The organism is Streptomyces sp. NPDC005648 (genome assembly GCF_040605395.1).
Lineage (GTDB): Bacteria > Actinomycetota > Actinomycetes > Streptomycetales > Streptomycetaceae > Streptomyces.
The window spans coordinates 1-55,877 of record NZ_JBEXCS010000027.1 but is presented as its reverse complement, the minus strand read 5'-3'; the positions used below and the strand labels follow the sequence as shown (position 1 = coordinate 55,877).

The window sequence follows — 55,877 nt, the reverse complement described above, 5'->3', positions numbered from 1 at the left end:
CCGGTCACGAACAGCACGTGCAGAACGTCGGTGAAGGTTCCGCCGAGCCGGGACTCGGTGAGGGTGAACAGCAGTCCGGCGCTCTCCTTCTGCGCCGTGCCGACGATCTTGGACGGGCCGGCGGCGACGGTGTACGCCCAGGAGCTGATCGCGAAGAAGACGGTGACGAAGGCGACGGCGAGGAGCATCACGCGCGGGACCAGGACATGCGGCCGGCTGGTCTCCTCCGCGTACACCGGCGCCTGCTCGAAGCCGGTGAAGGCGGCGATGCAGAAGCACAGGGCGGTGCCGACGCCCGCCCCGGTGAGGGTGTCCGGGTTGAAGGCGTGCAGGGACAGGCCCTGCGCGGCCGGGTCGGCGATCGAGGCGACGTCGAAGACGACGACCAGGATCACCTCGACGACCAGCAGCACGCCGAGCACACGCGCGTTGACGTCGATCTTCAGCAGGCCCAGCGCCCCGACGAGCGCCACGGCCACCAGCGCCGGTATCCACCAGGAGACGTCGACGTGCGCGTAGGTGGACAGCAGCCCGGAGACCTCGAAGCCGAAGATGCCGTAGATGCCGACCTGGAGCGCGCTGTAGGCGGCCAGCGCGACGAGGGCCGCGCTCGCGCCGGCGGTGCCGCCGAGGCCGCGGGAGATGTACGCGTAGAAGGCGCCCGCGTTGTGGACGTGCCGGCTCATCTCGGCGTAGCCGACGCTGAAGAGGATCAGCACCACGCCGAGGACGACGAAGAGGAGCGGCTGGCCGACGATCCCCATCACCGCGAATGTGGTGGGCATGACACCCGCGACCACCATGAGGGGGGCGGTGGCGGCGAGCACGGAGAGCAGCAGGCCGCCCGTGCCGAGGCGGTCGGCGCGCAGGGCGCGCTCCTCGCCGAGATAGGTACTGATGGCGGCGGGTCTGCTCGCACTCGAATTGCCCGTGGTCATCGGTGGACCATCTTTCTGTCGTCGTCGGTCTGTCATGCCATGCCGAGCGCGGCGGCGCGCGCGGCACGGAAGGCGGAGTGCGGCTCGTGGTGCGGATAGGACCAGGGCGCCGGGGTGATGTGCTCGCCGATCCGGTGGAAGAGGGCGGCGGCCTCGGCGCCGCGCCCCTCGCAGACCTTGGCGTGGGCGAGGAAGTTGAGGTCCACCAGCCGGCGCGGATGCCCCTCCTGCTCCCACTCCAGCCACCAGTCGAAGGCCGCCTTCATCACCTGACGGGCCCGGCGTCCGCTCCAGTGGCGCGAGGCCGCGGGCTCGGCGGGCTCGAACCCGGCGGCGGCCAGCACCCGGTAGCGCTCGGCGTGCGCGATCACCGGGAGGATGGCGAGCGGTGAGTCGGCGGGGGCCTGCTGGGCGGCCCAGTCGGCGAAGTCGTAGACCTCGTGCAGCGGGTCGGGACCGGCGCCCGAGTGGCGCTCGGCGAGACGGGCGACGATCAGGTGGTGGGCGTGGTGGTGGTCGGCGTGCCGGTTCCTGACCTCGCCGAAGAGCCGCAGGCACTCCTGCTCGGTGCCCTGCTCGCGCTCCAGGGTCAGCAGTCCGAGCCACGGGGTGGGGTCCGCGGGTATCAGCCCGGCGGCCTCCCGGCAGGCCTGGCGGGCGAGGTCCGCGGGCTCCTTGCCGCGCAGGGCCCGCTCGACGAGGGCGAGCGCGAGCAGCAGGGCCGCGTCCGCCGAGTCGGGCTCGGCGACCAGCCAGTCCCGCGCCCAGGCGGCGCTGTAGGGCTCGCGTGCGAGGACGACGGCCCGGTGTCCGCGGCGGTCCCAGTCGTCACCCGTGTGCACGAGCAGGGAGCGCGCGGCCTGCCAGCGCCCCTGCCGCAACGAGGCCCGGGCGGCGACCAGTTCGGCGTCGTCGAGGGCCGTGTCGAGCGTCTGGGCGGCTCGCTTGCGGATCCGGCCGAGGGGTGGCGGAGGAGGGGACACCGCGGGACTTCCTCACACGACGCGGCGTGCGTCAGGGGTTCGGGCTTTCGGGCTGGGGTCAACCGATCACGCACAGCAAACCCGCAGCCAAGGGTTTACGTCAAGGGCAGAACCGCCGTTACACGCGTCAACTTCCGTTACGGACGGGGTAATTGAGATTCGGACAATGACCGATGCGATTCAGCCGCCGACGACCCGTGTGGCGTACGCCATGGCGCGGCCGGTCCAGGCCCCTCACCATGGCGGGACGCCCGTGTCACCGCCGCGGGTCCGAGGAGCGGCGGACGAGAGCGACCGGGCCGCCCACCCGGATCCGGGTACTCCCAGGGGCAAGCCGGGCCCTGGGACGCTACAGTCACCCACTACGCACCCCGTGACCCGGCCTATCTGACTCGAGGTACGCAGCGTGTCGGTTCTGGTTCTGATTCTCGCCGTGAGTGCTGCCTGCTGCCTCGGCTTCGGGTTCGTACTCCAGCAGAACGCGGCCCAGCACGCGCCCCTGGGCGACTTCCTCTCGCCCCGGCTGCTCCTCGACCTGATGCGGGTGCCGCGCTGGCTCGGCGGCATCGGTCTGATGGTGGTCGGCATGGTCCTGGGCGCGACAGCCCTGAGCCAGGGCGAGATCTCCCTGGTGGAACCGCTGCTCGCCACGAACCTCCTGTTCGCCCTCGCCCTCTCCCGCCGGCAGACCCGACAGCCCCTCGGCCGCCAGGGCTGGACGGGCCTGCTGCTGCTCGCGGGCGGTGTGACGACGTTCATCGTCGCGGGCGAGCCGCGCGGCGGCAGCGCGGTCACCGACCCGTTCCGCCACTGGCTGATCATCGGCGCGATGGTCGGCCTGGCCCTGGTGCTCACCACCTACGCCAAGCGCTCCCGCCTCAGCTCCGGCCCGGTCCTCCTCGCCCTCGCGGCGGGTCTTCTCTACGGCGTCCAGGACGCCCTCACCCGGGTCAGCGGCCAGCGCTTCTCCGAGGCCGGCCTCACCGGGCTGATGACGGGCTGGCAGCCGTACGGCGTCGTCGCGCTCGGCGTCACGGGCCTGATCCTCGTCCAGAGCGCCTTCGAGACCGCGCCGCTGCGGATGTCCCTGCCCGCCCTGACCGCCGCCCAGCCGCTGGCCGGCATCCTCTGCGGGGTGGGGTTCCTGGGCGACCGGCTGCGCACCGACACCGGGGCGCTGGCCTGGGAGGCGGCGGGCCTGGCCGGGATCGTCGCGGGGATCGTCCTGCTCGGCATGCACCCCTGTATGCCGACCGGAGCCGGCAAGCCGGAGCGGGTCCGCGACCTCCAGCCCAACTGACGTGCCGCCGCCCGCCTGCTTGGATGGCGGCATGACGACCCCCGCAGACGAGATCCTCGACATCGTCGACGAGAACGACCAGGTCATCGGCCGGTCCCCGCGCGGCGAGGCCTACGCGAAGGGCCTGCGCCACCGCTGCGTCTTCATCCAGGCACGCGACACCGCCGGCCGTCTCTTCGTCCACCGCCGCACCCCGACCAAGCTGGTCTTCCCGTCGCTCTACGACATGTTCGTCGGCGGAGTGGTCGGCGCGGGCGAGTCCTACGACGACGCGGCCCTGCGCGAGGCCGAGGAGGAGCTCGGCGTCTCGGACCTGCCGGCCCCGCGCTTCCTCTTCAAGTTCCTCTACGACGACGGCGCCGGCCGGACCTGGTGGTCGGCGGTGTACGAGGTCCGGTGCGCTTCGGAGGTCCACCCCCAGGTCGAGGAGGTGGCATGGCACGATTTCCTGCCGGAGGCGGAGGTGGAGCGCCGGCTCACGCGGTGGCAGTGGGTCCCCGACGGGCTGGCGGCCTATGAACGCCTGAAGGCCCACCGCGCGGCCGGCTGACCCGCCCTCAGCCGGCGGTGAACGCTCGGGCGACGCTCAGCGTGTCCTCGTAGAGGTGCAGACGGACGATCTCGCCGTCCTCGACCACCAGGTGCATGGCCGACGGGGTGGTGAACTCCTTGCCGGTGGCCGCGACCGTGTGCGTGAAGACCCCGAGCAGCATCACGTCACCGCCGTCGACGACGATCCGCTCCAGTACGACCTTGCTCCGGCCGGGCACGAAGTGCGGCCACATCGTGGTGAAGTACGGCGCGACCTCCTCCCGGCGGGTGCGGCGGCCGGTCCAGGGGAGTGCGTCGTCACCGGGGACGTACCAGTCGATGTCCGCCGCGAACAGTTCCTGGATGGCGTCCTGGTCCAGCCTGCCGAGGCGCTCCACGAACTGCTCGGCGACGGTCCGTGAGGTCTGGGTGTCCGTTGTCATCTTGCTTGTCCTTGTCTCTGGTCTCCCGTGGGCGTGCATGGGCTAGGCGGTCTCGAGCACGTCCCGCAGGACGTCCTCCAGTGTGGTTCTCGCCAGCTCCCTGCGAAGGACGGCCTCGATCTCGTCGTAGACGGAGGTCAGCGCCGGCCCGATGCCGTGGCCCACGACACACTCGGGGTCGGGCGTGGAGCGGTGCAGAGCGAAGACCGGCCCGGCGGCGATCGCCTCATGGACGTCGAGCAGGGTGATCGCGGCCAGCTCCCGGGAGAGCGTCCAGCCCGCTCCCGTACCTCGCCGCGAGTCGACGAGGCCGGCCTTGCGCAGCTCGGCCAGGAGACGGCGGATCACCACGGGGTTGGTGTTGACGCTGGTCGCGATCTGCTCGGAGGTGGCCACCTCGTGACCACGGCGCTGGTACAGCCCTATCCATGTGAGCGCATGCGCCGCGATGGTCAGCCTGCTGTTGGCGCTCACCCCGGACCTCATCCCTCTCGGCACTTCCAGCGTTTCGATTCGTCGTAACAATAACAGTTACGACGACTGCCGGCGACCCCCTTCGGCCGGCGCCCCGATAGGCTCCTGAGCGTGATCGAATTCGCACGGAACGTCCGCCTCTGGTTCGAACCCCAGGAGATCCGCGAAGAGGGCCGTACCCCCGACTACCGCTTCTCCCTCGCCAACGAACGCACCTTCCTCGCCTGGCTGCGCACCGCGCTCGCCCTGATCGGCGGCGGGTTCGCGGTGGACCAGTTCCTGCCGGACCTGCGGTGGGCCTGGCGGGTGGGACTCGCGCTCGCGCTGCTCGGGGCCGGGGTGCTGTGCTCGCTGCGGGCGGTCAACCACTGGATGCGGTGCGAGCGGGCGATGCGGCGCGGCGAGGACCTGCCGGTCTCCCGCTTTCCCGCGCTGCTGAGCGTGGTCGTCGCCGTGGTGGCCGTGGCGATGGTGTTCGTGGTGCTGGTGGGGTGGGAGGGGTGAACGCCGCCCGGGGAGCGGACGGCGAGGTGCCGGACGGCGAGAAAGCGGACCGGGAGCGCGATCCCGGGCTGCAGCCCGAGCGGACCCGCCTCGCCTGGCGCCGCACGACTCTCGCGAGCACCGTGGCCGCCGTACTGGCCGTGAAGACGGCGCTGCACGGAGGTGTCTCCGCGACCGGTGTCGTCGTCTGCGCCCTGTGCTGCGCCCTGTGGCTGGGCTTCCTCTTCGCGGCCCACCGCCGCATCCGTACCCTCGCGGCCAGCACCGACCCCCGACCGCTCGCCCCACGGCACGCGACAGCGGCGGTCCTGTGCACGGTGGCGGTGGCGGTCTGCGGGGCGGCGCTGGTCCTGTGACCACCCGCCACGGCGGGCCACCCACCGCCTAGCCGGCCGCCGTCTCCCCTTCCCCCTCCCCCTCCCAGTCCACGGTCACCACGATCTTCCCCCGGGTCCGCCCCTCCTCGTTCAGCCGGTAGGCCTCCGCCGCGCGCTCCAGCGGGAACGTCTGCGACACATGCACGGACACCACGCCCTGCTCCGCCAGCTCGGTCAGCTTCAGCAGGTCCCGCGCGTCCGGGCGCACCCAGCAGTAGCGGCCGCCGTAACCGAGGACCTCGCCGTCGGCGATCGACGCGAGGCGGCCCTCCGGGGCCAGCAGGTTCGCGGAGACCTTGAGGGCCTCACCGCCGACCGTGTCGAACACGGCGTCCACCCCCTCGGGCGCCAGCCCCCGCACCCGTTCGGCCAGCCCCTCGCCGTACCGCACGGGCTCGCCGCCCAGTCCCCGTACGAAATCGTGGTTGCCCTCGCTCGCCGTGCCGATCACCCGTGCGCCCAGATGCCTGGCCAGCTGGACGGCGATGGAGCCGACCCCGCCCGCCGCCGCGTGCACCAGCACCGTCTGACCACGCCTGACCCTCAGCGCCTGGTACAGCACCTGATAGGCGGTGAGCCCGACGAGCGGCAGGCCGGCCGCCTCCTCCCAGGTGAGGTTGCGGGGCTTGCGGGCCAGGGTGCGGACCGGAGCCGCGACGTACTCGGCGAAGGTGCCCCGGGAGAGGAAGTCCTCGCGGACATACCCGATGACCTCGTCCCCGACCGCGAACTCCGGGACGGAGACGCCCGGCCGGACCACGACTCCGGAGACGTCCCACCCCGGGACCACCGGGAAGACGGGTTCCAGCATGCCGTCGAGGTACCCCTCGCGGGCCTTCCAGTCGACCGGGTTGACGGCCGCCGCGCGCACCTTGACCAGCACCGCGTCCGGTCCGATCCGCGGATCGCGCACCTCGCCGTACTCGAGCACGTCGGGTCCGCCGTAACGGCTGTAGCTGATGCCCTTCATGCCACCGACCCTCCGGGGTACTGGAGCGCCACGCAACCGGATGCGCGCCGGATGCCCCGATATGCGCCGTTCGCATGGCAGCCTGTCCGTCGTCATCACCCGTACCCCGAAGGTGAGCACCATGACCACCCTTCACCTGGAACACTCCTCCCACGCGCACGAGCACGGCCCCGACTGCGGACACGCCGAGGTGCGGCACGACGACCACGTCGAGTACGCGCACGACGGCCATCTGCACCGCGAGCACGGCGGCCACTGGGACGAGTGCGAGCCCGACGCGCATGTCGCGCACGAGGGCCACGAGCACCGGCACGGCGACGGCTGCGGGCACGAGAGCGTGCTGCACGGCGACCACGTCGACTACCTCCACGAAGGTCACCGGCACGCGGCGCACTACGGCCACTGGGACGACCACTGACTGGCCAGAACCCCACCCCGACAGCTCCCCGCCGTACCTCGGCGGGGAGCTGTCGGCCTATCGTGGCCCCGATCACTTTGGCCTTCCGCACTGGACGACATACCGACCAGTCGGCATGATGGGTCGGGTCCCGTTCACCCGCAGGAGGAGCACCGATGAGCCCCGACCATCCGCCAGGTCTCGATCTCGACCGGCTGCGCGGCCTGCTCGACCGCGAGCACCCCGGCCTGGTGCACGGCACCCTGACCGGCCGGCTGATCGAGGGCGGACGGTCGAACCTCACCTACGCGGTCTCGGACGGCACGTCGAAGTGGGTCGTACGGCGTCCCCCGCTGGGCCATGTCCTGGCCACCGCGCACGACATGAGGCGCGAGCACCGGGTGATCAGCGCACTGCATCCGACGGATGTACCGGTGCCGCGACCGGTGCTGCTCTGCGAGGACGAGGAGGTGCTCGGCGCCCCCTTCTACGTCATGGAGTTCGTGGACGGCACCCCGTACCGCACGGCCGACCAGCTCGCCCCGCTCGGTCCGGAGCGCACCCGGGGCGCGGTGCTGTCCCTGGTGGACACCCTCGTCGAACTGCACGCCGTCGACCCCGCCGAGGTGGGCCTGGCCGGCTTCGGCCGCCCCGAGGGCTTCCTGGACCGCCAACTGCGCCGCTGGGGGAAGCAGTTGGACGCCTCCCGCAACCGCGACCTGGCCGGCATCGACGAGCTGCACGCCGAGCTCGGCCGCCGCCTGCCGGCCTCCCCCGCACCGACCGTCGTCCACGGCGACTACCGCCTGGACAACGTCCTGATCGGCACCGCGAGCGGGCCGAACGGCGAAGTCGACGAAATCAGGGCCATCCTCGACTGGGAGATGTCCACGCTCGGCGACCCGCTCACCGATCTGGGCCTGCTGGTGATGTACAGCCTGCCGCTCGGGACGCCGGACTCCCCGGTCTCCACGACCGCCGAGGCCCCCGGCCACCCGGCCCCCGCCGAGCTGATCGAGCGCTACGCGGCCCGTTCCGGACGCGATGTCTCGGCCGTCTCCTGGTACACGGCGTTCGCGTGGTTCAAGCTCGCCGTGATCCTCGAGGGCATCCACTACCGCTACACGCTGGGCCAGACGGTCGGCCGGGGCTTCGACCGCATCGGCGACCTGGTCCCGGTCTTCATCGACCACGGCCTGACAACCCTTCAGGAAGGCTGATCCGCCATGGACTTCGCGTTCGACGCGCGCACCGAGGAACTGCGCGCCAAGCTGCTCGCCTTCATGGACGAGTACGTGTACCCGGCCGAGGCGGTGGCGGAGGAGCAGCGCGCGGCACTGGCGTCCCCGTGGGAGACCCCGGCGGTGGTCGAGGAGTTGAAGGCCGAGGCCCGCAGGCAGGGCCTGTGGAACCTCTTCCTGCCCGACAGCGAGCACGGCGCCGGGCTGACCAACCTCCAGTACGCGCCGCTGGCCGAAATCACCGGCCGCTCCCCGCAGTTGGCGCCCACGGCCCTCAACTGCGCGGCTCCCGACACCGGGAACATGGAGGTGCTGACGCAGTTCGGCGACGAGCGGCAGAAGAAGCAGTGGCTGGAGCCGCTGCTGGCGGGCGAGATCCGCTCGGCGTTCGCGATGACCGAGCCGGAGGTGGCCTCCTCCGACGCCACCAACATCACCACGCACATCCGCCGGGAGGGCGACGAGTACGTCGTCACCGGCCGCAAGTGGTACATCTCCGGGGCGATGAACCCCGACTGCAAGATCTTCATCGTGATGGGCAAGACGGACCCGGACGGCGCGGACATCCGCCGCCAGCAGTCCATGGTCCTGGTCCCGCGCGACACCCCCGGTGTCACCGTCAGGCGCGCGATGCAGGTCTTCGGCTACGAGGACCACTACCACGGCGGCCACGCCGAGGTGGTCTTCGACCAGGCGCGCGTGCCGGTCACCAACCTGGTCGGCGAGGAGGGCGGCGGCTTCGCCATCGCCCAGGCCCGCCTGGGCCCCGGCCGGATCCACCACTGCATGCGGCTGATCGGCATGGCGGAGCGGTCGATCGAGCTGATGTGCCGCCGGGCCGTCTCCCGCACGGCCTTCGGCAAGGCGCTGGCCCAGCAGGGCGTGGTCCAGAACTGGATCGCGGACGCCCGCGTGGCCGTGGAGCAGCTGCGTCTGCTGGTGCTCAAGACGGCCTGGATGATGGACACCGTCGGCAACAAGGGCGCCCACACCGAGATCCAGGCCATCAAGATCGCCACGCCCCGCACGGTCGTCGACATCATCGACCGCGCGATCCAGCTGTACGGCGCGGGCGGCCTCAGCCAGGACTTCCCCCTGGCCGAGCTGTACGCCGGCGCCCGCACCCTGATGCTGGCCGACGGGCCGGACGAAGTGCACCAACGGTCGCTGGCCCGACGGGAGTTGAAGAAGTACCTGTAACCCGGGACATGCCGGGGCCGGCCCGGGCGTCCCCCTCGCCCGGGCCGGCCCCGTCTCCCCCGAGGTGCTGGTCTCAGTTCGGCGTGGACGCGCTGAGCGTCCAGCCCTGGCGGCAGGTGTGGCCGAACACGCCCACGTCGCAGCCCTCGACCCGGAAGGTGTAGGCGCCGTTGGTGCGCTCACGCACCCGCACCCGGCCGGAGGTCCCGCCGCCCACCTCGCGCTGCGTGCCCTGCGGGTCGGCGGCGCTGGTGTAGCGGATCAGGAAGCTGTCGTAGTGGTACGGCGAGGTCGTGCCCCAGTTGAAGTAGGCGTAGCCGGCGTCCTCCCAGGCCGCGACGACCATGTTCGGGCCCTGCCGCGGCGACCAGGTGACGTTGCCGTAGTCGAAGTACTGGCGCTTTCCGGCGTAGACGCCGCCCAGGTACACGTCCCTGGTGCCGCTGGTGGGGCAGCCCAGCCAGCCGCCGGCCCCGCCGAGCGCGTTCCAGCGCCCGTTGATGTGGGGCTCGTCGACCGGGATGCCGCAGGCGGCCCGGCCCTGCGCCGGCGCGGCCGCGGTGTGGGCCGCGGCCGGCACGGCCGCCGTGCCGCCGAGCGCCAGCAGCGAGCCCAGTGCGACGCCCGCCAGTCGGCGGTTCAGTGCAAACATGATGGTTCTCCCCCGTTTGTCCGCTCGTCCCGGCGGTCGGTCCGCCGTTCCGGTGACTCGAGCATCGCGCTCGCCCCCGCCGGGAGGTGAGGGGAAGCGGCCGGGTGCGGGCCGGAACTTCTCCCGGGTGGACCGGGAACGGTTCCCGGGACACCCGGGTGGGCGGGCCGGGACGATGGCTCCATGGAGGACGCGCACGGGCGGACCCGGCGTCGCGGGGTGACGGCGTACGCCCTGTTGGGACTGGCGACGGCCCAAGTCGCCGTGGGCTGCGCGGCGTTGGTGGTGGCTGGGGTCCCACCGGCGAAGCTGGTCCGCTACGACATGGTCGTCGATCTGGCCGTCGGCTTCGCCTACCCCGTGTGCGGCACGGTCATCGCACTGCACCGGCCGCGCAATCCCATCGGGTGGCTGCTCGTCGCCTACGGACTGGGGCACGCGTTCACCGGGCTGTCGATCGGGCTGGCCGTCGAGGGACTCGGAGCGGGCTGGTCCGCGGCGGTCCTCGGCACGCTCACCACCGTCGGGCGGCACACCTGGATCGTCGGCACGACGGCGTTCGTGCTGGTCTTCCTGCTGTTCCCGGACGGACGGCTGCCCGACCGCCGCTGGCTCTGGGTCCTGGGCGTCCACGTCCTCACCCTGCCCGTCGGCCTGGCGGTCTGGGGGCGCGCCGACTGGGGCCTGTTCCGCGGCACCGCCGCCCAGGCCTCCTATCTGCCGGTGCCGGCCGGCCTGCTGCCCGTGCTGCGGGACGTCCAGACCGCCGAGTCCTGCCTGCTGCTCGTGGCCGTGTGCACCGTGATGGTGCTGCGCTACCGGCGGGGCGGGGAACAGGACCGACGCCGGATGCTCTGGCTGATCGCCGGCATGATGCCGCTGGCGCTGAGTCTCGTTCTGCAGATCTTCGGCTTCCCGCCGGTCTACACGTCGTACTGCACCCTCGCCATGCCCGTCGCCATCATGATCGCCGTGCTCCGCCACGAGCTGCTCGACATCCGGGTCGTCGTCTCGCGGAGCCTGCTGTATGGCGCGCTCACCGTCGGGGTGGTCGCCGCCTACGTCGGCCTCGTCACCTTCCTCCAGTCGCTGCTCGACCCGCGCCCCGGGCTCCTCGGCCCCGCGCTCATCACTGTCGCCCTCGCCCTGGCCTTCGAGCCCGCCCGGCGGCTGCTCCAGCGCACGGTGGACCGGGCCCTGTACGGCGACCGGCACGACCCCGTGCGCGCGGTGTCGCGGATCGGCGAGCGGCTGGCCTGGACCGGCATCGGCGCGGTGCCGGAGGCGGTGGGCGAGGCGCTGCGGCTGCCGTACGTCCAGGTGAAGGCGGTGTCGGGGGCGGCGCACGGGAGTTGGGGCACACCGGGCGGACGGCTGCACACCCTGCCGCTGGACTACGACGGCCGCGCCGTCGGGGCCCTGGTCGTCGGGCTGCGCCCCGGCGAGCAGCAGCCGGCGCCGGCCGATCTGGCCGTCCTGGAGCTGCTGGCCGTACCGCTGGCGGTGGCGCTGCACGCCACCGACCTCACCCGGCAGCTCCAGCACTCCCGGGAGCGGATCGTCGCCGCGCGGGAGGAGGAGCGGCGGCGGATCCGCCGTGACCTGCACGACGGGCTCGGCCCGACGCTCGCGGGCGCGGCCTTCCAGGCGGACGCGGTGCGCAATCTGCTGGCGTTCGACGAGGAGCGGGCGTCCGGACTGCTGGCCGAGCTGCGGGCCGAGATCGGCGGAGCGGTGGTGGAGGTGCGTCGTCTGGTGGACGGGCTGCGGCCGCCGGACCTGGACCAGTTGGGGCTGCTCGGCGCGCTCCGGGAACGCGCGGCCCGGCTGTCCTGGCAGGCCGACGGCACACCCCTGAAGGTCCGTGTCGAGGCTCCCGAGCGGCTGCCCGTGCTCCCCGCCGCCGTCGAGGTGGCCGCGTACCGGATCGCGGTCGAGGCCCTCACCAACGCGGCGAGACACGCCCGTGCCTCCCGGGTGGAGCTCCGGATCGAGATAGGTGACGGTCTGCGCCTGGACATCCGCGACGACGGCACACCGGCACCGGAGGAGACGGCATGGCAGCCGGGCGTGGGCATCACGTCGATGCAGGAGCGCGCGGCGGAACTCGGCGGACGCTGCGAGGCGGGCCGTGGCCGGGTGACCGCCACCCTCCCCCTGACGGAAACCCCATGACGAGACACCCCGCGGCTGTGCGGCCGGAGTGGGCCCAGGGGCGAGGGGCGTTGGTGCTGGTGCTGGTGTGGGGAGGGTGGGTGTGATGGGGCAGGGTGCTGGTCGGGGCGGGGATGTGGGGGCGCTGCGGGTCGTGCTGGCCGATGATCACCCCGTTGTCCGCACCGGGCTCGCCGCGCTGCTGGAGTCGGTGCGGGACGGCAGTCCGCCGGTGAGGGTCGTCGGGGTGGCGGCCAGTGGGCGGGAGGCCGTGCGGGCCGCGGTGACCCTGCGGCCGGATGTGATGGTGATGGACATCCGGATGCCCGACCGCAACGGCATCGAGGCGACCCGTGAGATCGGCCGGGTCGCCCCCTCGGTGGCGGTGCTGATGCTCACCATGGTCGAGGAGGACGACTCGGTGTTCGCGGCGATGCGGGCCGGCGCCCGGGGCTATGTGCTCAAGGGGGCCGGCCAGGACGAGATCGTGCGGGCGATCCGCGCGGTGGCCGCCGGGGAGGCGATCTTCGGCCCCGGAGTGGCCCGCCGGGTGCTGGGCCGGCTGGGCCGCCCCCTGCGGCAGCCCGACCCGTGCCCGACGCTCACCCCCCGGGAACGCGACGTACTGGCGCTGATCGCGGAAGGTCAGCCCAACAGTGTGGTCGCGACCCGCCTCGGCCTCTCCCCGAAGACGGTCAGCAACCACATGTCGGCGGTGCTGACGAAACTCGGCGTCGCCGACCGCGCCGAAGCGGCGGCCTGGGCCCGCGAGGCGGGCCTGGGACCCTCGCCGGACGGCCCGTAGCCCGCCCGTTACGGCCGCAGGGCCCTGAGCAGCAGGTCGGCCAGATGGTCGGCGACCTCCTGGGGGCTCATGGGACCGTCGGGGCGGTACCAGGTCGACAGGTGGTGCACGGAGCCGAAGTGGTAGTCGACGACCAGGTCCGCCGGGGTCGCCCTGGAGAAGACCCCGGCCTCCTGTCCTTCTTCCACCAGCGCACGGAAGCGTTCGTGGTAGCGCCGGCGCTCGGCGCGCACCTGCTTGTTCTTCTCCGGGCTGAGGTGGTGCATGGACCGGAAGAAGATCATCGCGTCGTCCAGGTTCTCGATCGTCGTGACGACGACGTCGGCCGCGGCGGCGCGCAGCCGCTTCTCGATGGGCTCGTCGGCGTTCGCGAACGCGTCGAGCCGCTCCTGCTGGACACGCAGCACCCGCGCGTACACCTCGTGCAGCAGGTCGTCCTTGGAGCCGAAGTAGTGGTACAGCGCGCCCTTGGTGACACCGGCCGCCTCCACGATCTCCTGCACCGAGGTGCGGTCGTAGCCCTGCTCGGCGAAGAGCCGGGTGGCGGCGGCGACCAGCCGCTGCGGGACGGGTGTACCGTCTCCGTCCGTCGTCCTGGGCACTGTGCCGCCACCTGCCTTCCCAGCGTTCTGCTGTGTCCGTACGCGCTATTCGCTTGCTTGCCCGCGGGAACGAAGCTCCCGACGGAGGATCTTCCCACTGGCCGTCTTCGGCAAGTCGGGCAGGATCTCCACCTGCCGCGGGTACTTGTAGGCGGCCAGTCTCTCCTTGCAGTGGACGACGAGTGCATCGGGGTCGGTTTCGGCGCCCGGCCGCAGACTGATGTACGCCTTCACGGTCTCGCCGCGATACCCGTCGGGCACCCCGACGACGGCCGCCTCACGCACATCGGGGTGGGTGTACAGGACGTCCTCGACCTCCCTCGGCCACACCTTGAAGCCGGACGCGTTGATCATGTCCTTCTTGCGGTCGACGACGTAGAGCCATCCCTGCTCGTCCATGAACCCGATGTCCCCGGTCCGCAGCTCGCCGCCCGGAAAGGTGTCGGCCGTGGCGTCCGGCCGCCGCCAGTACCCGGGCACGACCTGCGGCCCGCGTACGACGATCTCGCCCTGCTGTCCGAAGGGCACCTCGGCGCCCTGCTCGTCGACGATCCGGACGATCGCGTCCCGCACCGGCAGCCCGACGGCCAGCGTCCCGGAGACCGGGTCGACGGGCGCCTCCAGGCCAGGGGGGACGGAGGCGCAGGGCGCGGTGCACTCGGTGAGGCCGTAGCCGTTGCGGATGTACGGTCCGAAGCCGGCCCGGAACTTCTCGACCAGCGCGGGCGGCAGCGGCGCGCCGCCGGAGTAGATCACCCGGAAGGAGGAGAAGTGGTCGCGGGTGACGGCCGGATGCGCGGCCAGCGCCATGAAGGCCGTCGAGGGACCGACCGTGTAGTGCGGCCTGTGCTCGGCGAACGCGTCGAGGACGACACCCGCCTCGAAGCGGTACGCCAGCACGAGCGTCCCCGCGTCGTTCAGGCACCCGGCGAGCTGGCACACCATGCCGGTGATGTGGAACAGCGGCGCCATGGCGAAGAAGACGGGCGCCTCGGGCAACGCCAGCCCGACGCGCTGCTGTTCGGCGTTGAACATGATGTTGCCGTGTGTGTTGGTGGCGCCCTTGGGTGTACCGCTCGTCCCCGAGGTGTAGCTGATCAGCGCGATGTCGACCGGGGTGAGCTCCCGCCCCTCGGGCGCCTCGTAGCCGGCCCGGGCCACGGTGGCCAGATCGGCCGAGTCCCCGGCCTGGGGCAGCCGCTCGAAGCCGAGCACCCGCGCGTCCCCGCGCGTCTGGAAGTCCAGTTCGCAGCCGGTCAGCACGATCCGCACGGGCGAGTCCGCGGCCGTCTGCCGGAGATACGACTCCCAGGCCCGGTCCGAGCAGATCAGCGCCGTCACCTCGCCGTCCCTCAGGACGTGGGCGACCTCCCCCGACTTGTACATGGGGTTGACGGGCACGACGACGGCCCCCGCCTTCCACGCCCCGAGCAGCGCGAGCACGAACAGCGGCGAGTTCTGCAGCAGGATCGCCACCCGGTCGCCGCGCTCCAGCCCGCGCGCGGCGAGATGCCCGGCTACGGAGTCGCTGAGCGCGTCCACGTCCCCGTAGCTGAGCCGCCCGTCGAAGTAGGCGAGACAGTCACGGTCCGGGGCCTGGGCCACGACCCGGCGCAGGGCGTGCACCAGGGTGGCGTCGGGCTGGACGGGCGCCCGCTGGGCCTCGCTCAGCAGCGCTTCCCAGGGCTTCGAGGCATAGATGGAGTCGGTCACCGCACGTCCTCCCACTTCTGCTGCACCCGGTTCATGCTCTCCAGCCAGCGGTCCGGCTCACCGGCCCGCGCCTGGTAGAACTCCGCCACGAAGGGGTGCGGCAGGATGAGGAACCGGTCCTCCGCGATCCCCTTGAACAGGGCGTCCGCCACATCCGCCGGCTCGATGGCGGTCGGCTGCAGCACCAGGTCCCCCGCGCTCCCGCTGGCGGTGAGCATGTCCGTCCGCACCCCCTGGGGACAGATGGCGTGCACCTTGATCCCCCGGTGCCGGTACGTCAGCGACAGCCACTCGGCGAAGGCGTACGCCCCGTGCTTGGTCACGCTGTAGGAGGGCGCCCCGATCATGGTCAGCAGTCCCGCGGCGGAGACGGTCGACACGAACCGCCCGCTCCCCCGTTCGAGCCACCCCGGAAGCAGCTCCTGGGCGGCACGCACATGGGCCATCACATTGACGTCCCAGGACACGGCCCAGGACTTCTCGTCGTCCCCCAGGCCGTCCACCCCGTCCTGGAACCCGACCCCGGCGTTGGCGCAGTAGACGTCCACGGTCCCGCCCAGGGCGTCCTGAGCCGCGCCGACGACGGCGGAGGCGTCCCCGGGCACGGCGATGCCCCCGATCTCGTCGGCGACGGCGCGAGCCCGGTCCCCGTCCAGGTCGTTGACGACGACCCGGGCCCCCTCGGCAGCGAACCGCCGGGCGAGGGCGGCCCCGATCCCGCCTCCGGCCCCCGTCACGACCACACCAGCACCTTGAACGGCTTCCACCATCGGTCTCCTTCAACTGCGGCTCGGCTGCGCGCCCAGACTAACCGGTCGGTATGTAACACGAAAGCCCGGCGCGTTCCGCGGGATTCGAAAGGAATACCTCCTCCACAAGTGACTCGTGACGTATGGCCTTTCTCATCCGGTAGCGGGACGATGCGCCCACATCGCACCGCTACGGGGGACGAGGGGGCCCGTCATGGCACAGCCTGCAATGAGCGTGACGCCTTACTGGGAGCTGACCTTCGACGCGGACGGGGACGTCGACGGCCGGGAACGGGACGCGCTGCTCGCCGAGGTCCCACGGCGCCCGATCCGTGACCTGATCGTCTTCGCGCACGGCTGGAACAACGACCGCTCCGGCGCGACCGCCCTCTACCGGCGGTTCTTCGCCCCCGTCCCGAAGCTCGCGCCCAAGGCGCGGATCGGGTACGTCGGCGTGATCTGGCCGTCGATGCGCTTCTGCGACGAGCCCATCCCCGACTTCCCCAAGTCCGTGGTGGCCACGGAGGCAGAGGCGGTACCGGCGCCCGCGCTCGACAAGGACACCCGGCACGCGCTGCTGGAGGCGTTTCCCGGCCGGGCCACCGTGGTCGACCAGATCGCACGCATGCTCGACCAGCGGCCGCAGAACGAACTCGACGAGTTCGGGCGGCTGGTGCGGCTGCTGGTGGAGGTCGTACCGGGCGGCCCGCAGCCGCTGTTCGCCGCCGACACCCTCGCGGAAGGCGTCCCGCAGAGCGAACCGGTGCTGTTCACCGGGGACCCGGCCGCACTCTGCGACGAGTTCGCCCGGGCACTGGCCTCGCTCCGCGCCGGCGGTGCCCCGGAGGGGTTCTCCCTCCCCGATCCCTGGGACGGCGCGAAGGAGCTGCTGCGGCAGGCGACGTACTACGCGATGAAGCGGCGCGCGGGGACGGTCGGCGAGCGCGGACTCGGGCGTGTGGTGGGGCAGTTGGCGACCGCGGCCCCGAACGTCCGGGTGCACCTCGTCGGACACAGCTTCGGCGGGCGGCTGGTGTCGTTCGCGCTGCGGGGGCTGCCGGACGGTGTGCGCACGGTGAAGTCGGTGACCTTGCTCCAAGGGGCCTTCTCGCACTACGCGTTCGCCGCCCGGCTGCCGGAGGACTCGCGTACGGGCGGGGTGCTGCAGGGGCAGCAGAACCGGATCGACGGGCCGCTGGTGTGCTGCTACTCCCACTTCGACCAGGCCCTCGGCACGCTGTACCCGCTGGCCTCACGGATGGCGGACGAGAACAACGCCTTCGCGGGAGGCGAGGGGTTCGCCGTGGGACAGCTGCTGGGCCCCGAGTGGGGGGCGATGGGGCATGACGGGGTGCAGGCGGTGCCGGGCACCCAACTGCTGGACCTTGCCGGGGCGTTGCGCGGCCCGCTGGCCACGTCGGGATGCGTCAACGTGGACGCCGCCGAGGTCGTCAACCGGGGCGGCCCGCCGACCGGGGCGCACAGCGACATCGTCCATCCGGAACTGGCCCGAGTGGTACTGGCGGCGGGCCGCATCGGCTGAGCCGCCCCGGGCGGCCGTGCCGGTCCTCGTCAGGTGCGCAGCCGCGCGAGTTCGTCCGCACGGCGGTGGTCCTTCGGGCGGCCGAGGGCCCGCCGCATACGGATCAGGTCGTCGAGAGCGGCGTAGCGGATGACGAAGCCCGCGGGATCGCGGGTGGTCTCGGCCCGCCGGAGGCATGGTGCGACGTCCATGGCGCCCCAGGGCAGGGCCGGGGTGCACAGGTCTCCGCGGGCACCGGTGACCTGGTACTCGACCCGGGGCAGGCGGAGGTCGGGCGGTTCGGCGCGGCCGCACCGGGCGAGGGCGTCGCGCAGGGCGTGCGCCTCGTCCGGGCCGCCGTCCCACAACAGGTCGAGATCGCCGGTCAGTTCGGTGGAGCCGTGCATGATGCCGGCGACCTGGCCGATGACCACCGCTCGGGAGCCCGCGTCATGGATCGCCCGGAGGAAGGGGAAGGGGTCGAAGCCGAGCGCCCCGTCAGTGGCGAAGGTGCCCAGCACGTCGTCGGCCTCCTCCGGGCCGAGCCCGACGGGGACCCGTTCCCGGGTGGCCTCGTCGGTCCGGGCGATCGCCTGACGCAGGCGCAGGGCGGCTGTCCCACTCATGGGTCCATCCAACACCGTCGGCCGACGCGGTGGGGCCGCCGCGGAACGATGCCGCGACGGCCCCTGTGCGTGTTCACCGATCCCGTGGACCGCGGGTCACCGGTGTGATGTGTACTCCACCACCTGCTGGAACGTCGGACGGTTCTGCCAGCTGATGTTGTAGTGCTTGATGCCGCCCAGGGTGCGCTGGACGATCGAGTCGGCGCACCACTGGTCGCCCGCCGAGCACAGCGAGTCCCCGGGGTAGACGGTCGACGCGGAGGTGCCGGCGGCCGTCTTCAGGGTGCTGATCAGGATGTCCCGGCAGGCGCTGAGGCTGCCGCCGCCGCAGTACTGCTCGGCCAGCGGCCCGGACACGCTCTGGCCGAGGACCGACCTGATGTCCTTGTCGACGTAGCTCCACCAGCCGTACTGGAAGGAGCTTCCCGCGTGTGAGCCGGTGGGCCCGTGCGCGGCCGACGGGGACTCGTCGATGTACAGGTTGTTGGTGAACGCGGTGTAGAGGGTGTCCCCGAGGCCCGGCTGGAACTCGGCCTTCACCAGCAGCGGCCACCAGGCGTCGAGGATCTGGATGGCGTCGGCGTTGGCGTACTTCTTCGAACCCGCCGAGGTCTCCGTGCGCTTGCCACCCGCCGTCAGCCAGGTCTGCAGCTTGGTCACGGCCGCGGCGGCCGTGGAGTCGGTCACCGTACTGCTGTTGATCACCTTCAGCAGATCCGGCAGCACGTCCTCGGCGCGCAGGTCGGTGAGCGAGGCGTCGGACATGGCCTGCACCAGTTTGGTACGGGTCACCCCGCCGGCCGCGACCAGCTTCTTGACGCGGTCCTCCAGCAGGTTGCCGCGGTGGACCGAGCCGTCGCCCCAGCTCGCGGTCGTGTAGTTGAGGGCCTGTTTGTTGTTCCAGGAGATGTAGTAGTCCTGGTCGATGGAGTTGGGGTGCGCCGAAGCGGGCGTGTAGTCGGCGGTGTTGGTGGACGGGTCCCAGTTCTTCCACTCGTACGCGGCCTGCGCCCACACCGGGAACTCGGCGTCCACGCCCGTCGCCCGCACCGGGTTGTTGCCGCTGTTGTAGTACGCGGTGTGCGAGGAGTCGGCGTAGAACCAGTTGAAGGTGTAGTTGATGTGCTGCACCGCGCTCTGGAAGGTCTGCGGGCTGTTCACATAGCTCGGGTCGTTGAGCATCTGGAAGCCGATGATCGAGTCGGCCTCGTGCATGTAGGAGGAGCGCAGGGTGGTGTAGGCGACCTTCTTGCCGCCGACGGTCGCCCGGTACTCCACCGGGCCGTACTTCGTCTTCCAGACCCGCATCGTGTACGAGCCCGCGGCCGTGCCGTCGGCCGTGGTGGGCTTCCAGGAGTTGGCCTGCTCGACCTTGTCCATGGCCGTGCAGGTGCCGTGGTAGAGGTAGTGGTAGTCGTCCTGGCACAGCTCGACGGCGTAGGTGTCGATGATGTCCTGGCCGGAGGTGGTCGCGGACCACGAGTAGTCCTGGCCGCGGCCGAGTTCGACGTACATGCTCAGGCCCGCGAAGGAGGCGCCGCGGGCGCTGATGCCCGGGCCCTGGATCTCCTGGAGCATGAGCAGCTGCGGGGCGAAGTAGCCGGTCTGCGGACCGAAGACGGCGATCGGATGCCCGCTCGCGGTGTACTTGCCGCTCACCACCAGGGCGTTGGACATACCGCGCTTGGCCGAGCTGAGGGCGGTCGCGGTGGCCGCGGCCGAGGCGGCGCTGGCGCTCTGGTTGGCGCCGGTGCCGGTGGCGTCGTAGATCAGCGGTTCCGTGGTCACCGAGCCGGCGTCGGGCAGGGCCTCGCCCTGGGGGCTGTCCGGCTTGGTGGCGTACGGGAAGCTGGAGCCGTCGTGGACGGTCAGGACGGCCTCGGGGTCGTTGCGTTCACGGAAGGACTCCCAGACCTTGGTGCCCTCCGCCACCCCGTACTTGTTCTGCGCGGCGAGCAGGGAGATCGCGTTGTTGACCTCGCCACCGCCGCCGGAGCCGAACAGCGAACCGATCACGGAGGCCAGCGCCACCAGGTCGGTGATCTTGAAGTGGTCGATGGTGCCGGCGTTGGTGACCGAGTCCTTGTGGCCGGTCAGGACGTACTCGCCGGGGAAGTAGCGGCCGCTGTCGGAGGCGTCGATGTAGGAGTTGATGCCGGCGATGTAGGCGTTGGCGTCGGCGAGGGCCTGCTGGCCGCGGGCGCCGTTGTTGGCGACCGCGTTGTCGATCTGGGCCTGCAACTCGGCTTCGGTGTAGGGCGCGTTGCGGTAGAACTCCTGCTCCAGGCCCTGGTTGGAGGCGGCGCCGCCCGCGAAGGTGGTCAGCTGGCCGCGCCCGACGTGCCGGAACACGTCCATGAGCCACAGCCGGTCCTCGGCCGCCGCATAGCCGGCTCCGAACTCGGTGCCGTATCTGGTGGTACCGGTGATGTGCGGTACGCCCGTCTTCTTGTCCCGGACGATCGTCACATCGCTGCGACCCGCCGGACTCTCCGTGGAGGCGACTTGATCGGAAGCGACCCCGAACGAACTGTCGTTGAAGAACGTGTTGATCTTCGCGTCGGTCAGCGAGGAGTAGCCCGTGGCCAGGTTGGCGTACGGGCCGAGCTGGTCCTCGGCGTGGTCGGGCTGACTGCCGAAGGCCTGGTTGAGGAGGATCTGGGCGAGTGTCGCGTTGCCGTTCTCGCCGGGCGGCAGGATGTCGGAGCACTGACCGCCGCAGTAGTCGTTCGAGGCGGTCGCGGCCGTCGCCGTGGTCTGGGCGAGCGGGGACAGAAGACCAGCGATCAGGACGCATATGGAGGCGGACTTCAGGAACCCGGAGAGTCTGCCGGGAGTTCTCAGTCTGTCAAGGGCGGTGCGCGGGTGACGCCGTGGCATGGCAGCTCCTGCCGACGAGGGTGAGCCGGGACGTTACCGGCGGTATCCCCGGGATTGAAGATGAACATGCGTCAAGTTTTGGTAGTCGGCACGACGGCTTATGGAGGTCATCGGAAATCGGATGGAGCCAAATCGCTTGTCGATACGTCTATTCGGCAACGTCGTGCGAAGTCCGAGTACGACAACGCCGAAGTGACCGAAGTACAGGTGCAGATGTGACGGAGGTGCAGGGCGATGGCCGGTTTCCGGAGTCTGGCGAGACAGGTCCGCGACCCGCGGTGCGATCTGGCACTGCGGCGCTACTCACTGCGCAAGTGCCTTGAGCGGTTCGCCCCTTACGGGCACAGGGCGACCTGGGACCATTTGTGCTCCCGGGCAGGGTTCGGTCCCGAGGACCGCTCCCCCGACCCGGTGCGGCTCGTGGCCGCACTGGAGGAGTTGGAGGAGGCGCGTTCGGTCTGGCTGGCCTACGAGGTCGAGTTCGCCGAGCGGCGCCGGAAGGAAAAGCACGACGGGCTGCGCCGACCGGGCAGCGTGGACGACTGGCACCGGCTGACCTGGGGCGGTTTCGGTGTCGCATGGTGTGACGACCCGCGGGTCCACCCCCGCGAACCCCTGGCCGAGGTGCTGCGCCGGCTGATCTCCGCCCTGGAGCGGAAGCCCGGCGCCCAGTGCCCGGTCTGCGACGGAGAGCGCCTCATCTGGAAGTACGACCTGGACCACGAACCCTCGGCGGGTCCGGTCTGCACTCACTGCGGAATCCTCGTACCACGGCCCGTGCTCAGGCCCGAGGCCCTGGCGGACGCAAGGCGCGGAAGGCTGCTGGTGTCGGCCTAGCACGGCGGGGGTGCGCCGGGGATGCCGCACCCCTGATTTGCCCTTCACTCATCGGTCGTCGACAGTCTCGAGCCATGGTGCAGGTGTGTCTCAACGGGACCCGCGGCTCCGCCGACGGAGCCATGGTGCCGCTGACTCCGGAGGCGATGGCCGAGTCCGCCGCGCGGGCGGTCGCGGCCGGGGCCACGGACGTCCATGTCCATCCCAGGACGCCGTGCGGGCGCGAATCGCTGTCGCCTCGTGTGCTGGCACCGACGCTGGAGGCCATACGGGCGCGTGTGTCGGTGCCGGTCGGTGTGACCACGGGCGCCTGGGCCGAGCCCGATCCGGCGGCGCGGCTCGCCCGGGTGCGGGAGTGGACGGTGCTCCCGGACCACGCCTCGGTCAACTGGCACGAGGAGGGCGCGGAGGACGTCGCCGCCACGCTGATCGAGCGTGGCGTGGGTGTCGAGGCGGGCATCTGGACGGGCACGGACGGCGTCGGCCGGTTCCTGGACTCGCCGCTCGCCACCCGTGTGTCGCGTGTGCTCGCCGAGGTGACGGACACCTCGCCCGACACGGCCGAGGAGAGCGCGCGGGCCCTTCTGGCCGAGCTGGGCACGGCCCACGGGCGTCCCGTCCTGCTGCACGGCGAGGACGGCGGAGCCTGGCCGGTGCTGCGGCTGGCGGGACGGCTCGGGCTCATGACGCGCGTGGGCCTGGAGGACACGCTCCTCTTGCCCGACGGACAACGGGCCCTGTCCAACGCCCAGTTGGTCACACAGGCCCTGCTGCAGTACGACGGCGCGCGACGGCGGCACCCGGACGGGACCGCGCACGAGTGAGCACACGGGCGACGCCCGGCGGATACGCGTCTACGTGCGCTTCCCGCGCCGTTCCACCATCAGCCGGGACCCGCTCCGCCGCTCGCCGAACACGTCGTCCGGGTTGGACAGCACACAGGACTCCAGGGACAGGCATCCGCAGCCGATGCAGTCGGTCAGATGGTCCCGGAGCCGGTTCAACTGCGCGATGCGCTCGTCCAGTTCGGAGCGCCAGACCTCCGAGAGGCGGGCCCAGTCCTCGCGGGTCGGGGTGCGCTCCTCGGGGAGTTCGCCAAGGGCCTCGCGGATGGTGGCCAGGGGGATGCCGACCCGCTGGGCGGCGCGCACGAAGGCGACCCGGCGCAGGGCGTCCCGGGAGTAGCGGCGCTGGTTGCCGGCGGTGCGGCGGCTGCTGATCAGTCCCTTGGACTCGTAGAAGTGCAGCGCGGAGACGGCGGCCCCGCTGCGCGCGGCCAGCTGGCCTACGGTGAGCTCGTGGATCTTCTCCGGAATCTGGGGCACCTCTCGAACCCTACCCAGGCCCTCGTTGACACGGGGCCCCGGGCCGACCATGCTAAGCAGTCGCTTAGAGTTTGGGACGAGGAGGCGGGACATGGCAGAGCCGAGGGTCTTCACGGGCGCCGACGAGCTGAAGTCGGCCGTGGGCGAGCAACTCGGGTACACCGACTGGCTGGAGGTCGACCAGAAGCGGATCGACCTCTTCGCCGACGCCACCGGCGATCACCAGTGGATCCACGTCGACCCGGAGAAGGCCGCCGCCGGGCCGTTCGGGACCACCATCGCGCACGGCTACTTGACCCTGTCGCTGCTGCCGCTCTTCGGACCGCAGCTGATCAAGGTCGAGGGCGTGAAGATGGGCGTCAACTACGGCACCAACAAGGTGCGTTTCCCGTCGCCGGTGCCGGTCGGCTCGCGGCTGCGGGCCACCGCGGTGATCACCGGGGTCGACGACGTGGCCGGCGGGGTCCAGGTGACGGTCGCCTTCAGCGTCGAGCGCGAGGGCGGCGACAAGCCGGTGTGTGTCGCCGAGTCGGTGTCGCGCTACTACCTCTGAGCGCTACCTCCGAGGGATGCCTCCGAGCGCCCTCACTTGGCCGCCCCCACCATCCGCAGCACGAGGTCGGCGTAGAGCGCGCCGACCTCGTCGGGCGTCCAGGGCCCCTCGATGTTGAACCAGCGGGCCACGTCGATGCAGAGCGAGAGCACGGCGAGAGTCGTGCCCTTGACGTCCAGCACGTGGAAGTCGCCGACCGCGACACCGTCCTCGATGATCCCGCGCACCTCGGCGTCGCACTGACGGCGCAGCGCGAGGATCTCGGCACGGGCGTCCGGGCCGAGGGAGTCGAGTTCGTACTGCACGACCCGGGCGGTGGTACGGCCGCCGGCGTGCCAGCGGACGAAGGAGCTGACGGCGTCCGCGAGCCGCTCGGCCGGCGTGCCCTCGCGGCGGGCCGCCGTGCGCAGGATGTCGACCGCCTTCTCGTGGCCGATCCGGCTGATGCGGTGGAGCAGCTCTTCCTTGGTCTTGTAGTGGATGTACAGCGCGGCCGGGCTCATGCCGGCGCGGCCGGCGATGTCCCGGGTCGTCGTGGCGTGGTACCCGCGCTCGGCGAAGGCCTCCACCGCGGCCATCAGCAACCGCCGGGCCGCGTCGGGCGTGACCTCGCCCCACGGCACCACTTCACCGCCGGCCGTCTCCTCCGCCGTACTCATCGCTCGCTCGCCCCTCTCACCGACAGAACCCCCACCATACCGCTGAAGGTGAGCGAGCGCTTAGTCTGCCCGCTCAGAGCTTTTCGAACGGGTGGTAGGCGCCCCGTTCCGCGGCCTCCTGCCGGTCCCGGATCACCTTGGCGAGGGTGAAGGCGGAGGTGACGAGATACAGGACGGCGATCCCCAGGAAGGCCCGCACCCAGGCGTCGGCGTTCAGCTTGAAGATGCCGATGGCGGTGGCGGCCATGGCGACGGCGAAGGAGGCGACGGCCTGGCCGTGGAAGGCGGCGGTGTTCTGCGGCTTGCCCGATGTGTCAGTCATGGGGACAAGGATCGGCGGATGGGGCCGCTACCACATCCGCGCACATACCCAGACGCTACTCAGAACGCCGAAACCCCGGTCAGCGCACGGCCGATGAGGAGTTTCTGGATCTGGCTGGTGCCCTCGTAGAGGGTCATCACCCGGGCGTCGCGCAGCAGCTTGCCCGCCGGGTACTCGTCGATGTAGCCGTAGCCGCCGAAGACCTGGAGGGCGTTGTTGGCGGCGCGGACGGCGGCCTCGGAGGCGAAGAGCTTGGCCTTGGAGGACTCCACGGCGAACGGCTGCCCGCGGTCGATCAGGTCGGCGACCCGCCAGGTCAGCAGCCGGGCGGCGTCCACGTCGACGGCGATGTCGCTGATCAGCTCCTGGACCAGCTGGTGCCGCGCGATGGACTTGCCGAACTGCTCGCGCTCACCGGCGTACTTCACCGCCGCGTCCAGGGCGGCCTGCGCGATGCCCACACAGCCGGCCGCGACCGACATCCGCCCCTTGGCGAGCGCGGACATGGCGACGGAGAACCCCTTCCCCTCCTCCCCCAGCATCGCCGCGGCGGGCACCCGGACGTCCTCCAGAACGAGCTCGGCGGTCGCCTGGCCGCGCAGACCGAGCTTGCCGTGGATGGCGCGGCGGCTCAGGCCCGGGGTGTCCGTCGGCACCAGGAAGGCCGACACGCCCTTGTGGCCGGGCGCGTCCGTGGAGCGGGCGAAGAGCAGCACCACATCGGCCCAAGTGCCGTTCGTGATGAACATCTTGGTGCCGTTGATCACGTAGTCGTCGCCGTCGCGCACCGCGCGCGTGGTCAGGTTGCCGGCGTCCGAACCGGTGCCGGGTTCGGTGAGGCCGAAGCAGCCGACGTACTCGCCCGAGGTGAGGCCGGGCAGCCAGCGCCGCTTCTGCTCCTCGCTCCCCCGGGCGGCGATCGTCTTGGCGACCAGCCCCAGCGAGACGGACACGATCCCGCGCACCGAGGAGTCACCGCGCCCGAGCTCCTCGGTGACCAGGCAGTACGCGAGGTGATCGCCGCCGGAGCCGCCGTACTCCTCGTCGATCGTCAGGCCCAGGAAGCCGACCTCGCCCAGCTTCTTGACGATCGCCCGGTCGACGTCCTCGGCCCGGTCCCAGGCGATGACATGCGGGGCGATCTCGCGTTCCACGAAGTCCCGGGCGAGCTGCCGTACGGCCTCCTGCTCCTCGCTGAGCCCCAGGTTCACCACGAGATCACCCCATACAGACGGTTCTTGAAAATCGTACCTTTAAATTAGCACTGCTAGTTTCTGGGCGCAGCCCTACTATGTGCGCCATGGCCCGACCGCGCAAGCCCCTGCTCAGCACCGACCGGATCGTCGAGGCGGCACGCGCGCTCGTGGACGCGGAGGGGCTGGCCGCCGTCTCGACCCGCCGGCTCGCCGCCGAGCTGGGGGTCAGCGGCCCGTCCCTCTACAACCACTTCCGCACCAAGGACGAGATCCTGGAGGCGGTCGCCGACTCCGTCAGCGCGCAGGTGGACCTGTCGATGTTCGAGGGCGGACGGGACTGGCGGACCGCGCTGCACGACTGGGCGGTCTCCTACCGGGCCGCGCTGCACGACCACCCGCACATCGTCCCGGTCCTCGCGCAGGGCCCCGGGCGACGTCCGGCCGGGCTGCGGCTCGCCGACGCGGTCTACGGCGCGATGGTGGCGGCGGGATGGCCGGCGGCGCAGGCCACGTCGATCGGGGCGTTGATGCGGTACTTCGTCATGGGGTCCGCGCTGGGCTCCTTCGCGGGCGGCTTCGTGGACGACGCGGCGGCCTACGACCCCGCCGACTATCCGCATCTCGGCCAGGCCCATCTGCTCTCCGAACAGCAGGAGAAGATCGACGAACGGGCCTTCGAGACGGGGCTCACCGCACTGCTGGACGGGCTGGGCGCGCAGTACGAACAGGTACGGCGGCCGGGGTAGCGAAGGTTCGGTGAGGGCCGAAGTGTCCGTGGCGCATGCTGGGACGCATGACCACCAGGGATCCCCGGGCACCGCGGCTGGCCCGGCTGGCCGGGCTCATCGCCGACGAGACCCGGGCCACATGTCTGCTGGCGCTGCTGGACGGGCGGGCATGGACGGCGGGTGAGCTGGCCCGGCACGCCGGGGTCGCCGCTTCGACCCTGAGCGAGCACCTGGGCAAGCTCGTCGCGGGCGGGCTGCTGAGCGAGGAGCGGCAGGGGCGGCACCGGTACGTCCGGCTCGCCGACGCGCGGGTGGCCCAGCTGGTGGAGGACCTGGCGGCGCAGGTGGGGCCCGAGGACGTCGTACGCCCGCGGACGCTCCGGGAGTCGAGCGCGGGGGCGGCGATGGCGCGGGGGCGCACGTGTTACGACCATCTGGCCGGGCGGATCGGGGTCGCGGTGACCGACGCGTTGGTGCTGCGCGGGCTCTTGCGGGTGGACACGGGGTTCGCGCTCACCGACGCGGGGGTGGGGTGGTTCCGGTCGTCCGGGATCGCGCTGGAGCGTAAGGGCCGACGGCCGCTGGCCCGGGCTTGCCTGGACTGGACGGAACGCCGGCCTCACCTGGCGGGCGTCGCCGGGGCGGCACTGTGCCGGCATGCGCTGGAGGCGGGCTGGTGCGAACGAATCGGCTCTTCCCGGGCCGTACGGATGACTCCGTCGGGGGCACGGGAGTGGGAGCGCCTCCTGAATGTGCCGGCCGCGACGCTGCGGTGAGGCGGTTCCACAGGATGCCGGGTACGCCGACGGGGGCGCTGGGGTGGCGGCCAGGGGGCCGGGGGGGGTCTGCCGGATGCCGTGAGCGGCTGCCGGGCTGGCTGGCCGGGGCACAGGGATGGCGGCCAGGGGGCCGGGGGGGGTCTGCCGGATGCGGTGAACGGCTGCCGGGCTGGCTGGCCGGGGCACAGGGATGCCGGCCAGGGGCGGAGGCTTCTGCCAGATGCGGTGAGCGGCTGCCGGGCTGGCTGGCGAGGGCACTCGGATGGCGGCCAGGGGGCGGGGAGGTTCTGCCGGATGCCGGGTGCGGGCTGTGTGTGGCCGGTCGCGCAGTTCCCCGCGCCCCTGGGTCGGCCGCTGCGAACGGCGTCCAGCCCCGACCCGAGCCCAAACAGCCCGCCCCCCAAACCCCGCGAACTGCCACCCCCCAAGGGGCGCGGGGAACTGCGCGACCAGCCACGACGCACCCGCACCCGGCACCCGGCCACCCGGCCACCCGGCATCCGAGACCCCGAAAGCCGGGCCCCGGAAGGGCGTTGGAGGGCGTCTCAGAAGACGACCAGCGCCCGGCCCCCCTTCCCCGCCAGCATGTTGTCGAACGCCGCCGGGATGCCGTCCAGCGCGATCCGCTCCGTCACCAGCGCGCCCAGGTCGAGCCGGCCCGCCCGGATGTGGTCGGCGAGCACCGGGAGGTCCCTGGCCGGGTCGGAGTTGCCGTAGACGCAGCCCGAGAGCGTCCTGCCCCAGTGGAAGATCTCCAGGGCGTTGAAGGAGACCTGCTGGTCCTTGCCGCCGATGCCGACGACCGTGGTGCGGCCACCCCGCCGGGTGGAGTCCCAGGCCGTGCGGATCGTCGTCGCCCGGCCCACGCACTCGACGGCGACGTCGACGCCCTGCCGGCCGGTCAGGCCGCGGATCTCGCGGGCCGTGTCCTCGGACGCCACGACGAAGTCCGTGGCGCCCGCGGCCCGCGCCAGCTCCTCCTTCTGAGGGGAGACATCGACGGCCACGATCCGTTCCGCGCCCGCGATACGCGCCGCCTGGAGCGCGGCGAGCCCCACTCCCCCCACGCCGTACACGGCGACCGTCTCGCCGGGCCGCACCTTCGCCGAGTGGTGGACGGCGCCGTAGCCGGTGAGGACCGCGCAGCCCAGGAGGGCCGCGTCGGTGAGCGGGATGCCCTCGGGAAGGGGCAGGACGCAGCCCGCGGCGACGACGGTCTCCTCGGCGAACGCGGCGACGTTGAGGCCGGGATGCAGATCGGTGCCCGACGAGGTGCGGGCGTAGACGTCGGCGGCGCCGCGCAGGGCGTTGGCGCACAGCCAGACCTCGCCGAGCGAGCAGGCGTGGCAACTGCCGCAGGAAGGGGCCCAGTTGAGGACGACCGCGGCACCGGGCGAGAAGCCCGTGACGCCCTCGCCCACGGCCACGACCGTGCCGGCGCCCTCATGGCCGAGGACCGCCGGGACCGGCACCCGCATGGTGCCGTCGGACAGGGACAGGTCGGAGTGGCACACCCCGGCGGCGGCGAGCCGGACGCGGACCTGGCCGGGGCCCGGGTCCGGGAGCTCGATGTCGGTGATCTCCAGCGGGGCGCCCACTTCGGGCAGTACGGCCGCGCGAACCATGTGAACGCTCCTCAGAACTGCAGGGACTTGGTCTGGAGGTACTCGGCGAGACCGTGGGCGCCGAGCTCCCGGCCCACCCCCGACTGCTTGTAACCACCGAAGGGGGCAAGGGGGTTGAAGCGGCCGCCGTTGATGTCGACCTGGCCGGTCTCCATCCGGCGCGCGAACGCCACCGCCTCCGCCTCGTCGCCGGCCCAGACGGCGCCCGCGAGGCCGTAGACGGTGCCGTTGGCGATGCGCAGGGCGTCCTCCTCGTCCTCGTAGGACAGGATCGTCAGGACCGGGCCGAAGATCTCCTCCTGGGCGATGGTCATCTCGGGGGTCACATCGGCGAAGACGGTCGGGGCGACGAAGTAGCCCTGCTCACGCGGGGGTTCGGCACCACCGGCCACCAGCCGCGCCCCCTCCGCGATCCCCTTCTCGATGTAGCCGAGCACCCGGTGCCGCTGCCGGGCGCTCACGACCGGGCCGATACGGGAGCCGTACTTCGCGGCGGCCGTGGCGGCGAGGCCGACGGCCTCCTCGTACCGGTCCCGGTGCACCAGCATCCGGGTCCAGGCGCTGCACGTCTGGCCGGAGTTGGCCATGACGTTGGCGACACCGACGTTGACCGCCTTGGCGAGGTCGGCGCTCGGCAGGACGACGTTGGCGGACTTGCCGCCGAGTTCGAGGGCGACGCGCTTGACGGCCGCTCCGGCCGTCGCGCCGATCCGCCGCCCGACGGCGGTGGAACCGGTGAAGGAGACCAGGTCGACGTCCGGGTGTTCGGCGAGCGCCTGGCCCGCCACCGGGCCGAGCCCCGTGACCAGGTTGAAGACTCCCGCGGGCACACCGGCCTCGTCGACCGCCTCGGCGAAGAGCTGGGCGACCAGCGGGGTGTCCTCGGCGGGCTTCAGTACGACCGTGCAGCCGGCGGCGAGCGCCGGGGCGACCTTGGCGACGATCTGGTGCAGCGGGTAGTTCCACGGCGTGATCGCACCGACCACGCCGACCGGCTCCAGATGCACGGTGGAGTTGCCGGCCTTCTCCTCGAAGGCGTACGTCGCCGCCAGCTCGGCGTACGAGCCGGCGACCGCGATCGGCAGGGCCGCGTGCACGTTCTGGGAGAACTGCGGGGGCGAGCCGAGCTCGGCGGTGACCGTCTCGGCGATCTCGTCCTTGCGGGCCGCGAGGACGTCCCGGAGGGCGGCCAGCCGGGCGGCCCGCTCGGCGGGCGGGGTCGCGGCCCAGCCCGGGAGGGCGCTCCGGGCGGCCCGCACAGCGGCGTCGACGTCCTCGGCCGTGCCGGCGGGGACCTGGCCGATGATCTGCTCGTCGGCCGGATTCACGACGTCGATCCTGTCCTGCCCCGCGGCGGGTCGCCAGGCGCCGTCGATGTAGAGGCCGTCGTGTGCCTTCATGGTGCTCCTCCAGGGCGGGGTGCGTCGTCCGCGTCACAACCTACCGACAGCCACACAAACTAGCGGCGATAGTTTTCTGACGCCAGACACCCCTGGAGTGCGGCCCGTCCCCTCCTACGCGTCCAGGTCCGGCAGCCGGTCGGGGGCCGGGCAGATCCGCTCCCCGTGCTGGTCGAAGACGAAGAGATGGGCGATGTCGACGAGGAGGGGGATCTGGAGGCCGCGACGCAGGTCGATGTCGGGGGTCGTACGGACGACGAGGTCGCCGGGGAGGCGGGGCTCGGCCGGGGCCGGCAGCGGGTCGTGGTCGGGCGGCTCGTCCATCACGACCACCGGACCCGCGCGCAACGCCTCCGCCCGCTCGCGCAGACGGCCGAGGACCGTCGGTCCGCCGCGGCGCCGGCGCGAGGGGCGGTCCACCGGGCGCGGGGCCTCCAGATCGGCCACCACCGCGGGCTGCGACCCCGTGTTGAGGTGGACGAGGACCTCGTGCCCCTGGAACTCCACATGCTCGACCAGACCGGTGAGCGGCACCTCACCGGGCCGCGCCGAGCTGTGCTTGGCGATGCGGATGGCCTCCGAGCGCAGGCCGACGATGACCTCACGGCCCTGCTGCACCCGCAGCAACTGGTGGTCCAGGCACAGGGGTTCGGGCAGCCGCAGATACTGCTTGCCGAGGCTGACGGTCATGGCGCCGTCGAGCGGGGCGCGGACCAGGCCGCGCAGCAGGTTGATGCGCGGGGTGCCGATGAAGGCGGCGACGAAGACGTTGCGGGGCAGGGCGTAGACGGCACGCGGGGTGCCTACCTGCTGGAGCACTCCGCCGCGCAGCACGGCGACCCGGTCGCCGAGCGACATGGCCTCGGCCTGGTCGTGGGTGACGTAGACCGTGGTGACGCCCAGCTCCCGGGTGAGGCTCGCCATCTCGGCCCGCAGATGGTTGCGGAGCTTGGCGTCGAGGTTGGACAACGGCTCGTCCATCAGGAAGGCGGAGGGGTGCCGGGCGATGGCCCGGCCCATCGCGACGCGCTGGCGTTCACCGCCGGAGAGCTGGCTGGGGAAACGGTCGAGAAGGTCCTCGATGCCGAGCATCCGGGCGGTGGCGTCCACCCGCGGGCGCGGGTCCTCGCTCGGGTTCTCCACCCGCAGCGGGAAGCCGATGTTGCCGCGGCTGGTCATGTTCGGATAGAGGGCGAAGTTCTGGAAGACCATCGCCATGTTCCGGTCGGAGGGGAGCAGGTCGCCCGCCTCCTCGCCGTCCAGCAGCAGTGTGCCCTCGGTGATCTCCTCCAGACCGGCGATCATCCTCAGCACGGTCGACTTGCCGCACCCCGACGGCCCGAGCAGCACGAGGAACTCGCCGGGCTCGATGTCCAGCGACAGCCGGTCCACCACGCGAACACCTCGCGTGTAGCTCTTGCTCACTTCGTGCAGGGAGATGGCGCGTGTCATGTGGGGTGCCCCCGAGGGCTGCTCGGCGCGCTTGGTGCTCCGCGTGGTCGAACGCCCCGCACGGTTCGTACGAGGCCTGTGGGTCACGGAAGTTAACGGAATGTGCGCGGCCGGGGGAAGACTTCGGGAGGTCCGGTTCAGCCTGTGAAAAAGCGGACGATCCCCTTCAACGGGTGGGGTCCGGGCCCCGGACCGCCGTGAAGTGCGCGAAGACGACCGTGTTGCCCGTGTAACCGGTCCGGCGGTCGTACGCGCCGCCACAGGTGATCAGCCGGAGTTCGGGGCGGCCACGGGCGCCGTAGACCTCCCGGTCGGGAAAGTGCGCCTTCTCGTACGACTTGACGGCGTCCACGGTGTAGACGGCGGTACGGCCGTCCGCGCGCCGGAGTTCGACGAGGTGCCCGGGGGTGAGTTCGCCGAGTCCGGCGAAGACCGCGGGCCCGGTGTCGGTGTCCAGGTGCCCCACGAGCACCGCCGTGCCCCGCTCACCGGGCGAGGGCCCGTCCCGGTACCAGCCGACCTGGCGGGCGTCGCCCTCCGGCGGTGCGGTGAGCCGGTGGTCCCGGTCGAGTCCGAGGCCGATGACGGGTGCGTCGACCCCGATGTAGGGGATGACGACCCGGGTGGGGCGGGCACGGGCCAGGGGGCGGGGCGGTGGGGCCGCGGGCCTGGTGGCCGGGGCGGGACGCCGCGCCGTGCGGGGTGGGGCGGGGCGGGCGTCGGTGGTGCGGGAGGCCTTGACCGCGGTGGAGCCCGGGGCGGCCGCGGCACCGGTCGCGGCCGCCCCGGAGGGCTCCTCGTCCTGGGACCACCAGACGCCGCCCACCGCCAGCGCGACGGTCAGGGCGACCGTTCGCGTCAGACGGTAGGCGCGCGTCCGGTACCAGGGCCTGCGCCTGCGTCTACGCGGCGCCATGCGGCCGACGACGCAGCCGGAACCAGACCACCCCGCCGACCGCCGCCAGGCCTACGGCGGCGGCACCGGCGACAGGGCTGATGGCGGCGTCACGGGCGAGCCCGCCACCGCCGGCCGGGGGGCCGCCGTTGGGGCCACCGGGGCCACCGGGGGGCGGGGTGGTGCTCGGCGGGGTGCTGGGCGGGGTCGTCGGGGCGCAGTCCACCCAGAACGTCTTGTGCTTGTTGTCGCCGCCGTCGCCGTCCGCGGTGCTCCAGGTGAGCTTGTAGTGGCCGTTGGCCAGCGGGACCGGGTTGGTGTGCGCCGCGCCCGTGGAGTCCGTGGTGACCGCGCCCGTGGCCGTACCGGCGTTGGGCGTCGGCGGCTGGCCGACGATGGTCCAGGTGACGCTCTCGTTCGGGTCGAAGTTGAAGGCGTCCAGGTAGAAGTGGCAGACATGGGGGTCGTTGGCCTGCTCGTCGGTGGGGGCGCCCACCTCGTGGATCTTGACATCCCCGTTGTTCGCGGCACTGGCAGGCGTCCCGACGAGGGCGACCCCCGCGAGGGTCAGAGCCGCCAGCGCGGCGGTACGCGCTGCGGCGCGGCGTGGCAGGGGCGTGGTGGTCATGCGAATGCCTCCGAGTCAGACGATTTTCACACAAATCGCAGTTCGTCTGACTCTCTTTCACATACGCCCCGGCGAGCGTGGGAGCACCGCCCGACGCCCCGTCAGATATCCCTCTTCCGGCCCACCACCGGCGCCGTCCTGCGAGGCCCCGCCGTCTCCCGTGCCTCCGCCGGCTTCGCGGGCGACCGCAGCGCCACCCCCGACGACAGCAACAGCAGCCCGCCCAGCATCACGAACGGTGCCGCCACCCCCGCCACCCCCGCGATCAGCCCCGCCGCCGCCGGCGCGGCCACCTGGCCGAGGCGGTTGCCGGTCAGGCGCAGGGCCAGGGCGGTGGAGCGGGCGCCGTCGGGGGCGGCCTGGACGACCGTCGTCATGGAGAGCGGCTGACCGACGCCCAGACAGAAGCCGAGGGCGGCCAGCATCAGCCCGAGCCCCCACACCGGCACCGGCAGCGCGATGCCCGCGCACAGCACGGCGGCCAGGAGACACGTCAGCGTGAGCAGCAGGGGCCGGCCGAGCAGTCGTAGCAGAGGAGTCAGGACCAGGCGGCAGGCGATCGTCGCGCCGGCGCGCAGGCTGAGCAGGACGCCGATCACCGAGGGAGCGATGTCGCGGTGCTCACCGACCACCGGGAGGTAGGCGGTGAGGATGTCGGTCGCGGACAGGACCGAGAGGCTGACGAGCATGCCCGCGGGGACTCCCCGGGCACGCAGGATGCTGTTCACCGGGACCCGATCGCCTTGCGCGGAACGGGACTTGACCATCGCGGGGTCCTCGATGCGCCACAGCGAGGTGAACGCGACCGCCGCCCCCGCGCCCGCGACGACCAGCGCCAGCGCGCTCGTGCCCGCCATGTCCCGGCCGCCGATCAGCGCCCCCGCGGCGATCGGACCGATCAGCTGGCCGAGGGAGGCGCCGATGGTGAAGTGGCCGAAGTTGCGGTCCTGTTCGTGCGGGGCGGACTGGCGGGCGACCAGGGACTGGGAGCCGATCACGAAGCACAGGTGACCGAGGCCCATCACCCCGCTCCACATCGCCATCGTCCACAGGGAGTCCGCGACACCGCTGAGCACACAGCCGCCGGAGATGAGGATCACGCCGGCCGGCAGCAGGGGCGCGCAGCGGCCGTGGTCGGTGCGGCGGCCCAGCGGTACGGCGGCGAAGAGCGGGAGCAGGGCGTAGACGCCCGCGATGATGCCGACCGCCCGCTCGTCGGCGCCGAGCGCGAGAGCCCGGTAGGAGACGGCGGGCCGGGCCATCGACACCGCCCCCTGCGCGAACGAGAAGGCGATGACGAGGCGGAGCAGCCAGCCGCGGTTCCTACCGGGCTCCATGAGGAGAACCTCCAAGTGCGGTACTGGATACGTCAGATGATGCCGAAGAGGATCCCTGCCCCGAGCACCACCAGAGATGTCAGCGCGGCCCACTTGACCACGAACCTGGTGTGGTCGCCGAACTCCACCTTCGCCATGCCGACCAGGACGTAGACGGCCGGGACGAGCGGGCTCGACATGTGCAGGGGCTGGCCGACCAGGGAGGCGCGGGCGATCTCCAGGGAGGAGACACCGTGGGCCTGGCCGGCCTCGGCGAGGACGGGGAGGATGCCGAAGTAGAAGCCGTCGTTCGACATGAAGTACGTGAGCGGGATGCTCAGGACGCCGGTGACGAAGGCCATGTGCGGGCCCATGCCGTCCGGGATGTTGTCGACCAGCCACTCGGCCATGCCGTTGACCATGCCGGTGCCCTGCAGCACACCGGTGAAGACGGCGGCGGCGAAGACCATGCCGGAGACGTTGAGGACGTTCTCGGCGTGGGCGGCCAGACGGGCCTTCTGGTCGGGGATGTGCGGGAAGTTGACGGTGAGCGCCGTCGCGGCGCCGAGCAGGAACAGCACCGGGATCGGCAGCCACTCCATGATCATGGCGGTCAGCAGGGCCACCGTGAGCAGCGCGTTGAACCAGTACAGCCTGGGGCGCAGGGTGGCACGGTTCGGGTCGAGGCCCTGGAAGCCCTCGTCCTCGACGGCCTCGGGGAGGTCCGCGCCGGTGCCGCCGCCCGAACCCCCGGTGCGGGCTTGGGACTTGCCCGAGCCCGGGCCGGAGCCGACCAGGACGGTCTCCGTCTCCTTCTCCTCGACCAGCGCCTCGTCCAGCGTCAGCACACCGAGCCGCCCCCGCTCGCGGCGGCCGAGGACGTAGGCGAGGGCGATCACGAAGACCAGACCCACGGCGAGCGCCGGGATCATCGGCACGAAGATGTCGCTGGCGTCGAGCTTCAGCGCGGTCGCGGCACGGGCGGTCGGGCCGCCCCATGGCAGGGTGTTCATCACGCCGTTGGCCATCGCGGCGACACCGGTCAGCACGACCAGGCTCATCTTCAGGCGCTTGTACAGCGGGTACATCGCCGAGACGGTGATCATGAAGGTGGTCGAGCCGTCGCCGTCCAGCGAGACGATCGCCGCGAGCAGCGCCGTACCGACGACGATCCTGAGCGGGTCGGCCTTGCAGAACCTGAGGATCGCCCGGACGATCGGGTCGAAGAGACCGACGTCGATCATCACACCGAAGTAGACGATCGCGAACATGAGCATCGCCGCGGTGGGCGCGAGGCCGGTGACGCCGTCGATGACGTAGTCGCCGAGCTTGGCGCCCTTGCCCACGAACACGCAGAACAGCGCGGGTATGAGCACGAGCGCCGCGATCGGCGACATCTTCTTCAGCATGATCAGGACCAGGAAGGTCGCGATCATGGCGAAGCCGAGGAAGGTCAGCATGAGTGGATACCTAACGTTCGCCCTTGAACATCCCACCGGGCAGGCGGTGCGACGACGTTAGGTCCGTTCAAACGGCGTTAACAAGACGTTGACGCGTGAGCAATAAGAGCAGAACCGCAGGTCACGGCTTTGCTCAGATCACGCGGGCACGACGGCCGCGATCTCCACCGGCACTCCGTTGAGGACCGCGTTCCCCGACAGAGGGTCCAGCAGGCTGCCGTCGAGGAGCTGGTTGACGTTGACTCCGGGGTCCGTGGCGGCGTGGCGGAGCCGGGTGCCGGGCCGGTCGTGGCCCCAGCCGTGCGGCAGGCTGACCACGCCCCGGCGCACGCCGTCGGTGACCTCCGCGGGCGCCGTCACCTCTCCCCCGGCCCCCTTGACCCGTACGGCGTCCCCGTCCCGCACACCGAGCCGTTCGGCGTCCTCGGGGTGGATCTGGAGGGTGCAGCGGTTGGTGCCGCCGGTGAGGGCGGGGACGTTGTGCATCCAGCTGTTGTTGGAGCGCAGATGACGGCGGCCGATCAGCACCAGCCCGTCCGGCAGTTCGTCCAGCGAGCGCCGGAGCCGGGGCAGGTCGTCGGCGATCGGCCGCGGCAGCAGTTCGACCTTGCCGCTGGGGGTCTTCAGCGGCTGCGGCAGACGCGACCGCAGCGGCCCGAGGTCGATGCCGTGCGGATGCGCGAGCAGCCGGGCGAGCGACAGCCCGTCCGGTCGTACGCCGAAGCCGTCGCCGTAGGGGCCGAGGCGCAGCATCATGTCGATACGGCGCTCGGGGCCGGTGTCGCCGGTGAGCAGCCCGGCGAGTTCCTGGGGGTCGCGGCCGTGCACGGGCGAGTAGGGCTCCTTGACGGCCTTGCCCAGGGTCTGGCCGATGACCAGGTCGTCCACGGCGGACGGGTCGGCGCCGTGCATCCCGGTCGCGGCCAGGATCAGCCGGGCGAAGATCTCCGTCTCGGCCATCCGGCCGGGCTCCAGCGGGACGGCGGGGCGGGTGTAGCGGACCTGGTTGCGCACGGCGAGGGTGTTGAAGGCGAAGTCGTGGTGCGCGCTCTGGGAGGGCGGGGGCGGCGGCAGCACGACGTCGGCGTGGCGTGTGGTCTCGTTCAGGTACGGGTCGACGCTGACCATGAAGTCCAGGCCGTCCAGGGCCTTGTCGAGCCGGTCGCCGTCGGGCGCCGAGAGCACGGGGTTGGCGGCGGAGGTGATGAGCGCCCGGATCGGCTCGCCCTCCGCCGTCGCGGTGTCGATCTCCTCGGCGAGCGCGGAGAGCGGCAACTCGCCCTTGGCCTCGGGGTGCCGGCTCACCCGGGAGTGCCAGCGGCCGAGCTGGAAGCCGTGGCCGGGACCGGCGGGGCGGGGCGTCCGGTCGGTGGCGGCCTGCGGGAAGAGGGCGCCGCCGGGGCGGTCGAGGTTGCCGGTGAGGACGTTCAGGACGTCGACGAGCCAGCTGCCGAGGGTGCCGTGGGGGACCGTGCAGCTGCCGATGCGACCGTACACGGCGGCGGTCGGGGCGGCGGCGAGTTCGCGGGCCAGCGCGCGGATGGTGCCGGCGTCCACGTCACAGGCGGCGGCGACGGCCTCGGGCGTGAACTCCCGCACCGCCAGGCGGACTTCCTCGACGCCCTCCACATGCGGCGCCAACTCGCCCAGATCCACGAGCCCTTCCTCGAACAGCACGTACGCCATCGCCGCGAGGAGCAGCGCGTCGGTGCCGGGGCGGATCGCGATGTGGCGGTCGGCGAGCTTGGCGGTGCGGGTGCGGCGCGGGTCGATGACGGTGAGGGTGCCGCCGCGCGCCTTGAGGGCCTTGAGCTTGCCGGGGAAGTCGGCGGCGGTGCACAGACTCCCGTTGGACTCCAGGGGGTTGGCGCCGATGAGCAGGAGATGAGCGGTGTGGTCGAGGTCCGGCACGGGGATGGCGTTGGCGTCGCCGAAGAGCAGCCCGCTGGAGACGTGCTTGGGCATCTGATCGACCGTGGACGCGGTGAAAATGCTGCGGGTGCCGAGGCCGCCGAGCAGCACGGGAGGGTAGAGGCCACCCGCGACGGTGTGGACGTTGGGGTTGCCGAGGACGACGCCGACGGCATGGGGCCCGTACCGCTCGACCACTCCCCGCACCCCGGCGGCGACCGCGTCGAAGGCCTCCTCCCAGGTGGCCTCCCGCAGCTCCCCGTCCTTGCGCACGAGCGGGGTGCGCAGCCGGTCGGGGTCCCCGTCGACGGCCCCGAAGGAGGCGCCCTTCGGGCAGATGAACCCCTTGCTGAACACATCCTCCCGATCACCTCGGGCCCCGGTCACCCGGGTCCCCTCGATGGTCAGGGTCAGCCCGCAGGTGGCCTCGCACAGGGGGCAGATACGCAGGGCGGTGCGGGACACGGGTCCTCCCGGGGCGACGACGGTGACGCTCGTTGGTGGGGCTGAGCATACCGACCGGTATGAAGGGAGGGGAGGGCCGCCGGGGGTGAGGTCGTGAATTCGCGCACCGGACGGCCCGGCGGCTTCCGTGCACCGGACCCGGAACCCGCTTCGCTCAGTCCAGCACCCGTGCCAGATAGGCCCGCAGCATCTCGCGGGCCTCCTCGATGATCTTCTCGTCTCCCTCCGGGGCCACCCGGAAGGCCAGGTGGACCAGGGTGTCGGCGGTCTCGACGGCGATCAGGAAGGTGCGGCGCAGGTCGTCGTCGGGCTCGCGGGCGAGGTAGCCGGAGAGGAGGTCGGTGAGGCGGTCGGCGACGCGGTGGTTGGGTTCGGCGTCACGGGCGCCGACCGGGATCTGGTTGCCGAAGTCGACGAGGGAGAAGCCGGGTGCGGTGCGCTTCATGGCCAGGTACTCGTCGAGCACGGCGTCCATGGCGGTGCGCCAGCCTCCCTCGCCGGGCTCCTTGAGGCGCTCGGTGACGCGCTCCGTGAAGTGTTCGAGGTTGCGCTGGGCGAGGGCGTCGGCCATCTGCCGCTTGTTGCCGAAGAAGCGGTAGACCGAGCCGATGGGGACACCCGCGCGCAGGGCGACGGCCCTGGTGCTCAGGGCGTCGTAGCCGACCTCGTCGAGGAGTTCGGCGCAGGCGTCGAGGATTCTGGTGAGCCGTTCTGCGCTGCGCCGCTGCACGGGCGCTCGGCGTAGCGATGTCGCTTGGGGCACGGACTTCATGATGCCTCTCCGACGTGGTCCGGTGAAGCTCGCCCCTCGGTACGGAGATCGGTGCTCGGTGCACTCATCGGGGGAGTACCGCTCCGGGTGCCGCTCGGCCCTGCCGTACCGGACGGATCGGCCGCGCCCTGTGTGCCGGCCGGCGTCCCGCTCGGCTCCGGATCCGACGCCGTGATGTCGGCGGTGCTCTCCACCGGTTCGCCCTTCACCGCCCACACCGTGCCGTCGTCGGCGTACAGCCGGGCGGTGACGTGGTGGGTGCCGCGCGGGACGAGGCGGGCCGGGAGGCGGTAGCCGGCCGTGCGCAGCGGGGTGACCAGACGGCCGTCGACGTAGAGGCGGGCGTAGCCGTGGCCGGCCACCGGCCGGGCCCGTGTGCCGGCCGCGGAGAAGCGGAAGTGGCGCACGGTCAGCCGTACGTCCCAGCTGTCGCCGGTGTCCGGCTGCACCTCGATGCCGACCTCGGGCGCGTCCTTCCCGTCCACCTGGCGCAGACGGCCGCCCTGCTTGTCCGTACCGTCCAGCACCTTGCCCACGGGGGACGCCGAGCCTCCGTTCTTCCCCTCGTGCGCACCGCTGGTGCCGCACCCCACGGATCCGGCCAGTAACAGGACACAGACCGCGAGCACGGCGAGAAGTCCCCGCGTCCACGACATGTCCGGGAGCGTAGAACAACGGTCCGACAGCCGGATCCCCCTGGAGGCTGGTTCTGGCTGGTCCCCGTCCTCCCTGGTGAGGACGGACCGCGTACCCCTTGCGCATGCGAAACCGCAATCCTATGGTGTTCCATAGGAATCGATGCGCAAGGGAGCGACCATGACCGGGGACGCGCGCAAGGCCGCGGAGGGCCTGACCTACCTCTGCGGGTTCGGCAACGAACACAGCTCCGAGGCGGTGCCCGGCGCCCTCCCCGAGGGCCGCAACTCCCCGCAGCGCGCACCCCTCGGCCTGTACGCGGAGCAGCTGAGCGGCTCCGCCTTCACCGAGCCCCGCGCCCACAACCGGCGCTCCTGGCTCTACCGCATCCGCCCCTCGGCCGCCCATCCGCCGTTCACCCACACCCACAACGGCTGGATCCGCACGGCCCCCTTCACGGAGTCCGTCCCCGACCCCAACCGCCTGCGCTGGAACCCCCTCCCCGACCCCGCCGACGGCACCGACTTCCTCGCCGGTCTGTGGACCCTGGGCGGCAACGGCGACGCGACCCAGCGCACCGGCATGGCCGTGCACCTGTATCACGCCAACTCCTCGATGGACCGCGTCTTCAGCGACGCCGACGGCGAGCTGCTGATCGTCCCGCAGCGCGGCGGACTGCTGCTGCACACCGAGTTCGGGCAGCTCCATGTGGAGCCCGCATATGTGGCACTGATCCCTCGTGGGGTCCGCTTCCGTGTGGAGCTACTGGACGCGTCGGCCCACGGCTATGTGTGCGAGAACTACGGGGCCCCCTTCCGTCTCCCCGACCTCGGCCCCATCGGCGCCAACGGCCTCGCGGGCGCCCGCGACTTCCGGGCCCCGGTCGCCGCCTACGAGGACGTCGAGGGCCCGGTCGAGGTGGTCAACAAGTTCTGCGGCAACCTCTGGCAGGCCACCTACGACCACTCCCCGCTCGACGTGGTCGCCTGGCACGGCAACCATGTCCCCTACGTCTACGACCTGCGCCGCTTCAATGTCATCGGCACCATCTCCTACGACCATCCCGACCCGTCGATCTTCACCGTGCTGACGTCCCCTTCGGACACCCCCGGCCTGGCGGGCGTCGACTTCGTGGTGTTCGCGCCGCGCTGGCTGGTGGGCGAGGACACCTTCCGGCCGCCGTACTTCCACCGCAATGTGATGAGCGAGTACATGGGCCTGATCGAGGGCGCCTACGACGCGAAGACGGCCGGAAAGGGGGGGTTCGTACCGGGTGGCGGCTCGCTGCACAACATGATGTCGGCGCACGGTCCGGACCGGGAGACGTTCGACCGGGCGAGCACGGCCGAGCTGGCGCCGCAGAAGGTGGACGACGGCCTGGCGTTCATGTTCGAGACCCGCTGGCCGGTCACCCTCACCGCGCACGCGGCGCAGGCGGACCATCTGCAGCGGCACTACGACGACGTGTGGCAGGGCCTCGAACGGCACTACCGCCCCTTGCACTGAAGATCCCCTGCCGGTACGGATGGCCCCGTGACCTCCTTCGCCCCGGACTCGATCGTCCTGAACCGCAAACTGCCGCTCTGGTATCAGGTGTCGCAGTCGCTGCGCGCCTCGATACTCGGCCGCTCGCCGCAGGACCCCCTGCGGCTGCCCACGGAGGAGCAGTTGGCGGGCCACTACGGGGTGAGCGTGCTGACCATGCGGCAGGCGCTGAAGGAGCTGGAGGACGAGGGCCTGATCACCCGGCACCGCCGCCGGGGCACCTTCATCGAGCCGGACGCCCGGCGGGCCGCCCCGGTCCGGCTGCTGGGCTCCGTGGACGCGATCGTGGCCCAGCAGTCCGGCATGACGACCGAGCTGCTGGACCACGGCCACGCGCCGCCGCCGAACGAACTCGCCGCGTACTTCCCCGAGACCGACGAGGTGGCCCTGTACCACCGGCTGCGCAGCGACGAGAAGACGGGCGAGCCGACCAACCACGCCCGCAACTACGTCCGTCCGGAGCTGGCCGGCCGTATCGACCCCGCGGACCTCGTCCGCTGGCCGATGACCAAGGTGCTGCGGGATGTCGTGGGGGCGGACATCAGCCGGATCACGGACACCGTCGAGGCGCGTCTGGCGGACCCCGAGACGGCGCGGCTGCTCCAAGTCCCGCTGCTCAGCCCGATCCTGCACTACACGGGTGTGACCTACGACGGCGCGGGAAGGGTGTTGGACGCGGCGGTGATCCACTACCGCGGCGACCGCTTCTCCTTCACCGTCACGCTGGACGCCACATGAGGTCACCGTCAGTGGCAGGTCGTACGATGCGGGGCGTGACGCACGACGACGCTCCGCCGCTGGCGGACCTCATGCCGTGGTCCGTCGCACCGCCGCGGCTCGGCCGGGGGTGGCCGACGGGCCCCGACGCGGCATCCCTGAAGGCCCGCTGGGACGCGCTGCTGAAGGCGGACGGCCCCGACCGGGAGGCCCTGTTCGAGCCCACGCGCTCCCGCACCCCGCGCACGGCGGTGGGGCGGCTCCCGGGCCAGTCGAGCGGGACGGAGAAGCTGATCCGGGCCTCGGGCCCCTGTCCCGACCCCGTACGCGTCCTGCACGCGCCCTTCGACGAGCAGTGGCTCATCCCCGACCACCGTCTGATCGACACGGCGCGACCGGAGTTGTGGCGGGTGGCGGACGAGCACCAGATCTTCGTTGTCGAGACACCTTCCGACCCGGCCGGCCCCCCTCTCCTGGCCACGGCCCATCTCCCCCTGCTCCGCCCCGGCCGGATCCGCCCCCTCTACCGCCGCCCCGGGGGCACCGAACCCAATCTGGCACCGGGCCTGCGGGACCACCTCAGCGCCCGCCTGGGCCTCTCCCCCACCCCCCTGGACATCCTCGCCTGGACGACGGCGACGGTCCGCCCCGATCTGACGGTCCCGCTCACCGAGGATCCCGAACTGTGGTCACGGGGAGTGGAGCTGGGCCACCGCGTCCTGTGGCTGATGCGCCGTGACGGCGACCGCCCGAAGCTCCCGGGAGGCCGCCGCCCCTACGTCCGCGCCCCGCTCCCCTCCCGCCCCCTCACGATCGGCTACGACCGCGAGGAGGAGACCCTCCTCCTCGACGACGGCCGTATCGCGCCGGTGCCACCGCAGGCCTGGGACTTCGAGGCGGCGGGCGGCCGGGTCCTGGAACAGTGGTTCGCGGCCCGGACGACGGAGCCCGAACCGGGCACCCTGGCCGCGATCCGCCCGGCGACCTGGCCGCAGACGTGGACGTCGGAGCTGCTGGAGCTGATCACCGTCCTGGCCCTGCTCGCGGAACTGCGCCCGCGGCAGCGGGAGTTGACGGTGACGGCTCCGATCGGCACGGAGGAGCTGAGGAAGGCGGGCGTCCTGCCGGCGCCGGAGGCGTCCCGCCGCCCGGCGTCGGTCCTCGACCACCACGAGGAAGGCCCCGAAGGCCAGTTCACCCTGATCTAGGCCGTGTTCCGGAACCGGGCCGGCGCCCGGCCGGGTCGAAGGCGTCGAGAACCCTCTCCAGCGCGAGCCCGAACACGGCGTCCATGTCGATCGGCCCCGGGTCCTCGGCGAAGGCGGCGGCCATCCGCGGATACGCCCCGCTCGCGATCTGGCCGCCCAGATACGCGATCCGCACCGCGTTCTCCTGCTCCTGGGACCAGGGCAGGTGGCGGGTGCGCTCGGCGGCGTCCATCTCGGTCGACACATAGATCGTCACGACACCGTTGAGCAGGCCGATCAGCTGCATCTTCAGGCCGTAGGTCATGTCCTCGAGCGGGTCCAGGCAGGCCAGGCAGTGCTCCAGGTAGCGCAGCGCGTTCGGGCTGAAGCCGTACACGGGTGACATCAGACGCGGCATCCAGGGGTGCCGGTGCATCAGCTCCCTCGTCTGGTCGGCGACCCGGCGCATGTCGGCCCGCCAGTCCCCCGACGGCTCCCACGGCTCGTGCTCCCCGCTGACGGTGTCCACCATCAGCTCGTACAGGTCCTCCTTGCGGGGGACGTAGTTGTAGAGCGACATGGTCCCGCACCCGAGTTCGGCCGCGACATGCCGCATGGACACCGCGTCCAGCCCGCCCTCGTCGGCGATTCTCACCGCCGCCGCCGCGATGTCGGCACGCGTGTACGCGGGCCTCGGCCCCCGCCCCGCCCGCTCGGGCCGCGCCCAGATCACTTCGGGTACCGCTGCTCGGCCCGCCATCGATCATCACCTCGGACACCATGCTAGTTACGTACACCGTACGCAGTGCGCTATGGTCAGGATATGACTTCTACGTACGCTGTACTTAGTGAAGGTCTGAAGAAAAGGTTCGGCGAGGTGCACGCGGTGCGCGGGCTGGATCTCGCGGTGGCCCGGGGGACGGTCTGCGGAGTCCTCGGGCCCAACGGCGCCGGCAAGACGACGGCCGTACGGCTGCTGGCGACCCTGCTGCGGCCGGACGCCGGCTCGGCGCGGATCGCCGGGCACGACCTCGTCCGGGACGCGGCGGCCGTACGGCGGAGCATCGGCGTCACCGGGCAGTACGCCTCGATCGACGGTGACCTCACCGGACGTCAGAACCTCCGGCTGTTCGCCCGGCTGCACCGGGTGCGGGCGCCCGGCGTGCGGGCCGGGGAGCTGCTCGACCGGTTCGGGCTCGCCGAGGCCGCCGACCGGCCCGCGTCCACCTACTCGGGCGGGATGCGCCGCCGGCTGGACCTCGCGGCGAGTCTGATCCGGCGTCCCGAGGTGCTGTTCCTGGACGAGCCGACCACCGGACTCGACCCCGTCAGCCGCAATCTGATCTGGGACGCGGTCCGCGAACTCACCGCCGACGGGACGACGGTGCTGCTGACCACGCAGTACCTGGAGGAGGCCGACCGGCTCGCCGACGACATAGCCCTGGTGGACCGGGGGCGGGTGGCGCACACCGGGTCACCGGCGCAGTTCAAGGCGTTGATCGGGTCCTACGTCGAGGTCGTCGTCGCGCACGCCGACGTGATGGCGGAAGCGGCCGGCGTCCTGGACCGGCTCACGGGCGCTCAGCCCTCGTTCGACGACGAACGGCACGCGGTCGGCGCCGTCACCCGGGACCCGACGCTCACGCTGCCGCGCCTGGTGCGCGAACTGGACGCGGCGGGCGTGCCGTTGCTCGACGTCAGCCTGCGGACGCCGACGCTGGACGACGTCTTCCTACGGCTGACCGAGCCACAGCCGGCCGACCGGCCCTCGGGCCCTGCGGACGACAAGGAGCCCGCGGCATGAGCGCACTGGCCTACGACGGCCTCGCGATGGTGGGCCGTCAGCTGCGGCGGGTCCGCAACAGTCCGGGCCTCGCGATCCTCACCCAGGTCATGCCGATCAACATGCTGCTGTTCTTCGGCTATGTCTTCGGCAGCGCCCTCGCCATGCCCGGCCGTGAGTACCGGTCCTTCCTGGTGCCGGGGCTGATGGTCGCGACGGCCGCGGGCGGGATCATGACCGGGATGTTCCAGGCCGCGGCCGACTCGCACCGGGGTGTGATGGACCGGTTCCGCGCGATGCCGGTCAGCCGGGCCGCCGTACCCCTCGGACAGGCGGTCGCCGATCTGGCGGTCAGCGCGATCGGAACCGTGCCGCTGCTGCTGGTGGGGCTCGCGGTGGGCTGGCGGATCGAGGGGAGCGCGCTCGAAGTGGCGGGTGCCGTGGGGCTGTTGCTGCTGTTCCGGTTCGCGTGCACCTCGGTGGGGATCTTCCTCGGGCTGCTGACCCGCAGCGAGGACGCGGCCGGGCAGCTGGGCTCCTCCACGTTCGTGCTGCCGCTGCTGTCCAACGCCTACATCCCGACCGAGGGGCTCGCGGGGTGGCTGCGGGCCCTGGCCGAGTGGAATCCGATCAGCGCGGTGACGACGACCCTGCGGCACCTGTTCGGGAACGCGCCGGTGCCGACCGGGGGCGCCTGGCCGGTGGCGCATCCGGTCGCCGGGTCACTGGTGTGGAGCGTGGCGGTGATCGCCGTGTTCATGCCGCTGGCGGTGCGCAGATACACGCACGGCGAGCGGTGATCCCGACAGCGGTCATCACCACGTCGGCGATCTCAACAGCCGGGTGAGGGCGGGGGGTTGTCTTCGGTACCGAGCGGGTGGAACGTACCGAAGACGCCCTCCATGCTGAAGCGCGACGCACACCGGTCGCGGGAACGCCGCTGCCGCTCAGCGCCCGCCGAACAGTGAACGAGTCAGCCGGCGCAGCGGCGCGAAGAGCGAGACCTTGCGGACCCGCGCACCCCGGTCGCTGCGGTTCTGTGTGGTGTCACGCGCGGTCAGCTCACGCATCAGAGACGTCGCCTCGGCCGCCTCCCGCTGCGGGACGGCAGGGCCCGCCAGCACCGAGAGATGGCGGTCCAGACGCGAACTGGTCGCGCTGCTCCCGTAGGTGATCGCAGGGACCCTGGCCCTGCTGCGCACTGTTATCTGTTCCATGTCACTCCCCACCCGTACGAGTCCACCCGGCCCGGGCAGGGTAACCCTATCGCCCTCGTGGGGCACTCGTGTATCGCGGTCACAGGATTCACCTTCCCCGCAAGGGTGTTGACGACCCCTCCACCGTCACTCTCCGAATCCAACCGATTTCAGGGCGAGTTGGACAATCGGCTGGCTGGTGGGCTGTGGTGAGCCCCCGTCGGGCTCGACGGTCACAGCGAGTGATGTAGCGGACTTGTTGAGGCCGGTCGCGACCAAGGGCGTGTCGCCCTGCTCGAACAGCCCCAGGGAGCGTGGTTGCGCATGGGGGCGCATCTGCCACAGCTGGTGCACGCGTCCGCCGGGCGGCTGCGCGTATCCGCTGAGCGTGACGATCGCCTGCCCCTCCGCGGCGGAGGCGACCACCGAGATGCTTCGGCCCCGGCTGTCCTTGCCGGTGGCCGCGCGTGTGTCGGGAGCTGCGAGAACGTGGTTGATCTCACGTGACTGCGACTGCGCGGCGTCCAGCTTGTCCTGGGTCTGCCGGGCCTGCACGGCGAAGAGGGAGGCGACCACGAGGGCCGCGGCGGCCGTCGCCGTGGCGAGCGGCACGAAGAAGGGGCGGCGCTCGCGGGGCGCACGAGTGCGCGACGGCGGCGGCTGCGTGCCCCAGACGTGCGGCGGCAGCTGAGGCGTGTGCTCCGGCATCGGACTCGGTTCCTGCGGAGTCGCGCGTACGGCGGCCAGCACCCGGTCGCGCATCGCGGCCGGCGGCGGGGCGGCCGTCGACCAGGCGAGGCGGGCCGCGTCCTCGGACAGGGCGCGCACCTCGGCGGCGCAGCTGTCACACGTCCTCAGGTGCTTCTCGAAGCGGTACCGCTCCCCGGACTCCAGCGCGTCGAGCGCGTAGGGGGCCGCGAGCGAGTGCAGATCCTCGCGGCGGAGCAGTCGGGCGAGAAGACTCATGCGACACCTCCCAGGCACTTGCGCAGCTGGGTGAGTCCATCGCGCATACGGGTCTTGACCGTGCCCAGCGGCAGGGAGAGCCGCTCGGCCACTTCACGGTACGTGTAGCCGTCGTAGTAGGCGAGGGTGACGGACTGGCGCTGCAGGGTGGTGAGGCGGTCCAGGCAGCGGCGTACCCATTCGCGTTCCAGACCCGCCTCGACCTCCTCGGTCACCTGGTCGAAGGCGGGGTGATGGGCCCGGCGGGCCTCGCGCTGTTCGCGGTCGACGGCCGCGCGGGCGCTGCGGACCCGGTCCACGGCGCGGCGGTGGGCGACGGTGAGGATCCAGGACAGGGCGCTGCCGCGCCCGGGGTCGAACTTCGCGGCGGAGCGCCAGAGTTCCAGCAGCACCTCCTGCGCCACCTCCTCCGACTGCGCCGGATCCCGCACGACCCGGCGCACCAGTCCGAACACCGGACCCGACACCAGTCCGTACAGCTCCTCGAACGCCTTCTGGTCACCGCCTGCCACGAGCACCAGAAGCTCGTCAGCCTCCACTCGGTACCCCTCTCCGCGCCCGCATGGGCCCCGTCCCGTCACACCAGGCATTCGCAACGAACGCACCTCCGGATGGGGTACGGATCAGCGCGTCCGAAACGCGGGTCCGCGCCCCACGAAGAAGTTTCGCGGTTCGACTGAAACAAGATCAGGGGTTCGCCGTAAAGACGTTTGAGATTCCACCAATCCACTCCGGCGACCGCTCCGAATCAGCGTTCGTCAGGCAAGTTGGGACTGAGGACGGACGGCATGACAACTGACTCCAGGAGCGGCGCGGGACGCAGGAGCATCGCGACCCTCATAGCTGGTGCACTGGCGGCCGGCGGGCTCGCGGCCGCCGGTGTGGCCACGCTGGAACCGGGGGCGGCATCCGCCTCCAGTCACCGGGAGGCCCCGCTGATCTCGGGGCAGCCCCAGTACGACAACACGGACCTGTACGCGTTCGTCAGCCCGGACAAGCCGGACACCACGACGCTCATCGCCAACTTCATCCCCTTCGAGGAGCCGGCCGGCGGCCCGAACTTCTACCAGTTCGGCGACGACGCCCAGTACGACCTCCACATCGACAACAACGGGGACGCGCAGGACGATCTGCTGCTGCGCTACACGTTCAGGACGCAGACGAAGAACAAGAAGTCGTTCCTGTACAACACGGGCGTGGTCAGCAACCTGGCCGACCCCGACCTCAACATCACGCAGACGTACGACATCGAGCTCGTCAAGCTGAGGCACGGCAAGGCCGTGTACCGCTCGAAGCTCGCCGACGACGTCCCGGTGGCGCCGTCGGACGTCGGCAAGGCGTCGATGCCGGACTACAACAAGCTGCGCGAGCAGGCGATCTACAAGCTCCCCAACGGTGCGCAGACCTTCGCCGGCCAGGCGGACGACCCGTTCTTCGCCGACCTGCGCGTCTTCGACCTGCTGTACGGCGGGAACCTCTCCGAGGTCGGCCGGGACACCCTCAAGGGCTACAACGTCAACTCGATCGCCCTGCAGATTCCGACGGACATGATCACCGAGTCGAAGAAGCAGCCGGTCGTCGGCATCTGGTCGACCGTCCAGCGCAGGAACGCCCAGGGCTACTACGAGCAGGTCTCACGCCTGGGCAACCCGCTCGTCAACGAGGTCGTCAACCCGATCAAGGACAAGGACAAGTTCAACGCGTCCTCGCCCGCGTACGACGCGCAGTTCCTGAAGAACGTCACCAACCCGGAGCTGCCGAAGCTCATCGAGGGGATCTACAAGATCAAGGCGCCCTCGGAGCCCCGCAACGACCTCGTCGACGTGTTCCTCAAGGGCGTCAAGGGCCTCAACCAGCCGCCGTACGTGAAGCCGGCGGAGGAACTGCGCCTCAACACCTCCATCAAGCCCACCGCCTACCCGAAGCGGCTCGGTGTCCTCGACGGTGACAACGCGGGCTTCCCGAACGGGCGCCGGCTCACCGACGACGTGATCGACGAGGCGCTGCAGGTCATGGAGGGCGAACTGGTCGGTTCCAAGAACGACCTGGGCGACGCGGTCGACAAGAACGACAAGGGCTTCGGCAAGTACTTCCCGTACCTGGCCAACCCCACCTCCGGTTCGCGCGGTGCGACCGCCAAGGGCGTCTCCAGCGGCAGCGACGTCAAGAGCCAGCTCGGTGACGCCCTGCAGCCCACGTCGGTCGGCGGTATGGACAACACCACGCTGATCGCGGCTTCGGCCGGTGGCGGCGCCGCCGGTATCGCGTTGATCGGCATGGGCCTCATGTGGTGGCGCCGGATGCGGAGCCGGGTCTACTAGACCGCGGCAGCGGTCCCAAGACGGCGGATCGGGCGGAATTCTTCGGAGCGGCACCGCCCGATCCGCGGATCGCGTCACCCCTGAACTGGCGCGGCCCGCACAGTACTCATCCCCCACGGTGCGGGCCGCGCCGCTTCCAGCGGCAACATCCCTGTATGGAACGGCACTTGAGGAGAGGGCGATGGGCCCGGGAACGAACGACAGCGAAGACCGCGCCTCGGAGGGTGCTGAGACCGGCGGTGTCACCGCACCGGAGCCGGAAGAGGCGGTCGACGCCACGGAGGGCACTGCTGTCGGCTCCACCGAGGGCACAACCGCCGACGAGCGTGTCGCCGCCGTCCGCCGTGTCGCCGCCGTCGGCCGGCGTTGGCATGTCGGGCAACTGGCCGGGCTCGCCGCCCTGTTGGCCGTGGCGCTCACCGGTGGGTCCATCGCCTACGGCGCCATCCGGGACGGGAACACCACGACCGTCTCCGCCTCCTCGGACGGCGCGCTGTCCCCGGCGCTGCTGAACAGCGGGAACATCGACGCGAGCATCCTCTCCCTGCAGGCCCATCTCAAGGCGCAGCCACGGGACTTCGGCGGCTGGGCCAATCTCGGACTCGCCTATGTCGAGCAGGCCCGCACCAAGGGTGACCCCTCCCGCTACCCGCAGGCCGACAAGGCGCTGAAGCGCTCCCTCGCCGTGAAGCCCGGCAACGAGCAGGCCATCACCGGCCAGGCGGCCCTCGCCGCGGCCCGGCACGACTTCAAGGACGCCCTGAACTTCGCCGACCGGGTGCTGAAGGAGAACCCCTACAGCCAGAACGCCCTCTCCTCCCGTATCGACGCCCTGGTCGAACTCGGCCGCTACGCCGACGCGTCGAAGGCCGCCGACACCGCGGACTCCCGGCGCCCGGGCATCCCGATCTTCACCCGGTACGCGTACGTCCACGAGCTGCGCGGCGACGTGAAGACGGCCCGCCGGGTCCTGGAACAGGCCCTCGGCACCGCGAGCACCAAGGGCGACATCTCCTACGTCGCCTTCCAGCTCGGTCAACTCGCCTGGAACCAGGGCGACTACAAGACCGCGCTCACCGACTACGCCCGCGCCCTCGCCGCCGACGACACCTACCTGCCGGCGCTGGAGGGCCGTGCCCGCGCCGAGTACGCGAGCGGCGACAAGGCGACCGGGCTGAGGGACATGGAACAGCTCGTCGCCCGCTATCCACTGCCCCAGCCCCTCGTGGAACTCGGCGAGATGTACGAGGACCGCGGTGCCGCCGGCGACAAGGCGAAGGCCCACGACCAGTACGCCCTCGTCGACGCCTGGATCGCCCTGGCCCGCGCCTACGGCGTCAACGCCGACCTCGACACCGCCCTCGCGGCGGCCGACCACGGCGACAAGGCCGCGGCCCTGCGCGCCGCCCGCGCCGAGTGGGCCCGCCGCCACACCGTGCACACGGCGGACGCCCTCGCCTGGGCGCTGCACGTCAACGGCAAGGACGCGGAAGCCCTCCCGTACGCCAAGCAGGCCACCGCGACCGGGTATCGCAACGCCACCTTCCTCTACCACCGCGGCATGATCGAACGCGCCACCGGCCACACCGAGGACGCCCGCACCTGGCTGCGAGCGGCCCTGAGGCTGAACCCGGGCTTCTCGCCACTGGGTGCCTCCGAGGCCCGCAAGGCGCTCAAGAACCTGGAGGCGGCTCAGTGAACACCCGTCGATCGCTCGCCACCTCCGCGGCCGTCCTCACGGCGGCCTGCGCGCTCGCGCTGGCTCCTTCCACCAGCGCGAGCGCGCACCCTCTCGGCAACTTCACCGTCAACCGGTACGACGGCCTGGTGGCCGCCCCCGGCGAGCTCCGCGTCGACCATGTCGAGGACCTCGCCGAGATCCCGGCGACCCAGGCCAAGCCGGACATCAAACGGCTCGGTATGACGGAGTGGGCGAAGGAGCGGTGCGACAAGGCGGCCGCGGGCAGCAGGGCGACCGTGGACGGGCGGGCCGCCACCCTCACCGTGAAGAGCAGCAAGGCCCGGCTGCGGCCGGGACAGGCCGGACTGAACACCCTGCGCGTCGAATGCCGCCTCACCACGCCGCTCCCCGAGGGCGGGAAGGCGACCGTCGGCTTCCACGCCGAGGGCGCCACCTCGGGCCCCGGCTGGCGGGAGATCACGGCACGCGGCGACCGGATGACGCTCACCGCGACGGACGTACCGAAGACGTCCGTCTCGCATGAACTGACCAGCTATCCGAAGGAGTTGCTCTCCTCCCCCGCCGACACCTCGACGGCCTCGCTGCGGGTGCGCCCGGGCGGACCGGCCCTCGTCGAGGACCAGCAGGACGCCCCCGCCGCCTCCATCCTCCCGCGCGGTGCCGACCGCTGGACCGAGGCCCTGAACAACCTGGTCGCCCGCCACCACCTCACCGCCGGTTTCGCCGCGCTCGCCCTGCTGATCGCGATCGTCCTGGGAGCGATGCACGCACTGGCCCCGGGCCACGGCAAGACCCTGATGGCGGCCACGGCGGCGGCCCGCGGGGGCAGGGCCCGGCTCAAGGACGTCCTGCCCCTGGCCGCCTCGGTCACGGTCACCCACACCCTCGGCGTGGTGGCCCTGGGCCTCCTGGTGACGGCCGGCTCGGCGGCGACCCCGTCGGTGATCGCCTGGCTGGGCATCGCGAGCGGCGTCCTCGTGCTCGCGGCGGGCGCCAACCTCGTACGCCGGGCGTGGCGCAACCGCGCACACGGGCACGGACACGGACACGGGCACGAGCACCCTCACGGTCACGAGCACACCCACGACCACCCCCACGACCACCCCCACCCCCACCCCCACAAGCACGAGCACGACCACACACACGCGGTCGAGGACACCGGGGAACGGTCCCTGGTCCTGGTCGCCGCCCACACGCGGACCGCGTCGGCGACGGACACCGAGACCCACGCGCACGATCACGGGCACACGCACGATCACGGACACACCCATGACCACGGGCACCCGCACCCGCACGGCCACACGCACGACCACCCCCACGGGTCCGGCCACACGCACCACGACTCGGACACCGTCGAACACACCCACGGCGGCTTCACGCACACCCACTCCACCGCACCCACCGTCCGCGGCACGATCCTCCTGGGCTTCGCCGGCGGGCTGGTCCCCAGCCCCTCCGCCGTCGTCGTGCTCGTGGGCGCCGCAGCGCTCGGACAGGCCTGGTTCGGGCTGCTGCTCGTCGTGGCGTACGGCATCGGTCTGGCCCTCACCCTGACCGCCGCCGGGTTCGCCGTCGTCAAGTTGGGTACGGGGATGAATCGGGTGCTGGACAGGCGCCCCCGCTGGACCACCCACCCGATGACCGCCCTTCTGCGCAGGACCGCTCCCCTGGGTTCCGCGTTGCTGGTGGTGGCTCTCGGGGCGGGACTGGTCCTCAAAGGGGCGGCATCCGCACTCGGATGAGCTACTTTGTGAATGAATCAGGTGAGATGCCGTGGGGGGCGTCGGTGTCGGAAGAACCGGGCAGTGAACGTCTGATCGCGGGCCGCTACCGTCTGCTGTCCCCGCTCGGCGAGGGCGGCATGGGGACGGTGTGGCGGGCCCGCGACGAGGTGCTGCACCGCGAGGTCGCCGTCAAGGAGGTGCGGGCGCCCGCGGGCCTGCCCGCCTCGGACATCGGTCGGATGTACGCCCGCCTGGAGCGCGAGGCGTGGGCCGCCGCCCGGGTCGCCAACCGCAATGTCGTCACGGTGTACGACGTGGCCACGCAGGACGGCCGGCCGTGGATCGTGATGGAACTGGTGCGCGGTATCTCGCTGGCCGAACTGCTGGACGCCGAGGGCCCGTTGGAGCCTCAGCGGGCCGCGCACATCGGCGCCGAGGTGCTGGCCGCGCTGCGGGCGGCGCACGAGGCCGGGGTGCTGCACCGGGATGTGAAGCCGGCCAACGTACTGCTGTCCAACGACGGCCGGGTGGTGCTGACCGACTTCGGCATCGCGCAGGTCGAGGGCAGTTCCGCGCTGACGATGACCGGCGAGGTGATCGGCTCGCCCGAGTTCCTGGCCCCCGAGCGGGCGTTGGGCAGAACCCCGGGTCCGGAGTCCGATCTCTGGTCGCTCGGTGTGCTGCTGTACGCGGCCGTCGAGGGCAACTCCCCGTTCCGTCAGGCGACCCCGCTCAACACCCTGCGCGCGATCGTGGACGAGGAACTGCCGCCGCCGCACCGGGCCGGTCCGCTCGCCCCGGTCATCGAGGGGCTGCTGCGCAAGGATCCCGCCGAGCGCATCCCCGCCGACCGGGCCGAGCACGACCTACGGCTCATCGGGGCCGGGGGCACCCCTTCCGGCGCGACCGTGCCGACGTCGCCGTACCCCCCGACGATCGCGGCCTTCCCGGAGCCGGCCCCGTACCCCTCGGGGGAACGCACCCTGCCGGTGCCCGCCCCGGCGCCGACGGCCCCGGTCGCCCCGCCCCGCGAACCCGAGCGCAACCGCCGCGCCGGTCTGGTCCTGCTCATCGGCGTGGTCGTCCTCGCCCTGGCCATCGGCGGGTTGACGTACGCCCTGTTGAACCGGGGCAACGGCGACAAGGGCAGCAACAACGCCGACAACCCCCGGACGGACGCCGGGACTTCGCCGACGGTCACGCACAGCACCCCGGGCAGTACGACGCCGAGCCGGAGCAGCAGCGCCTCCAGCGCTCCACCGCAGTCCGTGAGCGTCACGCTCGCCGGCTCGAACACCGACTACTCCGGCACCTGTCCGCCGGCTCAGGGCGACGCGCCCGGCTTCACCGCGACGTTCACGGTGGGACGGCTGCCGGCCGAGGTCACCTACCGCTGGGTGTCGAAGGACGGGCAGGTGATGGACCGGGGATGGAAGACCCTGTCCTTCCCCGAGGGCGGTGGGCGGACCAAGCAGGACAGGGCGTTCGTGACGACGTACGACACCACCGGGACGTTCCGGAACTCGATCAGTGTCGAGGTGCGCTCGCCGCAGCGGACGACGTCCAACTCTGTGCCGTTCTCGGTGACATGTGTGGCGGAGACCCCGACGGGCGGGGCCTCCCCCAGTGGTGCCTCACCCTCGCCCTCTCTGTGAGACGGCGTCAGGCCGCGCTGGTGAGCACCGGCAGATAGCCGCCGGACTGGCCGGCCGCGGTCGGATGGTACGACTCGCCGATGTTCAGCAGGTTCAGACTGTGCAGCCAGGAGCTGCCCGAGCAGATCTCATGACCGCTGAAGGTGGTGCGGACGTCGCCGAAGCTGAAGCCGTGGTTCGCGGCGACCTTGTTGATGGCGGTGTCGAGGTAGTCGGCCGCGCCGTTGATCGCCTGCCGCTTGGTCGCGGAGAGACCGACGCAGGTGGTGCCGAGCTTGTAGAAGCGCGGGTAGCCGAGGACGACGACATGGGCGTTCGGTGCCTTGGCGCGGATCGCGTCGTACACGCTGTCGAGCTGCCCCGGCAGCGTCGAGTCGACGTACGCCTTCGCGGTGTTGATGCGGGAGGTGCAGGCGCTGTCGGACTGGAGGACGCAGGTGGTCATGACGTCGGAGAAGCCGGCGTCGTTGCCGCCGATGGTGAGGGAGACCAGGGCGGTGGCGGAGCTGAGCGGGCCCAGCTGGTTCGCCAGAACATCACCCGTACGAGCGCCCGAGCAGGCGGTGAAGTCGAACGCCGAGGGTGAATGCGCGGCCGCCCACAGGTACGGGTACGCCTTGGTGCTGCGGTCGCAGTCGCCGCTGGAGGAGAGGTAGCTGCCGGCGCCGACTCCGGAGGAGTAGGAGTCACCCAGGGCCACATAGGGGCCTTGGGCGGCGTGGGCCGTACCCGTCCCGGTGAGGACGGCGGCGGCGGCGAGGAGGAGCGAGCCGACGTAAGCGGCAAATCGGGAACGTCTCATGGAACCTCCCTTTAGCAGGATCTCTGCCACAACCGTCGTACCAACTACGCGTATTGACGGGAAGTGTCCATGCCAAAGACATCCTTGATTTTGTGCTCATGACAGATTTGTTGACACCCCCTCAACTCCCTTGCCCCAGACGCTCCCTTGGCAGATCCTTTACTCGGCCTTGAACGGGAACGCGACGTTCCGGGCTGTGCGCGCGACCGCGCGCACCCCCCACAGCCGCGCGTCCGACCCCGAGGCGCGCAGCCACGAG

54 protein-coding genes (1 of these 54 running past the window's edge) are annotated in these 55,877 nt (G+C 71.6%); 24 read left to right on the top strand and 30 right to left on the bottom strand.

Annotated features, from left to right (window positions below; all coding sequences use genetic code 11):
• Both ABZT17_RS17980 and ABZT17_RS17975 read right to left on the bottom strand, forming a co-directional pair.
• Positions 1–938, bottom strand: the 5' portion of a protein-coding gene (locus ABZT17_RS17980; protein WP_356349829.1) for an APC family permease. It extends 598 nt beyond the left edge of the window; 938 of the gene's 1,536 nt are visible here — the first part of the coding sequence; the start codon lies at positions 936–938; its stop codon lies beyond the left edge, outside the window.
• 32 nt (positions 939–970) lie between these two features.
• Positions 971–1,921, bottom strand: a complete 951-nt coding sequence (locus ABZT17_RS17975; protein ID WP_356349826.1) for a hypothetical protein — start codon at positions 1,919–1,921, stop codon at positions 971–973.
• A gap of 406 nt (positions 1,922–2,327) precedes the next feature.
• Between ABZT17_RS17975 and ABZT17_RS17970 the strand changes: the two genes are divergently transcribed.
• A complete protein-coding gene (locus ABZT17_RS17970) occupies positions 2,328–3,221 on the top strand; it encodes a DMT family transporter (protein ID WP_356349823.1) in 894 nt (297 codons plus the stop codon).
• 31 nt (positions 3,222–3,252) lie between these two features.
• Entirely contained in the window at positions 3,253–3,771 is a 519-nt protein-coding gene (locus ABZT17_RS17965; protein WP_356349820.1) for an NUDIX domain-containing protein, read from the top strand.
• 7 nt (positions 3,772–3,778) lie between these two features.
• On the opposite strand, the gene ABZT17_RS17960 is transcribed toward ABZT17_RS17965, so the two are convergent.
• Positions 3,779–4,195: a nuclear transport factor 2 family protein gene (locus tag ABZT17_RS17960; protein WP_356349816.1), complete on the bottom strand. Its 417-nt coding sequence runs from the start codon at positions 4,193–4,195 to the stop codon at positions 3,779–3,781.
• Positions 4,196–4,237: 42 nt separating this feature from the next.
• Positions 4,238–4,669, bottom strand: a complete 432-nt coding sequence (locus ABZT17_RS17955) for an Rrf2 family transcriptional regulator (RefSeq protein WP_356349814.1) — start codon at positions 4,667–4,669, stop codon at positions 4,238–4,240.
• A 111-nt stretch (positions 4,670–4,780) separates the two neighbouring features.
• Between ABZT17_RS17955 and ABZT17_RS17950 the strand changes: the two genes are divergently transcribed.
• Positions 4,781–5,173: a DUF202 domain-containing protein gene (locus ABZT17_RS17950; protein ID WP_356349811.1), complete on the top strand. Its 393-nt coding sequence runs from the start codon at positions 4,781–4,783 to the stop codon at positions 5,171–5,173.
• Between the two features lie 26 nt (positions 5,174–5,199).
• Complete coding sequence (locus tag ABZT17_RS17945) at positions 5,200–5,529, top strand: DUF202 domain-containing protein (protein ID WP_356349913.1); 330 nt, start codon at positions 5,200–5,202, stop codon at positions 5,527–5,529.
• Positions 5,530–5,557: 28 nt separating this feature from the next.
• Here ABZT17_RS17945 and ABZT17_RS17940 read toward each other — a convergent pair whose 3' ends face one another.
• The gene (locus tag ABZT17_RS17940; RefSeq protein WP_356349808.1) at positions 5,558–6,520 is read right to left on the bottom strand and encodes an NADP-dependent oxidoreductase; all 963 of its coding nucleotides are present in this window, start codon (positions 6,518–6,520) and stop codon (positions 5,558–5,560) included.
• Between the two features lie 121 nt (positions 6,521–6,641).
• Between ABZT17_RS17940 and ABZT17_RS17935 the strand changes: the two genes are divergently transcribed.
• The 3 genes from ABZT17_RS17935 (at position 6,642) to ABZT17_RS17925 (ending at position 9,358) form a co-directional block, all read left to right on the top strand.
• Entirely contained in the window at positions 6,642–6,938 is a 297-nt protein-coding gene (locus tag ABZT17_RS17935) for a hypothetical protein (RefSeq protein ID WP_356349806.1), read from the top strand.
• A 155-nt stretch (positions 6,939–7,093) separates the two neighbouring features.
• Positions 7,094–8,137 (top strand): phosphotransferase family protein, encoded by a 1,044-nt coding sequence (locus tag ABZT17_RS17930; protein WP_356349804.1) that lies wholly within the window; start codon positions 7,094–7,096, stop codon positions 8,135–8,137.
• Between the two features lie 6 nt (positions 8,138–8,143).
• Positions 8,144–9,358, top strand: a complete 1,215-nt coding sequence (locus tag ABZT17_RS17925) for an acyl-CoA dehydrogenase family protein (RefSeq protein ID WP_356349802.1) — start codon at positions 8,144–8,146, stop codon at positions 9,356–9,358.
• 73 nt (positions 9,359–9,431) lie between these two features.
• On the opposite strand, the gene ABZT17_RS17920 is transcribed toward ABZT17_RS17925, so the two are convergent.
• Positions 9,432–10,010: a hypothetical protein gene (locus ABZT17_RS17920; RefSeq protein WP_356349800.1), complete on the bottom strand. Its 579-nt coding sequence runs from the start codon at positions 10,008–10,010 to the stop codon at positions 9,432–9,434.
• 183 nt (positions 10,011–10,193) lie between these two features.
• Here ABZT17_RS17920 and ABZT17_RS17915 point away from each other — a divergent pair, with 183 nt between their 5' ends.
• Both ABZT17_RS17915 and ABZT17_RS17910 read left to right on the top strand, forming a co-directional pair.
• Positions 10,194–12,185, top strand: coding sequence for a histidine kinase (locus ABZT17_RS17915; protein ID WP_356349798.1), 1,992 nt, complete (start codon positions 10,194–10,196; stop codon positions 12,183–12,185).
• Positions 12,186–12,270: 85 nt separating this feature from the next.
• Positions 12,271–12,969, top strand: a complete 699-nt coding sequence (locus ABZT17_RS17910; RefSeq protein ID WP_356349795.1) for a response regulator transcription factor — start codon at positions 12,271–12,273, stop codon at positions 12,967–12,969.
• Positions 12,970–12,977: 8 nt separating this feature from the next.
• Here the strand turns inward: ABZT17_RS17910 and ABZT17_RS17905 are convergent, their stop codons facing one another.
• The 3 genes from ABZT17_RS17905 to ABZT17_RS17895 are packed head-to-tail and all read right to left on the bottom strand — an operon-like array spanning position 12,978 to position 16,054.
• Positions 12,978–13,571, bottom strand: coding sequence for a TetR/AcrR family transcriptional regulator (locus ABZT17_RS17905; protein WP_356349793.1), 594 nt, complete (start codon positions 13,569–13,571; stop codon positions 12,978–12,980).
• A gap of 45 nt (positions 13,572–13,616) precedes the next feature.
• Positions 13,617–15,284, bottom strand: a complete 1,668-nt coding sequence (locus ABZT17_RS17900; protein WP_356349791.1) for an AMP-binding protein — start codon at positions 15,282–15,284, stop codon at positions 13,617–13,619.
• Entirely contained in the window at positions 15,281–16,054 is a 774-nt protein-coding gene (locus ABZT17_RS17895; protein ID WP_356349789.1) for an SDR family oxidoreductase, read from the bottom strand. The genes ABZT17_RS17900 and ABZT17_RS17895 overlap by 4 nt, the downstream gene beginning before the upstream one ends.
• Before the next feature lie 193 nt (positions 16,055–16,247).
• On the opposite strand from ABZT17_RS17895, the gene ABZT17_RS17890 reads away from it, so the two are divergent.
• On the top strand, positions 16,248–17,576 hold the full coding sequence (locus ABZT17_RS17890; RefSeq protein WP_356349787.1) for a serine-threonine protein kinase: 1,329 nt from the start codon (positions 16,248–16,250) through the stop codon (positions 17,574–17,576).
• Between the two features lie 29 nt (positions 17,577–17,605).
• Here ABZT17_RS17890 and ABZT17_RS17885 read toward each other — a convergent pair whose 3' ends face one another.
• Complete coding sequence (locus tag ABZT17_RS17885; RefSeq protein ID WP_356349785.1) at positions 17,606–18,181, bottom strand: hypothetical protein; 576 nt, start codon at positions 18,179–18,181, stop codon at positions 17,606–17,608.
• Positions 18,182–18,277: 96 nt separating this feature from the next.
• On the bottom strand, positions 18,278–21,061 hold the full coding sequence (locus tag ABZT17_RS17880) for a penicillin acylase family protein (RefSeq protein WP_356349783.1): 2,784 nt from the start codon (positions 21,059–21,061) through the stop codon (positions 18,278–18,280).
• Positions 21,062–21,295: 234 nt separating this feature from the next.
• On the opposite strand from ABZT17_RS17880, the gene ABZT17_RS17875 reads away from it, so the two are divergent.
• Positions 21,296–21,898 (top strand): hypothetical protein, encoded by a 603-nt coding sequence (locus ABZT17_RS17875; RefSeq protein WP_356349780.1) that lies wholly within the window; start codon positions 21,296–21,298, stop codon positions 21,896–21,898.
• A 74-nt stretch (positions 21,899–21,972) separates the two neighbouring features.
• Positions 21,973–22,722: a 3-keto-5-aminohexanoate cleavage protein gene (locus tag ABZT17_RS17870; protein WP_356349778.1), complete on the top strand. Its 750-nt coding sequence runs from the start codon at positions 21,973–21,975 to the stop codon at positions 22,720–22,722.
• 30 nt (positions 22,723–22,752) lie between these two features.
• Here the strand turns inward: ABZT17_RS17870 and soxR are convergent, their stop codons facing one another.
• The gene (gene soxR, locus ABZT17_RS17865) at positions 22,753–23,223 is read right to left on the bottom strand and encodes a redox-sensitive transcriptional activator SoxR (RefSeq protein WP_356349776.1); all 471 of its coding nucleotides are present in this window, start codon (positions 23,221–23,223) and stop codon (positions 22,753–22,755) included.
• A 91-nt stretch (positions 23,224–23,314) separates the two neighbouring features.
• Between soxR and ABZT17_RS17860 the strand changes: the two genes are divergently transcribed.
• The gene (locus tag ABZT17_RS17860; RefSeq protein WP_356349774.1) at positions 23,315–23,776 is read left to right on the top strand and encodes a MaoC family dehydratase; all 462 of its coding nucleotides are present in this window, start codon (positions 23,315–23,317) and stop codon (positions 23,774–23,776) included.
• Positions 23,777–23,808: 32 nt separating this feature from the next.
• On the opposite strand, the gene ABZT17_RS17855 is transcribed toward ABZT17_RS17860, so the two are convergent.
• From ABZT17_RS17855 to ABZT17_RS17845, 3 genes are all read right to left on the bottom strand, one after another.
• Positions 23,809–24,435: a TetR/AcrR family transcriptional regulator gene (locus ABZT17_RS17855; RefSeq protein WP_356349771.1), complete on the bottom strand. Its 627-nt coding sequence runs from the start codon at positions 24,433–24,435 to the stop codon at positions 23,809–23,811.
• Between the two features lie 73 nt (positions 24,436–24,508).
• On the bottom strand, positions 24,509–24,757 hold the full coding sequence (locus ABZT17_RS17850; protein WP_356349769.1) for a YiaA/YiaB family inner membrane protein: 249 nt from the start codon (positions 24,755–24,757) through the stop codon (positions 24,509–24,511).
• Between the two features lie 59 nt (positions 24,758–24,816).
• Positions 24,817–25,968 (bottom strand): acyl-CoA dehydrogenase family protein, encoded by a 1,152-nt coding sequence (locus ABZT17_RS17845; RefSeq protein ID WP_356349911.1) that lies wholly within the window; start codon positions 25,966–25,968, stop codon positions 24,817–24,819.
• An 89-nt stretch (positions 25,969–26,057) separates the two neighbouring features.
• Here ABZT17_RS17845 and ABZT17_RS17840 point away from each other — a divergent pair, with 89 nt between their 5' ends.
• Both ABZT17_RS17840 and ABZT17_RS17835 read left to right on the top strand, forming a co-directional pair.
• Positions 26,058–26,699, top strand: coding sequence for a TetR/AcrR family transcriptional regulator (locus ABZT17_RS17840; protein ID WP_356349766.1), 642 nt, complete (start codon positions 26,058–26,060; stop codon positions 26,697–26,699).
• Between the two features lie 47 nt (positions 26,700–26,746).
• Complete coding sequence (locus ABZT17_RS17835; protein ID WP_356349764.1) at positions 26,747–27,457, top strand: winged helix-turn-helix domain-containing protein; 711 nt, start codon at positions 26,747–26,749, stop codon at positions 27,455–27,457.
• Positions 27,458–28,005: 548 nt separating this feature from the next.
• On the opposite strand, the gene ABZT17_RS17830 is transcribed toward ABZT17_RS17835, so the two are convergent.
• From ABZT17_RS17830 to ABZT17_RS17785, 10 genes are all read right to left on the bottom strand, one after another.
• Positions 28,006–29,085, bottom strand: a complete 1,080-nt coding sequence (locus tag ABZT17_RS17830) for a Zn-dependent alcohol dehydrogenase (protein ID WP_356349762.1) — start codon at positions 29,083–29,085, stop codon at positions 28,006–28,008.
• Positions 29,086–29,096: 11 nt separating this feature from the next.
• Positions 29,097–30,485, bottom strand: coding sequence for an aldehyde dehydrogenase family protein (locus tag ABZT17_RS17825; RefSeq protein ID WP_356349760.1), 1,389 nt, complete (start codon positions 30,483–30,485; stop codon positions 29,097–29,099).
• A 114-nt stretch (positions 30,486–30,599) separates the two neighbouring features.
• Positions 30,600–31,937, bottom strand: coding sequence for an ABC transporter ATP-binding protein (locus ABZT17_RS17820; protein ID WP_356349757.1), 1,338 nt, complete (start codon positions 31,935–31,937; stop codon positions 30,600–30,602).
• Positions 31,938–32,103: 166 nt separating this feature from the next.
• Positions 32,104–32,853 (bottom strand): class F sortase, encoded by a 750-nt coding sequence (locus tag ABZT17_RS17815; RefSeq protein ID WP_356349755.1) that lies wholly within the window; start codon positions 32,851–32,853, stop codon positions 32,104–32,106.
• Positions 32,840–33,460 (bottom strand): hypothetical protein, encoded by a 621-nt coding sequence (locus ABZT17_RS17810; RefSeq protein ID WP_356349752.1) that lies wholly within the window; start codon positions 33,458–33,460, stop codon positions 32,840–32,842. The genes ABZT17_RS17815 and ABZT17_RS17810 overlap by 14 nt, the downstream gene beginning before the upstream one ends.
• Before the next feature lie 101 nt (positions 33,461–33,561).
• Positions 33,562–34,797 carry an MFS transporter gene (locus ABZT17_RS17805; protein ID WP_356349749.1) on the bottom strand — a complete coding sequence of 412 codons (1,236 nt, stop codon included), beginning with the start codon at positions 34,795–34,797 and terminating at the stop codon, positions 33,562–33,564.
• Positions 34,798–34,829: 32 nt separating this feature from the next.
• Positions 34,830–36,236: a CitMHS family transporter gene (locus ABZT17_RS17800; RefSeq protein WP_356349747.1), complete on the bottom strand. Its 1,407-nt coding sequence runs from the start codon at positions 36,234–36,236 to the stop codon at positions 34,830–34,832.
• A 138-nt stretch (positions 36,237–36,374) separates the two neighbouring features.
• Positions 36,375–38,612 carry a molybdopterin oxidoreductase family protein gene (locus ABZT17_RS17795; RefSeq protein ID WP_356349744.1) on the bottom strand — a complete coding sequence of 746 codons (2,238 nt, stop codon included), beginning with the start codon at positions 38,610–38,612 and terminating at the stop codon, positions 36,375–36,377.
• A gap of 154 nt (positions 38,613–38,766) precedes the next feature.
• Positions 38,767–39,384 carry a TetR/AcrR family transcriptional regulator gene (locus tag ABZT17_RS17790; protein ID WP_356349742.1) on the bottom strand — a complete coding sequence of 206 codons (618 nt, stop codon included), beginning with the start codon at positions 39,382–39,384 and terminating at the stop codon, positions 38,767–38,769.
• Positions 39,381–40,040, bottom strand: a complete 660-nt coding sequence (locus ABZT17_RS17785) for a hypothetical protein (RefSeq protein WP_356349739.1) — start codon at positions 40,038–40,040, stop codon at positions 39,381–39,383. Before ABZT17_RS17785 ends, ABZT17_RS17790 begins: the two co-directional genes overlap by 4 nt.
• A 160-nt stretch (positions 40,041–40,200) precedes the next feature.
• On the opposite strand from ABZT17_RS17785, the gene hmgA reads away from it, so the two are divergent.
• Genes hmgA through ABZT17_RS17770 form a run of 3 tightly spaced genes read left to right on the top strand, consistent with a single transcriptional unit; the run spans position 40,201 to position 43,490 of the window.
• The gene (gene hmgA, locus ABZT17_RS17780; protein ID WP_356349737.1) at positions 40,201–41,526 is read left to right on the top strand and encodes a homogentisate 1,2-dioxygenase; all 1,326 of its coding nucleotides are present in this window, start codon (positions 40,201–40,203) and stop codon (positions 41,524–41,526) included.
• A gap of 27 nt (positions 41,527–41,553) precedes the next feature.
• Positions 41,554–42,303, top strand: coding sequence for a GntR family transcriptional regulator (locus ABZT17_RS17775; RefSeq protein WP_356349734.1), 750 nt, complete (start codon positions 41,554–41,556; stop codon positions 42,301–42,303).
• 26 nt (positions 42,304–42,329) lie between these two features.
• Positions 42,330–43,490 (top strand): type ISP restriction/modification enzyme, encoded by a 1,161-nt coding sequence (locus tag ABZT17_RS17770; RefSeq protein WP_356349908.1) that lies wholly within the window; start codon positions 42,330–42,332, stop codon positions 43,488–43,490.
• Here the strand turns inward: ABZT17_RS17770 and ABZT17_RS17765 are convergent.
• Positions 43,477–44,229 carry a TetR/AcrR family transcriptional regulator gene (locus ABZT17_RS17765; RefSeq protein WP_356349731.1) on the bottom strand — a complete coding sequence of 251 codons (753 nt, stop codon included), beginning with the start codon at positions 44,227–44,229 and terminating at the stop codon, positions 43,477–43,479. The two genes, ABZT17_RS17770 and ABZT17_RS17765, sit on opposite strands and share 14 nt — an antisense overlap.
• Before the next feature lie 63 nt (positions 44,230–44,292).
• On the opposite strand from ABZT17_RS17765, the gene ABZT17_RS17760 reads away from it, so the two are divergent.
• Both ABZT17_RS17760 and ABZT17_RS17755 read left to right on the top strand, forming a co-directional pair.
• Entirely contained in the window at positions 44,293–45,273 is a 981-nt protein-coding gene (locus ABZT17_RS17760) for an ATP-binding cassette domain-containing protein (RefSeq protein WP_356349729.1), read from the top strand.
• A complete protein-coding gene (locus ABZT17_RS17755; protein WP_356349727.1) occupies positions 45,270–46,052 on the top strand; it encodes an ABC transporter permease in 783 nt (260 codons plus the stop codon). Before ABZT17_RS17760 ends, ABZT17_RS17755 begins: the two co-directional genes overlap by 4 nt.
• 147 nt (positions 46,053–46,199) lie before the next feature.
• Here the strand turns inward: ABZT17_RS17755 and ABZT17_RS17750 are convergent, their stop codons facing one another.
• The 3 genes from ABZT17_RS17750 to ABZT17_RS17740 all read right to left on the bottom strand — a co-directional run bounded on the left by ABZT17_RS17750 (position 46,200) and on the right by ABZT17_RS17740 (position 47,953).
• Positions 46,200–46,469, bottom strand: a complete 270-nt coding sequence (locus ABZT17_RS17750) for a hypothetical protein (protein WP_356349724.1) — start codon at positions 46,467–46,469, stop codon at positions 46,200–46,202.
• A gap of 126 nt (positions 46,470–46,595) precedes the next feature.
• Positions 46,596–47,414 carry an anti-sigma factor gene (locus tag ABZT17_RS17745; RefSeq protein WP_356349722.1) on the bottom strand — a complete coding sequence of 273 codons (819 nt, stop codon included), beginning with the start codon at positions 47,412–47,414 and terminating at the stop codon, positions 46,596–46,598.
• On the bottom strand, positions 47,411–47,953 hold the full coding sequence (locus ABZT17_RS17740) for a sigma-70 family RNA polymerase sigma factor (RefSeq protein WP_356349719.1): 543 nt from the start codon (positions 47,951–47,953) through the stop codon (positions 47,411–47,413). The genes ABZT17_RS17745 and ABZT17_RS17740 overlap by 4 nt, the downstream gene beginning before the upstream one ends.
• Before the next feature lie 249 nt (positions 47,954–48,202).
• Between ABZT17_RS17740 and ABZT17_RS17735 the strand changes: the two genes are divergently transcribed.
• The 4 genes from ABZT17_RS17735 to ABZT17_RS17720 all read left to right on the top strand — a co-directional run bounded on the left by ABZT17_RS17735 (position 48,203) and on the right by ABZT17_RS17720 (position 54,816).
• Entirely contained in the window at positions 48,203–49,735 is a 1,533-nt protein-coding gene (locus ABZT17_RS17735; RefSeq protein ID WP_356349717.1) for a DUF4331 domain-containing protein, read from the top strand.
• A 181-nt stretch (positions 49,736–49,916) separates the two neighbouring features.
• Complete coding sequence (locus tag ABZT17_RS17730; RefSeq protein ID WP_356349715.1) at positions 49,917–51,434, top strand: tetratricopeptide repeat protein; 1,518 nt, start codon at positions 49,917–49,919, stop codon at positions 51,432–51,434.
• Positions 51,431–53,179: a sulfite exporter TauE/SafE family protein gene (locus ABZT17_RS17725; RefSeq protein WP_356349713.1), complete on the top strand. Its 1,749-nt coding sequence runs from the start codon at positions 51,431–51,433 to the stop codon at positions 53,177–53,179. The genes ABZT17_RS17730 and ABZT17_RS17725 overlap by 4 nt, the downstream gene beginning before the upstream one ends.
• A gap of 44 nt (positions 53,180–53,223) precedes the next feature.
• The gene (locus ABZT17_RS17720; protein ID WP_356349710.1) at positions 53,224–54,816 is read left to right on the top strand and encodes a serine/threonine-protein kinase; all 1,593 of its coding nucleotides are present in this window, start codon (positions 53,224–53,226) and stop codon (positions 54,814–54,816) included.
• Positions 54,817–54,823: 7 nt separating this feature from the next.
• Here ABZT17_RS17720 and ABZT17_RS17715 read toward each other — a convergent pair whose 3' ends face one another.
• Positions 54,824–55,618 (bottom strand): SGNH/GDSL hydrolase family protein, encoded by a 795-nt coding sequence (locus ABZT17_RS17715; protein ID WP_356349708.1) that lies wholly within the window; start codon positions 55,616–55,618, stop codon positions 54,824–54,826.
• Positions 55,619–55,877: the final 259 nt, after the last annotated feature.

Coding starts and splice junctions, on each gene's coding strand:
- ABZT17_RS17965 (WP_356349820.1), top strand. CDS start 3,253: ATGACGACCCCCGCAGACGAGATCCTCGACATCGTCGACGAGAACGAC.
- ABZT17_RS17960 (WP_356349816.1), bottom strand. CDS start 4,195: ATGACAACGGACACCCAGACCTCACGGACCGTCGCCGAGCAGTTCGTG.
- ABZT17_RS17940 (WP_356349808.1), bottom strand. CDS start 6,520: ATGAAGGGCATCAGCTACAGCCGTTACGGCGGACCCGACGTGCTCGAG.
- ABZT17_RS17935 (WP_356349806.1), top strand. CDS start 6,642: ATGACCACCCTTCACCTGGAACACTCCTCCCACGCGCACGAGCACGGC.
- ABZT17_RS17930 (WP_356349804.1), top strand. CDS start 7,094: ATGAGCCCCGACCATCCGCCAGGTCTCGATCTCGACCGGCTGCGCGGC.
- ABZT17_RS17925 (WP_356349802.1), top strand. CDS start 8,144: ATGGACTTCGCGTTCGACGCGCGCACCGAGGAACTGCGCGCCAAGCTG.
- ABZT17_RS17920 (WP_356349800.1), bottom strand. CDS start 10,010: ATGTTTGCACTGAACCGCCGACTGGCGGGCGTCGCACTGGGCTCGCTG.
- ABZT17_RS17915 (WP_356349798.1), top strand. CDS start 10,194: ATGGAGGACGCGCACGGGCGGACCCGGCGTCGCGGGGTGACGGCGTAC.
- ABZT17_RS17910 (WP_356349795.1), top strand. CDS start 12,271: ATGGGGCAGGGTGCTGGTCGGGGCGGGGATGTGGGGGCGCTGCGGGTC.
- ABZT17_RS17895 (WP_356349789.1), bottom strand. CDS start 16,054: ATGGTGGAAGCCGTTCAAGGTGCTGGTGTGGTCGTGACGGGGGCCGGA.
- ABZT17_RS17890 (WP_356349787.1), top strand. CDS start 16,248: ATGGCACAGCCTGCAATGAGCGTGACGCCTTACTGGGAGCTGACCTTC.
- ABZT17_RS17885 (WP_356349785.1), bottom strand. CDS start 18,181: ATGAGTGGGACAGCCGCCCTGCGCCTGCGTCAGGCGATCGCCCGGACC.
- ABZT17_RS17880 (WP_356349783.1), bottom strand. CDS start 21,061: ATGCCACGGCGTCACCCGCGCACCGCCCTTGACAGACTGAGAACTCCC.
- ABZT17_RS17875 (WP_356349780.1), top strand. CDS start 21,296: ATGGCCGGTTTCCGGAGTCTGGCGAGACAGGTCCGCGACCCGCGGTGC.
- ABZT17_RS17870 (WP_356349778.1), top strand. CDS start 21,973: ATGGTGCAGGTGTGTCTCAACGGGACCCGCGGCTCCGCCGACGGAGCC.
- ABZT17_RS17860 (WP_356349774.1), top strand. CDS start 23,315: ATGGCAGAGCCGAGGGTCTTCACGGGCGCCGACGAGCTGAAGTCGGCC.
- ABZT17_RS17855 (WP_356349771.1), bottom strand. CDS start 24,435: ATGAGTACGGCGGAGGAGACGGCCGGCGGTGAAGTGGTGCCGTGGGGC.
- ABZT17_RS17850 (WP_356349769.1), bottom strand. CDS start 24,757: ATGACTGACACATCGGGCAAGCCGCAGAACACCGCCGCCTTCCACGGC.
- ABZT17_RS17840 (WP_356349766.1), top strand. CDS start 26,058: ATGGCCCGACCGCGCAAGCCCCTGCTCAGCACCGACCGGATCGTCGAG.
- ABZT17_RS17835 (WP_356349764.1), top strand. CDS start 26,747: ATGACCACCAGGGATCCCCGGGCACCGCGGCTGGCCCGGCTGGCCGGG.
- ABZT17_RS17830 (WP_356349762.1), bottom strand. CDS start 29,085: ATGGTTCGCGCGGCCGTACTGCCCGAAGTGGGCGCCCCGCTGGAGATC.
- ABZT17_RS17825 (WP_356349760.1), bottom strand. CDS start 30,485: ATGAAGGCACACGACGGCCTCTACATCGACGGCGCCTGGCGACCCGCC.
- ABZT17_RS17820 (WP_356349757.1), bottom strand. CDS start 31,937: ATGACACGCGCCATCTCCCTGCACGAAGTGAGCAAGAGCTACACGCGA.
- ABZT17_RS17815 (WP_356349755.1), bottom strand. CDS start 32,853: ATGGCGCCGCGTAGACGCAGGCGCAGGCCCTGGTACCGGACGCGCGCC.
- ABZT17_RS17810 (WP_356349752.1), bottom strand. CDS start 33,460: ATGACCACCACGCCCCTGCCACGCCGCGCCGCAGCGCGTACCGCCGCG.
- ABZT17_RS17805 (WP_356349749.1), bottom strand. CDS start 34,797: ATGGAGCCCGGTAGGAACCGCGGCTGGCTGCTCCGCCTCGTCATCGCC.
- ABZT17_RS17800 (WP_356349747.1), bottom strand. CDS start 36,236: ATGCTGACCTTCCTCGGCTTCGCCATGATCGCGACCTTCCTGGTCCTG.
- ABZT17_RS17790 (WP_356349742.1), bottom strand. CDS start 39,384: ATGAAGTCCGTGCCCCAAGCGACATCGCTACGCCGAGCGCCCGTGCAG.
- ABZT17_RS17785 (WP_356349739.1), bottom strand. CDS start 40,040: ATGTCGTGGACGCGGGGACTTCTCGCCGTGCTCGCGGTCTGTGTCCTG.
- hmgA (WP_356349737.1), top strand. CDS start 40,201: ATGACCGGGGACGCGCGCAAGGCCGCGGAGGGCCTGACCTACCTCTGC.
- ABZT17_RS17770 (WP_356349908.1), top strand. CDS start 42,330: ATGCGGGGCGTGACGCACGACGACGCTCCGCCGCTGGCGGACCTCATG.
- ABZT17_RS17765 (WP_356349731.1), bottom strand. CDS start 44,229: ATGGCGGGCCGAGCAGCGGTACCCGAAGTGATCTGGGCGCGGCCCGAG.
- ABZT17_RS17760 (WP_356349729.1), top strand. CDS start 44,293: ATGACTTCTACGTACGCTGTACTTAGTGAAGGTCTGAAGAAAAGGTTC.
- ABZT17_RS17755 (WP_356349727.1), top strand. CDS start 45,270: ATGAGCGCACTGGCCTACGACGGCCTCGCGATGGTGGGCCGTCAGCTG.
- ABZT17_RS17750 (WP_356349724.1), bottom strand. CDS start 46,469: ATGGAACAGATAACAGTGCGCAGCAGGGCCAGGGTCCCTGCGATCACC.
- ABZT17_RS17745 (WP_356349722.1), bottom strand. CDS start 47,414: ATGAGTCTTCTCGCCCGACTGCTCCGCCGCGAGGATCTGCACTCGCTC.
- ABZT17_RS17735 (WP_356349717.1), top strand. CDS start 48,203: ATGACAACTGACTCCAGGAGCGGCGCGGGACGCAGGAGCATCGCGACC.
- ABZT17_RS17730 (WP_356349715.1), top strand. CDS start 49,917: ATGGGCCCGGGAACGAACGACAGCGAAGACCGCGCCTCGGAGGGTGCT.
- ABZT17_RS17715 (WP_356349708.1), bottom strand. CDS start 55,618: ATGAGACGTTCCCGATTTGCCGCTTACGTCGGCTCGCTCCTCCTCGCC.